The organism is Mycobacterium sp. GA-1841, assembly GCF_001954135.1.
In the GTDB taxonomy this organism is placed as follows: Bacteria; Actinomycetota; Actinomycetes; order Mycobacteriales; family Mycobacteriaceae; genus Mycobacterium.
Map to the genome: position 1 here is coordinate 114594 of NZ_MBEQ01000070.1, position 57671 is coordinate 172264.

A 57671-nucleotide genomic window follows, 5' to 3' on the forward strand; every position below is an offset into this window, starting at 1 on the left:
AGTCTTTGTGGTGGACGACTTACCAGTCGTCGTCCTCGTCTAGTGATTCGTCGTAGGTGAGTGCAGTCGGTGACACCAACCCGTCCTTCGTGCCGCCGCTCTTCTCTTCTTTGTTCTTGGCCGCGTGCACCGGTGCCCCGCTGCCGCCTCCGGAGCCGCCACCGACCGGCGCCACCGGACCTGCCGCACCCGAGGCCCCGCCGAGGGCCGGCTTGGCCTCACCGCTGATGCCCAACATGCTCGACAACAGCGCAGTCCGCGGCGGAGATCCGAGTGCGCCCGGCAGCGACGCCGCCCGCACCAGACCCGCGCCCGAGGCCGGCCCCGTACCACCGGCCAGCGGATGGTTGGAGAACGGCATCGCCCCGATCAACCCGGACTGCATCCCCTGCTGGCCGCCGCCCATGCCGGCGAACTGACTCACCATCTGAGTCACCTGCTGCAACGGCTGCGTCAGCGTCTGCATCGGCGACTGGAGCATCTGCGGAATCTGTCCCGCCAACTGCCCGGCCTGTTGCCCCATCTGCATGACCATCTGCATGCCCTGCTGCATGGGGTTCTTCTCGGACGGATCCTGCTCCTGCCGTCCGGCGTTCTCACCCTTGCCTGCCGCGCCGACCGCTCGCTGCTCGGCGTGGTTCACCTGGGCGGCGACGTTGCCGGAGACCAGGGCCACCGACTCGATCGTGGCCTTGGCGCTGACGCCCTCGATGATCGCGTTGCGCATCAGCCCTTGGGCCGTCCGCGGCGCCGTCGACGCGAGCGCCGCTGCTGCCGTCGTCTCACCGACCCCGGGCAGCACGATCGGCGTCATCGGCATGATCGGCTCGAACAGCAGGTTCATCGTGGTTTCGGCGTGGTACGCCTCCATCACGGTCGCCGCCAGTGCCCACATCCGCGCATAGTCCATCTCGTTGAGGCCGATCGGCATCGTGTTGATGCCGAGGAAGTTGGTGGCTTCCAGGACCCCGTGGGTGATGTGGTTCTGCTCGATCTCGGGAATTTGCGGTGTCGCCGCCATGGCCGTCGTGTATGACGTCGCCTGCGCACTGGCCTGCAGCGCACGCTTCTGTGCCTGCAGCGCCAGCATGCGCAGCCACACGATCATCGGCGTCGTGGCCGAAACGGCCCGCTCACTGGCCGTCCCGCTCCACACCGACATGAGGGTGTTGAGCGCGGCGGCCAGCTCGTCGGCCTGGGTCTCCAGCAGAAGGGCCAAAGCCTCCCAGCCGCTGGCAGCCTGCAGCATCGGCGCCGGGCCGGCGCCCAGCATCAACCGTCCCGTGTTGACCTCGGGGGGAAACGCCCCCCATGTCGGTATCAAGACCGCTGGAACCGCAACCATGGCTGGATGACCCTATTTCTGACGAATTTGCTCGCGACCTGTTACAGCGTGGTTGCCTGGGCCGCGTCGACCGCGTTGTAGATACCCGCGATCTCCTGGAAGGCAGCGCCCGCCCGGGTGAGTTCCTCCTGGGCGAACGAGTTCGCCGTCAGAGCCTCGACACCCTCGCTCGCGAAGGCCATGGCAGCCAGTGCCGAGACCTCGTCAACACCGGCCGGAACCAGCGCGGTGACGGCCGCGGCAGCGGTCGTGCCACCGGCCAGACCACGGGCTGCGTTTGCGATCACCTGTGCTGCAACAGCTTCGGCGCCTGGGTTGTGCATCAACGGTTGCATTTGCTTGCTCCCCTGTTCGTTTCCAAATGCACGGGGACAAGCACTCAAAGCCGACGTGACAGAAAGTTTGCCAAGCCGTCCAGGAACCTGTCCCCCGATTCCTTTGCTGACGGGCTGCCGCCAGCGTTGCTGAGTGCGTTGTTTAGATACTAACTGCCCTATTGGGGTGCTGCGAACACTTCTTCGTCGGGTGGATCGACATAGGCCGCCTGAATGACCTCCTTGCCGTCCGGACTGACCATGAACGCCTGGCCAGGTGGCCTTTTCTTGACGATGATCTCCCGTGACGGGAAGTCGTTCTTCTCGCCGGACAGGAACAACGTCGGTGAACCGGCGCCGTAGGCGGCACCGACGAATTTGTCCATCGTCGCGCGGTGGGCGAGGCTCATCTGGCACGTCACGATGATGTGCAGGCCGATGTCAGCGGCCGCCGGGAGTAACGGGCCCAACGGCGCCATCGGCGACATCATGCCCGCTGCGGCGGTGATCATGTGCCAGTCGTCGACCAGCAGCACGATGTCCGGACCGCTCCACCACGATCTCGCCCGCAGCTGCGCGGTGGTCAGATCCGGCGGCGGCAACCTCTTCTTCAGGTTGACCGCCAGCGCCTTGATCGACTCCTCGAGCGAGGCGCTGTTGCGGTTGATGGCACCGGCGGCGAGCAGATGCGTCTCGGGCACCGCGTCCAGCAGACCCGACCGGTAGTCGGCCAGCATGAACCTGACCTGGTCCGGGCTGTTGCGGCTGCAGATCGCCTTGGCCACCGCATGGGCGATGGTGGTCTTGCCCGACTTCGGCGCACCGAAGATCAGCTGATGCGGCGTCTGATGCATCTGGTTGTACGCCACCGTGAGGTCCGACTCGCGCACACCCAGCGGCACGTGCCAGCGGGTCCGGTAATCGGAGTCGGGTCCGGGCGGGTTCGGATCGAGCTGATGCAGGTAGATCCGCTCCGGCAGCACGCGCACCTGCGGTGCCTGGTCGGTGTACCGCGACGACACCTCCTGCACGCCCGCCGAGATGGCGTCGACGATGTTGGCGGCACTGTGGATGCCGTCGAGGCGGGGCACCCCGATCATCAGGTGGTGCTTCTCCAGCGAAACCGCCCGGCCGGGACGGTTGGCGGGGATGTCCCGGGTGATCCGGTCGATCTGGGTTTCGTTGACGTCACCGAGGCGAAACTCGATCTTGGTGCCCAGGTAGTCACGCACACGTGACTTGAGCTCGGTCCAGCGCGGTGTGGAGATGATGACGTGCACGCCGTACGCCAGGCCCTGGCCGGCCAGATCCTGCACGGCCGGCTCCAGATCGGGGAATTCCGCCACGAACGCCGGCCAACCATCGATCACCAGGAAGACGTCGCCGAACGGATCCTGGGCGGCCGGGTTCTCGGGATCCTCCCGCATCTCGCGATAGGACGCGATCGATCCCACGCGGTACTGCTTGAACACCTGCTCGCGGGCCCTCAGCACGGCCTTGACCTCGGCCACCACCCGGTTGACCCGGTCCGGTTCGGCGCGGGTGGCCACACCGCCCACGTGGGGCAGGTCCTCCATGTACATCAAGCCACCACCACCGAGATCGATGCAGTAGAACTGCACCTGCCGCGGCGTGTGGGTGGCGGCCGCCGAGAGCATCAGCGTCTGCAGGAAGGTCGATTTACCCGTCTGCGGGGCACCACCGATCGCGATGTTGCCGCCCGCCGCGGAGACGTCGACGCCCCAGATGTCCTGTCGGTGCCGACGCGGCTCGTCCATGATCCCCAGTGCAAACCGCAGCGGCTTGCGCTGGTAGTCACGCTCGATCAGCTCGTTGACCGGGGTCGGATCGGTCAGCGGGGGCAGCCACATCTTGTACGCGCGGCTCTCACCGGTGCCCAGTTGCCCGAGCACCACCTCACGCAACACCCGGGGCTCAGCATCTGTGGACATCAACTCACCGCCGTATCAAAAATCGGAGTTGTGGTGAACTGGTGGATCCGCACCCGCGTCTGGCGCTTCGCCCGCGGCTTGGCCTCACCGTCCACGGAATCATCCACCTCGGGCACATAGTTGGCACCGGTGTAGAGGGTGCTGAACTTGACCGGATCCTCCATACCGACCCGCAGGAATCCGACACCGCTTTCCTTGTTGGTGATGTACTGCGCCTCGGGCGTGCCGATCACCGCCTTGGACTCGGCAGAGCTGGTGGTACGCAACGCGATTCGGTACGTGAGGTTCGGCTCGAGCTTGTCGATGCGCACACCGCCGGTGTTCAGCGACTGCGTGGCCAGCAACAGGTGCACGCGCAGCGAGCGGCCCACACGACAGATGCGGTCGAACAACCCGATGAAGTCGGGATGGTTCTGCAGGAGCTCGGCGAACTCGTCGACCACCACGAACAACGTCGGCAACGGCGGAAGGTCCGCACCGCGCTCGCGGTGCTTCTCGTACTCGGCCACACCCGAGAGCGCGCCGGCGGCCCCCACCTGCATACCGGCCTGACGCAGGATCTGCTGGCGGCGGTCGAGCTCACCGGTGAGCACCTCGCCCATACGTCCGACGAGCTCGGCTTCCTCTTCCATATTGGTGACGACGGCCGCGGTGTGCGGCAGCTTCTCCATACCCAGGAAGGTCGAACCGCCCTTGAAGTCGGTCAGCAGCAGGTTGATCTGATCGGGGTGGTGGGTGGCCACCAGCGACAGGATCATGGTCCGCAGGAACTCCGACTTACCAGAGCCGGTGGTACCGATGAGCATGCCGTGCGGGCCGGCTCCGAACTCGGCGCCTTCCTTGATGTCGAGGGTCATCACCTCGCCGGTCTTGAGCTCGTGACCGAACGGGATCTTGAGCCGGTCACGGTCGGTGTCGGCGAACATCCGCCAGCGCGCCGGGGTGACCTCCTCGACCGACTTCGCACCGACCAGGTGGTGCCACTCTTTCGAGACCTTCTTCTGCACCCGCACGTTCTTGTCGATGATCGTGCCGGTGATCGACCAGCCGGCCAGCTTACGGGCGAGTCGGGTGGCCTGCGCCGGCGTCATCCGGTCGACCACCCGGGTCACCTCGCGGTAGTTCTGGTTGGGCAGTTTGTCGTCGCACGTGGCGTCGGCGTCGACGCGCAGCCGGTAGGCCGAGCCGCGGTGGTTGCCCAGCGTGAGCACCGTGACCCCGGCCCGTCCGTCGACCGGGAAGCCGGCCTTGCCGCCGGTCAGGTCGACCACGATGACGTAGGGACCGCCGGGGGCGGCGTCGGCGCTGTGCGGGCCGCGGGCGGTCAGATCGCTCAACCCGTCGGGACGGGTGTAGACCAGCCGGGTCGGCCCGGCAGCATCGGTGTCGGTCTGGTGCTGGGTGTGCGGCAGCCACTTCAACCACGACCACTTCGGGTCTTCGGGGTTGTCGGTGAGCACCCGGATCTGCAGCAGGTCTGGCGGATGGAACACCGCCAGGTGGCAGATCATCGCGGTCAGCAGTCCCGCCGCACCGTCCGGGTCGCCACCTACGGCGATGGTCGGAAACGTCCGCAGCTGAACGAGTTTGGGGCAGTCGTGGATCAGACCGTGGGTGCGCAGGAACTTCGTCACCCACATGTGGCTGACCGGCTCCAGGTGCGGCTGCGGCGCGCCTTGCGGACCGGCCAGCTCACCACTGGTGTTCGGCTTGAGCAGCCGGTCGACGGCGATCTCGGAACCGATACCGATGCGGGTCGCGGCGTAGAAATCCGAGTTCGCCTGCCGTGACCACTGCCGGTGGGTGCCGATGATCGACAGCAGATCGTCGGGATGCGGTGCGTGGTAACCGAAGAACGACACCTGCGCCGACGCCGACGACGTGACGCGGTTGCGCAGCCCGGCCAGGTACCGCAGGTACTCCTTGCGGTCGGCGTTGATCTCGGGAACTTTCTTGCCACCGGCGCCGCCACCGGACATGAAACCGACGGTGCCCATGATCATCATCAGCGGCATCATCAGCATGTACGGCGACAGCTGCCGCACACCGGTGAAGATCATGATCGCGATCATGCCGAGCATGCAGCCGCCCATGACCCAGGGCATGGCCTTCTGCATGCCTGAGGGCGGGATCTCGATCCCGAGGTCATCCGGTGGGGCGACGTTGATCTCGCCCGGTGTCAGCCGCGGCCCCCGCTTGATCGTCGGGGTGAACTTCTTCGTCGTCATGAGCCTTGCTTACTTTCGACTTTGCGCGGGTTCGGGTCATCCGGAAGCGTGTCGTGCTCGATGAGCGCGGCTTCCTTCGACAGCACCGGGCCTTCCACCAGCAGCCCGACGACCTGCCATGGTGCGTTCACCGCACCGGACAGGCCCAGATTCTTCGCGGCGTCGTCGTTGGCGACGCCGTAGCGCACCCCTTGCGGGTCGATGTAGTAGAGGCTCTCGCCGACCCGGGGATCGGGTGACTGCAACCGGACGAACTGGCCGCCCTCGATGTACACCGTTGCGTCACCGCCGATCTGGTCGATCCCGGTGCCGATCGCCGACGACGGGATCGGCAGCCGACGCCCGGCGATGACGGTGGTCTTCGGCGCCTGATCTCCCGGCTCACGCTGCCAGGCCCAGCACAACACCGGAGCGTCCTGACGCAGCAGGACCTCCAGCGGCTTGTCCGGGAGCGGCGAGACATACACCTGCTCGGGGATCTTGGCGACGACGCTGGCTTCCACGGCCGGCGGCTGCAACAGCCCGTAGGAGTTGGTGGCGCGCAACGCCGCGGCCGTGGTGTCGTTGACCCGGGCCACACCGTCCGGCAACACCACATAGTGCTGCGGCTCGGATTCGGTGGCCGTCCGGAACACCGAACCGATCACCAGATTCGCCGGCAGCCCAACGGTATTGGGCGCACCGGCGGCCGGGATCATCGGCAGCTGCCAGGGCCCCATGTTGGCCAACGCGTTGAACAGGCCCTCCGACACCGGGGTGGCCTTCGCGGTGACCGGGATACCCACCGCGGAACTCACCGCCCGGTCGGCCAGGTCGATGCTGTGCCGCCCCTCCGCGGTCACCAGCCAGTTGGCTCCCTCGAACGACACCAGCATGGCCTGGTTCTCGCGCATCGGGCCGACCGCCATATCGGTGGCCAGAGACCGGATCAGCACCGACGTCTCCACCTTCGGTGCGGCACTGTCCGGCTTGGCGACGGTGTCACACAGGGACCAGCGCGACGCCGGGGTGCCGGTCGGGGTGGCATATGGCGCACCGGGAATGCCGATCGGCTGTCCCTTGGGCAGCCGATTGAGCTCCTCGGACTTCACCGCCGACGGATTTCCGGAGTTGCCGAGCGCCAACCGGGCCGAGGTCAGGTTGTACACCGGGCGCAACAGGTTGCTTCCGGGCAGCATGACGTAGAGCTGATTGGTGGTCCGGTCCACCAGGAGCTGATCGGTGCCCTGCTTGCCCAGCGGCTTGAAATACGCCATCAGTGCCGCGCCCAGGCAGATCAGTACCGAAACCACGATCCCGGCGAATACCGCACGGCTGTAGAACTGCAGTGGATCGTCGAACATCCGGGTATCCCGGCGCACGATCGCGTGCTCGACGCGGCGCAGCAGAAAACGCCAGCCGCTGACCTGGACCTTGGTGGTGAGCCGGAAGCCTGCCATCTCTTATTCGCCGATGTTCAGGCGGCTGTGGACCGCCGAGATCGCCGCCGCCATGTCTTCTCCGTTGATCTCGCTGAGCTGCTCGACACCAAGGTTCTCGAAATCCAGGGACCGGGCCAACCGCATGTCCCGGTTCTGCTCGCCGGCCTCCACCAGCTGTCGGGCATAGCGGCCGTTGCCGGCGATGTCCAGCGCCGGCTTGCCGTTGAGAGTCCGCTGACTGAGCAGCGACGCCGCCTCGTGCACCCGCTTGGCCGCCTCTTCGTCGAGCTGTGAATCATTGGCCTTGGCAATGACTTTGGTGATGTCGACGATGTCGTCGGGCGCGTACGAGTCGAACTCGATGCGGGTCGCGAAACGCGAGCGCAAACCGTCGTTGGTTTCCAGCAGCCGGTCGATGTCGTTGCTGTAACCGGCGATGATGACCACCAGCCGGTCGCGGTCGTTCTCCATCCGGGCCAGCAAGGTGTCCAGCGCCTCGGTGCCGAACGGGTCCGCCCGGCCGTCGCGCTCCTGCACCAGGGTGTAGGCCTCGTCGATGAACAGCACGCCGCCCAGCGCGCGGTCGATGGTCTTCGCAGTCTTGACCGCCGATTGGCCTTCGTACTCGGCGACGAAATCCTTGCGTGAGGTCTCGATCAGCTTGGGCTCCGCGATCACCCCGAGACCGGCCAGGATGTTGGCCACCACTCGCGCGATCGTCGTCTTACCGGTACCGGGCGGTCCGGCGAAGATCATGTGCTTGGAGGTCTGGGCCACCTTCATGCCGCGCGCGGCACGGATCCTGGCCATCTGGGTGGCTGCCCGGTAAGCCTCGATCTGTTCCTTCACCCGGCCCAGGCCGATCTGTCGGTCCAGTTCGGCCTGCGCCTCGGTCAGCAGCTTGTCCCGGGCCGACGTGTCGGCCACCACGCTGGAGGGATCCCAGGGGTCGGTGCGGGCCGCGATCTTCTCGGCGGTCGTGGTTTCCAGCCGGTAGGCCGGATCACGCAGGGCCGCAGTGACTTTGGGTTCAGGGAAGTTGGCCTGAAGCCATTCCAGCAGAACTTGGGCCGAGTCTTCGTTCCCCTGGTTGCGCCGGGCCATGGCGAGGTACCAGGCAATCGCCGGTGCACAGGCCTGACCGGCCGGGGTGTCGTTGGCCTCGGTGAGCCGACGGTCGGCCTCGGTGAACAGTCCGAGGTTGGCCGCCGCCACGCCGTGGGCCACGCCCGCCGCGGCGGCCAGGAACTTGTCCGGCCACTGGTCAGCACCGCGCACCTGGTCGATCACGTCGGTCCAGCGTTGTGCCGCACCGTAGATCACCGCTTTCACCCACGCCACCAGGTGTTCGGACCCGCCGGCCGGAGCATCCTCAAGGGCCTCCATCGCGTCGGCGTAATTGCCCTCGTTGGCCTCCTGGACGGCGAAGCCCAGGGTGATCGCCAACGGCGAGTTGATCGGGTAGGAGATGTCCCTGCCGTAGATGCCGCCGATCGGGATGCGGGCCCCGACACCGTTCATCGAGATCTCGGCCGCGCCGGCCAGCTGGCCGAAGTTCGAGCGCGAATACCAGGCCCGGAACAGCGTCACCCGGTCGGTGTCACCACAGCGGATCCGCCCCACCCACGCATCACACGCAGACTCGTCGTAACCGGTGATCTCGGTGAACATTTCGAGTGAGCGGGCCGGAGAGCTGCTCAGCATCCCGACTGCGGTGCCGAACATCCCAGCGAGATGGTCAACCATGATCGCCTCCATAACGGGTCGAAAAGACCTGGGCCCGAGCATCATCGGCTTGCTCCGGGGTGGGCAGATTCAGGTCACGGGTCAGAAAGTCGCGGGTCGCCGCGTCGTCGTGGCCATGCTCACGCATTCCCGCGAGCATGAACGAGTACTGGGCGGACTTGGCTTGTTGGGCAGCCAGGCCCGCGATGAGCAGGATCTCCTCGGCGAGATCCCGCTCGGTCAAATCGGTGATCTTCGGGGCCAGCTCGATCTGATGCACCCGGCCATCCATGAACGCCGTCACCGTGACGGTTTCCGGTGGATTGGTGACGGTGAACAACGGAAGGGCCAGCTCTTCCTCGTGGTCGCGGTCGACGAACCCGAGCCCGGACACCGTGCCGTCGGAGACGTCGCCGTCGGACGCGTCATCGGAAACAGTGCCGTCAGATATGTCGAAGTCGTCATAGGTGCCGAGCGCGTCCAATCCCAACGCATTCGAATCGTCGTCGGAGTAGTCGAAATCCAGCGCCGAGAGCGAGTCGTAGTCGTCCTCGTCGTCCGGATGATGTGGCGGAAAGTCACCCACCTTGGCGGCCCTTTCAGTGCAGGTAGGAACTATCCGACTCAGACTTGTCGAACCACGAACCCGACGGCAGCAACTCGACCAACCCATCCAGGGCCCGCTGCAGGTTGTCGCGGGTGCCGGTCAGGAAGCTGCCGTAGAGCTCGCCGTTGACCCGGCGCGGGATCGACACGATGCGCCCCTGCTTGGAGTCGAGGACACCGGCGGCCACGTCGATCTGGGAGATGGTGCCGCCCGGATTGCGCTCGGAGGCAATGAGTTCCACCCAGCTATCGGGCTCCGAGATGATGTTCGCGTACACCCGGGCCGACGTCGGGGGGATCCCGTACCCGGTGAGCTCGTCGGCCGTGCGGCACTTGGCCAGGGTGTCGGCGACACCGGTCAACGGTTCGACATTGGCCGGTGCGCCCTCGCCGAGCACGGTCGTGACCATGCCGGCCAGACCGACCTGCGCAGCCACCCGCTGGAACACCAGGATGTCGTTGTCACGGGCGACGACCACGTGGCGACCGCCCTTGCGGCACACCACGAAGCGGATCATCTTCCCGCCCACGTCACGACGCCACCAACGACCCTCCAACGTCCGGTCGGGCCGGCTGAGGGTGTCGAGCATGGCGGCCACCTCGGGATGAGGGTTGCCGTAGACGTCCAGCACGCCCTGGGCCGTGAGGTCACGGGTCACCTGTTCCCACACGATCTGGCGCAGATCGGGCTGGGGAATGTTCAACCGGATACCCATCGAGACCGGAAAATCGGTGAGGCCGAGCTTGTCGGCGACCACCAGAACACCGTCGATGGTCAATTCGACCCCGACGACGTCGTCGATGGCCTGCGTGTTCGCGTCCGCGCTGAAGGAAGAAGTCATCTGTCGCCCCGCCCTATCGAACTGTCCCGTGCAGGGCGTCGCCCATGGTCGAATCTGTCCGGTCGTATCCGCTCGCCGCACGGGTGAGCTTGTCCCCGAGGTCCTGCGATACCCGAGCCATCCCATTGCCGGCGGCGCGGCGCGCGTTCAACGCGGCTTCCACCGCCGCGGCCGTCGACGCCGAAATCGGTCCGTGCGTCACGCGCACCGAGGTGTCGACACCGTCGACCGCCCCGGTGGCCAGCGCCAGGCTGGAAGCAGCCTCGCCTTGTCTGGCCGACAACTCTTGCAAATGAGCGGTGGCAACCCGCAAATCACCCGACATGAAATCCCCTCGATCCCTGTACCTGGATTCTCACCGCTCGATCACGGCCGCAGATCCGGGTACACCGCGGTCTAATGTAGCCGCCGCCGCGACATGCAGCGGGCCCTGCTCGAAATCCATCCCGACATGCACCGGAGCCGGTCCGGCCGCACTGCCGCCGGCCGCCACGGCCTCGAGGTCGGGAGGCAGGGTCTTGGCGGCCTCGCGATCCGGACCGGCGCCCATCGGATCGGTGGGTCCATCCAAAGAAACCGCAGGCGGCGGGCCCTCGACCTGGCCCTCGTCGGCCTTCTCGTCCTCGGCCTCGCCGTCCTCGCCGTCCTTCTCGTCCTTTTCGTCGCCGTCCTTCTCGTCCTTGTCGTCCTCGCCGTCGCGGTCTTCGTCCTCGTCGGGCCGGCCGTCTCCGTCGACATCCGCAGACTCGTCGGCCAGATCTCCCGACGCCTGGTCGAGTTGCGCGGCCTCGGTGCCGGCGCCCATGGCCGGTCCGGCCACCTGGCCGGCCATCTGCGCGGCCTGGTTCGCGGCCTGAGTGGCGGCTTGCGCCGCCTGCCCGGCGGCCTGCGTGACCCCGCTCAGCATTCCGCTGAGTGGGCTCATCATCGAGCCCAGGAGTGTGCCCATCGCGCCGGCCGCGTCACCGGCCGCATCCGATGCCGGGGAACCGGCGCCCACGTTCGATGGCATGGAGTTCGACGGCATTGAGTTCGACGGGACCGAGGGCGGGGACGACGGGGCCCCACCACCGCTGCCCGACGGGGTCGCTCCGCCTCCGCCGTCCGACGGCGAGCCACCGCCGGATGGAACCCCCGGAACCCCGGCCGCCGGATCTTCCTGCGCACTGCCGACCGGCGGCTCGAACTCCGCGCCGGTGGGCGCCGCCCCGGCCGCCAGGGTCTGGTACTGCGCTGCCGCCGTCTGCAGAACCGCGGCGTTCTCGTTGATGTGGCCACGCAGGGTGTCCAGGTCGCTGTTCGACTCACCGACGGCCTTGGCCACCATGGCGATCTCGGCACCCATGCGGGCAGCCGGACCGAAGCCGGGAATGATGCCGGCGCTCGCGGTGAGCAGGCTCATCGACCCGAGCCAGTCGGAATGGCCGTCGAGACTGGCGCGGGCGACCGAAATCTGACCGGCCTCTTTGGTCAGCACCCCGGCCACCGTGTTGTCCAACTCGACCATCCGCTGCACCCGGCCCACCTGCTCGGTGTTGCGGGCCGTGTAGGCGGCGGCCCCACTGCTGTTCCAGCTTTCGTTCGGCCCGGCCGAGGCGAGCACCTGCCCGGCCGCGCCCATCTTGGCGGCTGCCTCGCCGAAACGTCCGCCGCCCTCCGGATCGCCGACCCCGGTGCTCTTTTTCATCGCCTCGATGGTCTGCTGACCGGCCGCCAGGATGGGTGACTGCGCAGCCCGGACCAGAAGCGAGCCGACGCGCGTTTCGAGAAAGTTGGCTGCCTTGTGGCCGAGTTCGACCACCTGGCCACCGAACTGGGCAACCTGCTCGAGTTGGACCCCCACGGTGTTGCGGACGATGAACTCTCCGGCCTTGACGGCCCGCTCGGTCCACTTCAGGTTGTTCTCGATCACGCCTTTGCCGTAATCGGCAATCTCGCCCAGCAGTCCCATTCCCCGTTTCCCCTTCGCCGCAACAGAGGTTACCAGCGCATCTGACCCGGTCAGCGCACCAATTTTGGACCACGACAGCGGCCGAGATGCCGTCGCCCTAACGTCATTTGTCGCAGTTGAGTCCCGGTTTTCCCAGTGCGGTTCACCATCGGCCACCCGGGCCGGCCGGGGCCGGGGGCCGTCTGACCGACAGGCCGTCGGCACCCGGTGAGGCACCGCCGTCAGCTACCTTCACATGTGATTGTGAACTTTGCCGCCGGAATTTGCTGGTGCGTTATTTCGTCCGGATTGTGGTCGGATCCTGCACCGCGGGCGGGTTGTGGTCGATACTTGAGCACTGTCAAAGTTCCCGTGTGTGAGTTCCGGAGGAGATTCAGGCGTGTCCGACCCCGACGACACCTTGCGTAGAGAGCTCGGCTGGACGGGTCCGGAGGAATCCCACTTCGAGCCCGACACCCGACCGACCCGGCGTCAGCCACCGGAGCCGCCGCCGATCCCCGGACGCCCCCCGGTGGATTTCACTCCGTCGAAAGCACCCGGAAACACCGAGTACGACGACCACCCGCAGGGCGCGCCGACCGACCCGGACGCCGAACGGGCCCGCAGCACGTTCCGCGAGGGTCCGCCGGCCCAGCCGTCCCCGCCACAACAGTCGCCGCCGCAACAACCGTCCCCGCCGCAGCAGATGCCACCGCCGCCCCCACCGCCGATGCCACCTCAGCCTCCGCACGACCCTCGCCAGGTACCGCGGCCCGATGCCTGGGAGCAGCACCCGCCTGGTTGGCAGCTTCCGTCCCAGCGTCCTCCCGGCCCCGGCGGGCCGGGCGGCCCGCCGCACCAGCCTTACGGCCCACCGCCGGGCCAGCCCTGGCCGGGTGACGGCGGGTTCGCGCCGGAGCAGGGCGGGATGCCCGAGGCGCCGCCGATGCCGCCGGGCTCGTACGCCGATCGAATCCGGGTCAACGACCTGGTGCCGCCCAAGCGGCAACCGCCGGGCAGTGGTTGGCGGCTGTTCGTGTACCGGGCCTCCTTCGGTCTGGTCAACCTCGGCCCGTCGGCCGGCGACATCCGGCAAGCCGAGCTCGAGGCCAAGATCAAAGGGGCCCTGCGCGGCCACTACAAGGTAGGCGTGATGGGCAAGGGCGGGGTCGGTAAGACCACCGTCTCGGCCAGCGTCGGATCGATCTTCGCCCAGCTGCGCCAGGACGACCGGGTGGTGGCCATCGATGCCGACACGTCGTTCGGCAAGCTCGGGAGCCGCGTCGACCCCCAGGCCCAGAGTTCGTACTGGGAGCTGGCCAACGACAAGCACCTCGACTCCTTCGCCGATGTGCGCAGCCGGGTCGGCAACAACGCGGCCGGGCTGTTCGTGCTCGCCGGCGAGGGCACGCCGGCCCGCCGCCGGGTGCTCGATGCTGCGATCTACCGCGAGGCCACCACGCGACTGGACAGGCACTTCTCCATCTCGGTGGTGGACTGCAGCTCGACCATGGATTCACCGGTCACCCAGGAGGTTCTGCGCGACCTTGACGGGTTGATCGTGGTGTCCTCGCCGTGGGTCGACGGCGCCGCCACGGCCGGCCAGACCCTGGACTGGCTGGCCGCCCACGACATGACCGATCTGTTGCAGCGCACGGTCGTGGTGCTCAACGACTCCGATGGCCACGCCGACAAACGCACCCGGTCCATCCTGGCCGGACAGTTCTCGGGTCAGGGGCAACGCGTGATCGAAGTCCCGTTCGACGGGCACCTGCGTCCCGGTGGCGTGGTGGACCCGCGGGAGATGTCGACCGCGACGCGGCGTCGCTTCCTGGAGATCGCCGCGGCCCTGGCCGAGCACTTCCCCACGCAGGACGACCGGCGGGACCGGTAGCCGAAGCGATCAGCGCATGGCGCCGATCAACGCCTCCAGGGCATGCACCGCGGGCGCGTCGACCGGATACTCCGCCTCGGCGCGGGCCACCGTGTCCTCGGAAACACCTGCGGCCGTGGCGGTTTCACCGATGGTGAGGTTGGACTGGCGGCGCGCGGCGTACAACCGCTGCCCCAGCGTGGCGCCGGGCGCGGTGGCGGCCAGGGTGGTCAGCTCATCGATCTGGCGGCGTACCGCGCTGAGCGCCTTGATCAGCGCCGGGGTCACCATGCTGAGGCGGGCGGCGCGCGATGCCACCGCTTCCAGCTGGCGCAGATCAGCCAGTACCGAGGTGACCCGCGAGGTGAACTCGGGGTCGCCCACTGGCGGCAATGTGTCGATCGTGGACTCGAGGGTGTTCACCGCGGTCAGCACCGCCTGGGCGATCAGCGGCACCTCGTCGCTGGCCGGCGGCGTGGTCGTCAAAGGTACGGCGGGCGGCGCGGCGACGACGGTCGGTTGGTCGACGAACGCGGGAGCGGGCATCGCCGGGTCCGGCACCGGACCGCCCTGACGCAGCCGCGCGATGGTGCCGGGCGGCCAGCGCAGCACCTCTTCCAGCTTGAGCCTGGTGCGTTCGCGCGGCCAGCTGCGGCCCTTTTCGAACGCGATCAGCGCGCCGGCGTTGATGATGCCCTCGGCGGCGAGGCTGCGCTGGCTGATGTCGAGTTCGCGGCGGCGGGCGGCTGCGGCTGCGCCTGCGCGGATAAGTCCGACATCGAACTCACCAGTGGCGAGATCGTACTCAGCGTCGGTCATTCGGGGCTGTTCCTCGCCGATGTTCTCAGCCTCAGCCGAAGTGCTGAAGCGGTTGTCGGGACCCGTCAATCGTAACCCGCGACCGAAGCACCGCTACGCATTAGGTTTTTCGCAGATACAGCAAACAACTCCGATGCTACGGCTTCGTCTGGGACGTAACCGTACTTGTGCTACGGGTACATGTTGGTACCCGGAGGGCCTCCTGACGTGCAGCTTTAGATGCAAGTTGCCTTTACCCAGGTTGCACACCGTGATCACCGTTGCAGGTTTCCGTAGCGGCGCCACGCTTCGGTTTCGACCAAACTGTTGCATCGCTACGGTTCTTGCTATAGCGTTCCTCCCAACGCGGTACACACCGCAACAGAACGCCCTAACAGGAGCAGCAGCATGAACGCACTGATGTCCAACGGCATCCCGCTCGGCGTGTGCACCAGCGATCCGGAGCGGTGGACCTCCACCCCGGACGACCAGGCCAAGGTCATCTGCCGGGAATGCCCGCGGCGGTGGCTGTGCGCCCGGGAAGCCTGCGAATTGCCCCGCGCCGAGGGCCTGTGGGCCGGGATCATGGTTCCCGAGGCCGGCCGTGGCCGCAGCTTCGCGCTCAAGCAACTGCGATCGCTGGCCGAGCGCAACGGCTACCCGGTCCGCAAGCTGCGCCTGGTGTTCCCCGACGCGGCCTGACTCTTGATCACCCGGCCCTTGCGCTGCCGATTCGAGGGGACGGCAGGGCAAGGGCAGGTTTCCACTGGGGGAGGAATAGGGGCCCGGGGTATCTCGTTACACCCGCAGACGGTGCCGGGCATTGCCCCGGGCCCCACACCAGAACCGTCGCTTCGAGCGACCACGCGCCGCGAGGCGCAGTGACGGCACCGTCCCCTCTTTTCAGCTAGCGCTCGAGCGTGGCGGCCACCGCGTCGAGCAGCGTGTCCACCTGATCCTCGTCATAGCCGCGCTGGAACAACGGTGGCTTCGGAAACGCGATGTGGCGGACGTCGTCGGCCCCGAGATGCCCGCGCCCGTCGAGGCGGCGGGCGACGAGGGCAAGAAAATCGTCCACCGACTTCTTGTCATAGCCCCGCTTACCCAGTGGCGGTTTCGAAAACTCCGTGCTGCGAACGTCTTCGGCAGTCAATCCCCCGGTCATGCGGTCATGCTAACCGCCGGTGACCATCCCCAACCGCGGTTACCGTGAGGTTCATGAGCAATACCGACACGGCGCCCACAGAAGTCACCTGCGTCAACTCGGGCTACACCGGTGTCCTGCACCCACGTGAGGTGCCGCTGGGCGGCCCGCGCGCGATCCTGGTGCGGCGCACCCTCCCGCAACGCGACCGGTCCATGATCGGGGCCTGGTGTTTCGCCGACCACTACGGCCCGCACGATGTCCGATCCGGCCGGGGCATGGATGTCCCGCCCCATCCGCACACCGGGTTGCAAACGGTGAGTTGGCTTTTCGACGGGTTGATCGAGCACCGCGACAGCGCCGGGGTACACGCGTTCGTCCGTCCCGGCGAGCTCAACCTGATGACGGCAGGCGCCGGGATCTGCCACTCCGAGGTATCCGTCGAGCCCACCACGATCCTGCACGGCGTACAGCTGTGGGTGGCCCTGCCCGACGCCGCCCGGGACACCGACCGCGACTTCGCGCACTACACACCGCCGCCGCGCACTGTCGACGGCGCCACGATCCGGGTGTTCCTCGGCGAGTTGGAGCCGGCCCGGTCCCCCGTCCAGACCTTCACGCCGCTGTTGGGCGCCCAGGTCGACCTCGACCCTGGCGCGGTGCTGACGCTGGACGTGGACCCGAAGTTCGAACACGGCGTGCTGCTCGACCAGGGCGCGATCGAGGTCGCGGGCAACACACTGGAGATCGCCGAACTGGCCTACCAGCGTCCCGGCTGCGCCCAGCTGGAACTCGCCAACCGCGGCGAAGATCCGGCGCGGGCGATCCTGTTGGGCGGTCCACCGTTTCCCGAGGAGCTGGTGATGTGGTGGAACTTCGTCGGTCGCAGCCACGACGACATCGCGACCTACCGCGCGTTGTGGCAGGCCAACGACGCCCGGTTCGGTGACGTGCACGGCTATGCCGGTAAGACGGCTCGACTGCCGGCGCCGCCCCTGCCCAATGGACGGCTCAAGCCCAGGCCGCGGCCATCGGGTTAGGCGTCGAGATATTGCGCCGTGTTGCCGCCCACCGGCATCTCGGGCAGCCCGAGCTTGCGGTGGTCCCAGCTGCGCAGCCGCGTCGGCACCACGCGCACGGCGATCCGGTTGTTCATCATCTGGTCGACGAACGGCCGCATCTCGTCGGTGTAGGGGCCGGTGTAGCGCTCCCACACGCTGATGCCCACGCGCAGAAGCGTTTCCGGGTCGTCGATGATCTCGGCGGTCCCGTCGATGGACACCCCGCGCAAGGTGTCATAGGTGTCGCCGTCCTCGATCATCACCGTGATGGTCGGGTCACGACGCACGTTGACCGCCTTCTGCGACTTGGCCTTGGTCTCGAACCAGATCTCGCCGTCGAGCACCGCGTACCACATGGCGACCAGGTGCGGGCGGCCGTTGGGCAGCACCGTGGCCATCGTCGCGGTCCGGCTGTGTTCGATGAATTCGCCGATCTCGTCGTCGCTCATGACGATCTTCGCGCGCTCGTTCTTGCCCACCTGTCACCTCTCTGCTCACTTCAGCTCACCATAACCACGCGGGTTCAGGCGCTCGCGACCGCTTCAGAGCACGCCGAATTGCGAGGTCACCCAGCGCACCGGATCCACACACCGGAACGGAGCGATTCCCCTGGCGTGCACGCGGTTTCCGTTGGGCGCATGCCCCAGCGCCGACACCGCGAAGTACCGTCCGTCCAGCCGGGCGCCGCTGGACGGGTTCTCCACCGCGGCCACGATCGAGCCGCCGTGCAGACGGACCAGCAGGCTGCGGACCTCCTGGTCGAGGAGTTGACCGTCGACGTCGTCGTAGAGCTTGCCGTCGGAGGTGTCTCGCAGGAACGCCGCACCGCCGTTGGACATGACCAGTGCCCATTCCGAGCCCTGCACGTCCCGCAGCGCCCGCAACACGTCGAACTTGGACAGGATCACCGCCAGCTTGGGCCGGCCGGGATGCACCGCCAGCAGCAGGTTGCCCAGCACCGAGCGCGGTTCCCCACCGCTGAACGGCTGCGGTGGCAACAGGTCCTGCAGTTGATCGCGGATGGCCTTGACACGCAACGGATCGAACATGAAGAACACCGCGTCGGCGTGGCCGAAGAACTGGAAGGGCGGTGCGCGTAGGTCACCGTTCTCCAGATCCTCACCGGCGACATCGCGCAGCACCAGGAAGCGCCGCACCCCGTGCCAGACACCGATCGAGAACACCAGCGGCTCACGCTGATTCGGCGCCTGGGTGTGCACCGTCGGGGTGGGTGGTAACAGGCCGCGCTGGACATACAGCGGGCCTTCGTAATTGGTGGCGTAGTTCTGCGCGGTGGCGCGGGTGACCGGTTCCAGGACCACCCCGAAGCGTTCGCACAACAATTCCAGCTGTTTGATCAGCACCGCGATGTAGAGGCTCTTGCCCGTCGCCCGGGCGCCGGCCAACGCGATGCAGATCGCGTGGCCTTCGCGGAAGCCGTCGGGCAGCGTGAAGTGGCAGACCGGGCAGATCTCCACCGCGGCACCCTGCAGCGCACGGCTGGCCTCGGACACCGGTGGCGGCGGGCCCTGATAGCCGGGAGACCGCGTCCAGGTGTACAGCGGGCCGCAATCGGCCGGAGCACCCACATAGGCCGAGGCGACGTCGTCGCGATAGCGGGTGCCCCCGGCCTGGGCGGGCAGCGTCCACAGGTGGTTGTTGGGACTCAGCGCGGTGAAGCACCGTGGGCATTTGCTCATGTCAGCCCCGGCTCCCCCGCAGTCGCTCCACCAGTGACGGCTGCTCGCCCCGTCGCGTCATCAGCCTGTTCACCATTTTGCGGTACGCGCGCATCGTCCCCTCGGAGTAGTCACCCGACATCTGCGCCATCAACATCACCACGGATTCCGCGTCGACGCCCGCCATGGTGGCCGCCACCTGGCCGGCCAGCACGCCGGCCAGCTGATCCATCGGCTCTGGCACGTATGCGCCGGCCTCCGACCGCAGCAGGCTGATCGCCACCACCGGCACCGGCGCCAGCTGGTCACCGTCGACCAGGGGCAGGACCCGCTGGACCGCTTGGGTGCGGTACTCGGATTCTGCCGCCAATACCTGGCAGGCCAGCGGGTACGGCTGCCCGGTGAGCATGCCCAGCAGTGCGAAACTCAAGAGCCGCACCGCGAAATCGGGGTGTACACCCTCTGGTTCCAGGCCGGCCAGCGCCTGATCCCAGAGCGGCACATAGGAACTCTGATGTGTGTGCAGATAATGCCGGTACAGCCAATCGTTCGGCTCGATGTGCCGCACCGCCGCGCAGGCCACCGTCGCGCTGTCGCCGTTGTCGTCGATCACCTTGCCGGCCAACTGCCGCAAGGCGGCCGAGTCGGCCGCGCCCACCAGGGTGCGCAGGGCGGCCGGCCCAGGCAGTGGCTCGGCACCGACGGCGAGCAGCAGGTCCGACGGGTTCCAGACCGTGGCGGCCGCGGCGGCTTCGAAGTGTGCCGGCTCGGTCGTGCGCAACCACCACAGCTGTGCCCCGGGATCACCGGGGTCCAGCGCGCCGCGCCGACGTGACCGCAGGCCCCGCAGTGCCGCGCGGATCCACACCTGGTCCCAGGGTTGGGCGGATGCCAGTTCTGCGGGCTTGGGCACCGGGCCGGCCTCGGCCAACCAGTTCAGGATGTCGTCGTCGATCGTGGTGCCCTCGGCGTCGCCGTCCCGCAGCAAAAGCGCCCCGAGCGACAGTCGGTCGGCGGCGCCGATCAGGTCCCGCACGTGCGGTTCGGCCAGCCCAGGGAGCACGCCGTCCACCAATTCCGCCTGCAGCCGATCGTCGACCACGCCGGACCGCAGCAGCAGGTCCACCACCCTGAACAACCGGTCGACGCCCACCTCCCGGCTGCACTCCAGGGCCGGCCCGATGGCCACCCGCACCGCCGAAGGTGTTGGTTTCCCGTGAAACGTTCTCGGCCCCAAGGGGATTGGGCCGGTTTGGGTCATCCACGCGTCGTCGCCGATGGCGCGGACGATGTAGGTGGCGTCCGCGTAGGCCGCGCCGGCGCCGTCGGGCAACTCGTGCATCGCCCGCCAGGCGTCGGCCGTCGTCACCCCGACCGCACTCGCAAGCACGTCGGCGATGATGTGCGCCGCCTCAGATCCCACCACCGCACCCGCCGGCGAGTACGCGGCGATCACCTCGTGCGCCTCCACCTGCGCGTCGGCGAACTCCGGGCGCCCGGCCACCGCCATCGCCATCGGCCAGGCCGGATGCAGACCGTCGTCGCGCACCTGGGACGACAACGTGTCGATGTCGTCGAGCACCCGCCGCGCCGAGACGGCGTCGAGCAACACCACCTGCGCCATCACCGACCACCGGGTGACCGTGATGCGGTGCCCGCGCGCCGTGCAATGCGGATCACCGTCGAGCTCGCCCAACGAGATGTTCTCCGACTCGCTGATCAGCACCATGCCCGGTTCCACCGCGCCGAGATCGTCCACCGGCACCGCGGTGAGGACCTGCCCGTGGTGCGGCCCGATCTGATCAGCCCGATCGAACGTGGAGAAACTCAGCGACGCTGCGGTGCCCGGCGACATGAAGAAACTGACCAGACCGATCCACTGCGCAGCGGCATCCGGTGACTGCACGCCCAGCACCACCGGCGGGCCGCCGGCCATCGCCGCGGCCACCGCGTCGAGCAGGGCGAACAACGTCGCCAGCCGCCAGGTGCCGGGGTCCAGCGCGAAGGCCACCACGCTGTCCCTGGTCACCGCCGCACCCGGCGGCGGAAATTCCGCGGGCAGTTCGGCCCGGGCCACCGCGGCCGCTCCGTACGGCCGCAGCCAACCCGGCGACCGCCACCATTGGATCGCCCGGTGCCGCGGGTGAGTGTCGGGCGCGCGGTCCAACAGCACGTGTGCGAAGACGTTGCCCGGCCGTCCCGTCGAGTCCGACCCGGCCGGGAAGGTGTGCCAGTACGCGGCGCCGTCAGCGAGGCGGCGATAGGCCAGCCGGCGCGGCCCGTGCTCGAGTTGTTCGGGGGTGGGAAAATCCGGTGCGGCGTCCACCGGTCGGAACACCGTGTACACCCCGGTGATCAGGGCCTGCGTCTCGGCCGGCGTCAGAGCGCCGCCGGTCTCTTTGATCTGCCAGCCGCCTGTCGTGCCGACGGCGTCGAACGAGGTGTAGGTGAGCTGGCCGTAGCGCGATGTCATAACACCGTCGCGGTGAGCTGCAGGGTCTGCACCGGCGGGTCCAGCAGGGCGAGGGTACGGAGTTGCGCCGGGTCCGGGATGTCGAGGAACAGCCTGATCCAGCCGTGCAGGCCGCTGACGTTGGCCGCCCACAGCTCGCCACTGCCCGAGGTGGTCAGCGCGCTCCAACGCAGTCTCTTGGAGGGTTGGTCGGCCAGCTGTCCCTGCGCGTCCAGCGGGGCCACGTCGACCGGCTGGCCGTCGTGCACGCTCAACGGCATCCGCTGCGGGTTGTTGACCAACACGAACGACGGCGATCCCGGGACGTCATACTCCGACCGCACCGCCACGGTGGCGGTGGTGGGATAGCCGGTCTGATCGCGGCCGATGCGAACCGCGTACTGCAGACGCAGCATGCCCGGATATTCGATGCTGGCCACCGGCCCGGTGACCCGGCGGCCACCGGAAAACGCCACCGGCGCCAGGTGCAGCGAGCAGCCGGCCACCGGGAGCGCGCCCGTCAGGTGCATACCGCCGTACTTCTCGTAGTCCTCCAACGAGATCTCGAACGACCTGCCGGTCAGGCCTGCGCGGGGATCGTGGTCCTTGGGACCCAGCGTCACCACCACGCCCGCCGCGCCGTCCGGCCAATCGAAGGTGAGCACCTGCTTGTTGCAGTACTCGGCGAGCTCGATGTCGCGGATGATGCCGGTCCGTACCGCCGAGACGGTGCGGCCCAGCACCGCCCGCCCGGCCAGGACCGTGACCGGGGTGACGTAGGCCCGGCTCCACCCTTCCGGCCACGGCACACCCGACATCAACGTGCGGCGGCTGCCGTCGGGTTGGGTCTGATCGACGACCGGCTGGTGCAGGCGCAGTTCCGGGGTCAAGCCGACTTGTTCGAGCGCATTCTCCGGCAGTTCGGTGGAGACATTGCCGGCGCTCGGCCCACCCTGGCTGAGGTAGACGGCGACCTCGGCGCCCGGCGCCGTCCACGACACGTCGAACGATGCGCCGTCGAAGCTTGAGTCGACCGAGATGTCGGTGACCGCGGCGAGTACCGCCGACACGTCGACGTCGACATCGTCGGGCTCGGACAACACCAGGTCCCCGTCGGCCTGGGCGGCACAACGCACCCGGTAGCGGTACCGCCGGCCCCGCACCGCGCCGGTGTCGACGAATCCCTCGCGGTTGTCCTTGTCGGCCAGGATCCGGTAGCGCGCCTCGTCGGCACCGTCTACCTCGTCCACCGGTATCCGGTACACGTGCACGACCCCGGCCGGCGGTGCTGCCCACTGGCCGATGACCAGGCCCGTGTCCTCACGGATCGCCACGTCGCGAAGCGGGGCCACCAGTACGCCGGCGGCATGCAGCACCGGGCGGGTGCTCAGGGCGTCCGAGCGCGACGCGCCGGTGATCACCCACACCTGGTAGTAGCGGATGGGTCCGGTCAGCGGCCGGTCGTCACTGGCCGCCGACAACGGGGTGGCGGCGACCAGATCGGCGTTCTCCGGTGACCGCGGCGCCCGGTCCTCGGCGCTGACCACCCGGTAGAGCACCACTCCGCCATTGGCCTCATAGTCCGGCCAGCTCAATTCGATGGCATCGGGCCGGGTTTCTCCCCGGCGGAACGCGATGGCGTGCACGGCCCCGGGCTGCGCCTGGGCGGGCGTCTGGCTGTCCGGCTGCGTGTCCGACCGGTCGTCCGCGGGGTGATCGGCACGGTGGTTTGGGGCCGGGTGGTTTGGGGCCGGGTGGTTTGGGGCCGGGGATTGCAGCCCGGCCAGCACCCGGGCCATCTCCTCGGCATGCTCGGCCACCGAACCGGGCAGCATCTCGCGGATCTGTTCGACGTCGGTGCGTCCGGACCTGAGCACCAGCCGCAGATGTGCCTCTTTGAAGCTACGGGCCGCGACCGCGCCCGAGTCGACCAGCTGTTGACGCCAGGCCAGCAACGGCGCCAGCCGTGGATCCGCGTCGTCGGAATCGTCGACGGGATACAGATCGGGCATCAGAACACCAAATCCCCGCCGGGCGGCCGTCGTGATCGCACCGGCAGCTCGAACAGCGCGAACTCCTGAGGTGTCAGGCCTTCAGCGGCCTGCACAGCAGAAACGCTACCGCAGGCGCGCCCGGCTCACTGCCACATGGTGCGCTGCTGCATTCGGGAAGCCGCGGCGCGCTCCACCGGTTGTTCACGGGTATGGCAGCACCCGAACTGATGCCCGCGGCGTTCATCGGTCACGGCAGCCCGATGAACGCGCTCGAGTCCAACCGTTTCACCGCGGCGTGGCGCGAGTTCGGCCGGGCGGTGCCGCGTCCACGGGCGATCCTGGTGATCAGTGCGCACTGGTACATCAACGCCGCCGCGGTCACCGCGATGGCGCGGCCACGCACCATTCACGATTTCTACGGTTTCCCGCAGGAGCTGTTCGACGTCGAATATCCGGCACCGGGCCGGCCCGGGTTGGTCGACGAGATCGCCGACCTGGTGCGCCCGACGTGGGTCTGGGCCGACGTGGACAGCTGGGGCATCGACCACGGCACCTGGTCGGTATTGGTGCATGCGTTTCCCCACGCGTCCATACCCGTCGTGCAACTCGCGATCAACGCCAACGAGCCGGCCGAGTACCACCTGCAGCTCGGCGCGACGCTCGCCCCGCTGCGCGAGCGCGGCGTGCTGGTGGTGGGCAGCGGCAACATCGTGCACAACCTGGCCGGGATGGACCCCGGACTGCCGGAGGACGGGTTTGCCTGGGCCAGACGCTTCGACGACGCCGCCTGCGAGCATCTCACCCACTCCCCCGCCGAGGTGCTCTCCCTCGGCGGGCATCCGGACTATGCGGCGGCCGTCCCCACCCCGGATCACTTCATCCCGATGCTCTACTTCGCCGGGCTCGCCGGTGCGGCCGCCGGATCGGTTGAGCCTTTGGTCACCGGCTACACCTACGGGTCGCTGTCGATGACGTCCTATCGGCTCTCCTGATCCGCCGATAGCTCGCTTGCTGGTCGCAATCGGACCTCACCGCTTCCGGCAGGCGCGGCCCCGCCGGCGCGGCCGTTACGCAATATTGCCTGTAGCGTCAAAATTGTTGGTCCCCAGCGGGATTCGAGAGCAAAGCGACGGGCGGGTGACCAGCCGCGGCTGGGCTGCAGATTCAACGCGACAGTTCGCCATGGCGAATATGCCACGGATCGTCGACGCCGCTCCCTGGCAATCGTGCGTCAATCACCGTACTGCGTCACTGCCGCACATTCCTTCGTGCGCCGAATTCACCTCAGCGCGCAATGATGGCAAACGAACCGCCTGCCGCGCCACCGGCCGTCCCGTTGTTCACGACCGACAAGTTGAGGGCCGTTGGTTTTCTACCGTCCGCCCGCCGTGAGCTTGACGCATGCGATACGGCCTTCACCCGATGGCTGGGCGTCGAAGTTCCAGCCGTTAATCCCCCACGCCACAATAACTCTCACGCCTGGCCTCCCAGCAAATTTGATATTGATCAAAAGCCAAGTGCGCCTTGGCCTTACCGCCAGTTTTCCGGTTGATCCGGTGCTCGACCGGTGCGGGGTTATGCCAAGATTGTTTGCGGAACACAACAGCGGAGCCTTCGGGGGTGGCACCATGACGCTTGGGCAGGTATTCGACAAACGTCACAATGCCCTGACCGCCTGGCGGCTGGTGCTCGCAATTGGCGTCGTTTTCTGGCACTCCTGGCCTCTCACCGGGCGAGAGATCGACAACGTCCCGGTGACCCGCTTGCTCAGCGACATGTTTGCCGACGGATTCTTCGTCATTTCCGGGTTTCTGATCACCGCGGCCTGGATCCGCCGGCCCCACCTGAAAGAGTATTGGGCGTCGCGGTTCTTACGGATCTTCCCCGGGCTGTGGGTGTGCCTGACGATCGTGGCCTTCGTCATCGCGCCGATCGCCGCCAAGATTCAAGACACGTCGCTGACACTGTCGTCCCAGATTGCCTACGTGGTCAACAACGGTCTGCTCAACGTCGCTTATGCCGGCATCGACGGGACACCGAATAACATTCCCTTCCCGGGTATTTGGGACGGGTCGATCTGGACACTGTTCTTCGTTCTCCTGTGCGATGTCCTGGTGTCGGTGGTCGGATTCCTCGGATTGCTGAAGCGACGCTGGACCATCCCGACGATGTTCGTCCTGGCGCTGTGTTGGTCGGCCTACGTCTCCTACACGCCGCCGGGCTACAGCATGGCGCAGATGCTCGCCCGTTTTGCCGTGGTCTTCCTCGCCGGTGCGATGTTCTACCAGTACCAGGACAAGATCCCGGCCCGGTGGTCGTTGGTCGCCCTCAGCGTCGCCCTGGTCGCGTCCTCCGGGTTCATCCAGAACTACCGGATGCTGGGAGTCCTACCGCTGGCCTACGCGATCATCGTTTCCGGGGCACTGATCCGGAAATCGCGTCTGCGCAACGATTTCTCCTACGGCGTCTACATTTACGCCTTCCCGATCCAACAATTGCTGGCCGTCTGCGGGCTTGCGCCGCTGAACCCTTTCCTGTTCTTCGTCCTCGCCACGGCCGTCGTGCTGCCGGTGTCCGCCCTGAGCTGGTTCGTGGTGGAAAAACGCGCGTCGGCCCTGAAAGCCCGAATCTTCAAGCAGGCCGCCAAGACGCCTGCCGAGAAAGCCGACGCGGACACGCGGACAGTGGCGGCGCCGCGGCGGATTTGATTGCGCCGGACGCACTTCAGATTGGGCCTCGCAGCAGGACCTCAGATCAGGCCGGAGCCCTTCACCGTCTGCCAGATGCCGATCAAGGTGAACAACACGGCCAGCACCAACAGGCGGTGTTTCCGCGACCATTCGTGCAGCGGTTCGAGGAGAGCGGCGGTGCGGGCCGGGGAGATCACATAACTCAGCAACGCTATTTCGAACACGATGAGCATCGCGAACACGAACACCACACTGGCCACCACCTGGGTGCCGAGCGCAACGCCCGAGCCGGCGATCAGAGTCGCCACCAACAGCACCAGGGGCGGCGGCGCGATGTATCCCATGCCGAACACCAGCCCGATCCACAGCGCGCCGTTCTCCCAGGCCTCATGCAGTCGGTGGAACAGCCGCCGGAGCGGGTCGTAGATCCGCGACCACATGGTGCGGATTCGGCCCGGCGCCGGCCGTTGTCGCTCCGGTTCTCCCTCCAGCACCAGCGTCGAGGAATGTCCCTGCGGTCCGGCGGGGACCGTCTGCTTGATCCGCTTCTGCTGCCGGATCCGCATGACCAACAACGCGGCAATCACCAACCAGGCCACACCCATACAGAGTTGCAGGGGTTGGATACCCGACGTGGGACTCGGGTTGACCAGATCCTGGGCCGCCGAGGCGAATGACGGGACAGCGTGAAGCACCAGTACCGGCACCACAAACGCCGGCACATTCACGATCATCGCGCCGATCCAGAACGCCAGGAGATTCGACAGCGGACGAGGCCGCGAAATCACCAGCAGAATGAAGCCGAGCAGTACCGGGTTGAGTGACACGAAAAGTGCCATGCTCAAAATGTCGCCCCACATTTTTCGGCCCTACAGCATCCCGAGCAACTGGAGGTCTGTCACGTATTTGACGATGACCTCGGGTGTCACATGGGGAATATCGTTGCCGGCACCGACTTTCGACTCCTGCACCGCGGCGTGGAACCGGTCGGCAGGGGCGTAGGAACCAAGCGTCGGTTCCGGTGCCTGCAACTCGCCGGCATGCTGCTTGAGCAGCGTCAGCATCTGCAGGACCGAGTTCTGCCGTTGCCGTTCGGGCAGCTCCCGGAGACGGGTTTCGAATTGGCGCAACCACTCTGCGAAGTCGTCGATCCGTTCGATCGGATAGCCCGCCTCGATCAGCCAGTCGACGTAGGTGTCGATGCCGATGCCGTCATCGTGCGGATTCATCACGTGGTAGGTCTCGAAATCGGCTGAGCCCGAACGTGCCACCTGCCAACCGAGGGTGGTGATCGCCTCGGCGACGAAGTCCACCGGCAGCCCGTCGAAGTGGGCGCGCTGCCGCTCGCCGTCGTGGCCGAGCCGGTAGAAGGACTTGGGCGCCACGCCGGTGGCCACGATGCTCAGCACCATCCGGCTGACGGTGTCGGCCGCGTTGAGCTGCCCGGCGTAGGTGGCTTCGGTCAGGATCATGCCGGACCGGAACACCGCGACCGGCAACCCGCACAGATCGTGTACCTCACGCAGCAACACCTCACCGGCCCACTTGCTGTTGCCGTAGCCGTTGGCGTAGCTCGCGTCGACCGTACGGGTGGCGCTGATCTCGCGGATGTCGGCGTCCTCGATGAACTTCGACGGCTCGACCTGACGGCCCACATCCGATGTGGAGATGTAGTTGTACGGCTTGAGCTTGGCGGTCAGTGCGAACCGGATCAGCTCGGCGGTGCCGACGACGTTCGGACCGAACAGCTCGCTGTAGGGCAGCACGCTGTTGACGAACGCCGCCGAGTCGACGATCAGATCGACCCTCTCGGCCAGCTCCCGCCACCGCTGGCCATCGAGCCCGAAGTCGGGTTCGCTCTTGTCCCCGGCGACCACCTCGAGCCGTTCCGCGGCCAGTTCCCGGAACCGGCGCTGCAGCACCGGATCGGTGTCGAAGGTGGCCTCCAACCGGCGGCGGGCATCCTCGTCGGACTTGCCGCGCACCAGGCAGATCACCTTGTCGTCGACCCGGCGTAGCCGCTGCAGCCAGTCCAGCAGCAGATAGCGTCCGAGGAAGCCGGTCGCCCCGGTCAGCAGGACCGTCTGCACGTTGCCGTCCGGACGCGGCAGGACGCGGGCCGTCCGCAGGGTGGTCGAGTCGATGAACTTGTCCAGCGTCAGGTCACCGGCGTGCACCTCGACGGCGTTGTGCCCGTGCACCGAGGCGAAACTCACCCCACTGGGACTTCGACTGTCGGCTGCGGTGTCCCCCTCGAGCTGGAGGCTCAAGCCGGCCACCGTCGGCGTCTCGAACAAGGTACGCACGGCCAGATCGACCTCGAGCGTCGTGTTGACCGCGGCGATCACCCGCATCGCCGAGATCGAATCCCCACCAAGGTCGAAGAAGGACTCGTCGACACCGACCCGGTCCATACCGAGGACCTGGGCGTAGATGCCGGCAACCTTCTCTTCGACGGCGTTCGACGGGGCGCGGTACCGCGCGGCGTCCTGGTAATTCGGCGCCGGCAGCGCGCGACGATCCAGCTTGCCGTTGACCGTCAAGGGAAGCACGTCGAGGACCACGATCGTCGAAGGCACCATGTAGGCCGGCAGCCGCACGGCCAACTCCTTGCGCAGCTGGGTCGGGTCGCCGTTGCCGGTCACATACCCGACCAGCCGCTTGTCGCCGGGGCGGTCCTCGCGGGCGATCACCGCCGCCTGGTTCACGGCGTCGAGTTCGGCCAGGGCCGCCTGGATTTCACCCAACTCGATGCGGTAACCGCGGATCTTGACCTGCTCGTCGGCGCGGCCCAGATACTGCAGTTGTCCGTCGTCACCCCACATGACCAGATCGCCGGTGCGGTACATGACCTGTCCGGCAGCGTCGGGTCCGCCGAACGGGCAGGCGACGAACCGCGACGCGGTCAGCCCGGCCCGGTGCAGATAGCCGACGGCGACCCCGCGGCCGGCGAGGTAGAGCTCCCCCACCACACCGGCGGAGACCGGACGCAGCCACTCGTCGAGGACAAAGGCCGCCCCCGAAGGCACCGGCGAACCGATCGGAACGATGGCGCCGGCCCGCTGCATCTTCTTCAGCGGCGCGCTCATCGTGCCGTAGATCGTGGCTTCGGTCGGCCCGTAGGCGTTGATCATGACGCGACCGGGCGCCCACCGATCGACCACTTCGCTCGGGCAGGCCTCACCGGCCACGACCAGCGTGGTGTTCTCCAAGCCTTCGGGCGAGAGCATCCCGACCGCCGACGGTGTCTGGTAGAGCACGCTGACCTTCTCGGCGACCAGCAGATCGTGCAGATCGTCCGGTGAGCCGGCCACCGACTCGGGCACGACGACCAGCTGGGCTCCGTGCAGCAGCGCACCCCAGATCTCCCACACCGAGACGTCGAAGACCAGTGAATGCCATTGCGACCACACCTGTCCGGGGCCGGCGGGCAGGTCGGGGTGCAGCCGCTCCAGCACCTGCGTGACGTTGCCGTGGGAGACGGCAACGCCCTTGGGCGTGCCGGTGGTACCCGAGGTGTAGATCAGGTACGCGATGTCATCGGCGGCCGGCGGCAGCAGATCGGCGGTCGGGTAGATCAGGCCCGCGGATTCCACCGCGGGATCATCGACCTCGACGATCTGCACGTCGGTGCCGTCCAGCCGGGACCGCAGCTCGGCCGTCGTGATGGCGACGATCGGCGCGGCATCGGCGAGCATGAACTTCAGCCGTGCGGCGGGCACGGCCGGGTCGATCGGCAGATAGGCCGCGCCGGTCTTGAGCACCGCCAGGATCGCCACGATCGCCCGGTCGGACCGCGACGCCAGCAGCGCCACGGTCTGTCCCGGCCCGGCGCCCATGAGCGCCAATAGATTTGCCAGCCGACGGGCGTCCTCGTCGAGCTCGTCGTAGGTCAGCGAGCAGTCGCCGAAGGTCAGCGCGGGCGCACCCGGGTCACGCTCGACCTGCCGGCTGAACATCTCCGGGATCGAGATCGGTTCGGTCACCGGTTGGTCGAGGATGCGGCGGTTGCTCCACTCGTCGAGCCGATCGTGTTCGGCTGCCTCGAGCACATCCATCGACGAGAGCCGGCGCGTCGGATCGGTGGTCATGTCGACCAGCAGCCGCTGGAACCGCTCCACCAGACCTTCGATCTCGGCGACGCTGAACACGTCGCTGTCGAACTCGAGTCGCAGGCCCAGCTCGTGGCCGGGCAGGGCCATCACCGACAGCGGGTAGTGGTTGTACTCGCGGTTGTTGAACTCGGTGACCGCCAACTCCTGCACACCCATGAACGCGCTCGCGTCGATCGGATAGCTCTCGTACAGGAAGAGCGTGTCGAACAGCTGCTCGTGACCGGAGAGATGATGAATGTCGGTGAGCGCCAGGTGTTCATGCTCCAGGGTGTCGTTGTGCGCACGCTGCAGCTGGCCGAGCAGCTCGGCCACGGTGGTGGTGGCCGTGGTGCGGGCCCGCACCGGCACCGTGTTGATCAGCAGGCCGACCATCGAATCCGCGCCGGGCAGGTCGGTGGGCCGACCCGAGACGGCGGTACCGAAGGCGACATCGTGTTGACCGGTCAGCCACATCAGCAGCTGGGCCCACGCAGCCTGCAGCACCGTGGCCACCGTGGTGTGCTGTGAACGCGCAAGCTCGGCGAGTGCCCGGGTGGTCTCGGCCGATACCCGGTAAGTCTCGATGCCGCGGGGCCCGGGCTCGACCGGCGGCGCGACCAGAGTCGGGGTTTCGAAGCCCGACAACAGGTTCCGCCATGCCACCTCGGCCGCTGCCCGATCTTGGCGGGCCAGCCAGTCGACGAAGTTGCGGTACGACGCGGGCGCCGGCAACCGCTGCCCGAAATAACTGGCGAAGATCTCCTGCAGCAGGATCGGCAGTGACCAACCGTCGATCACGATGTGGTGGAACGTCAACACGAACCGGTGCTCGTTGCCCGAGGTGCGGATCAGCGCGGCCCGGAACGTCGGCCGTTCGGCGAGGTCGCAGACGGCGGACCGCTCGGCATCGCAGAGCTGTCGTACTTCCTCGTCGGGGCTCTGGTCGTCGCCCCGCAGATCCAGGTACCGCCACGCCATCACCGGATCCGCCGGGATCACCTGCACGGGATCGCCGAACTGCCCGCAGAAGCGGGCCGCCAGGTTCGGATGGCGAGCAACGACGGTGTGCAGTGCATCGCGGAGCCGGTGCTGGTCCACCACGCCCGTGACGGTGATGTCGAGCTGCACCGCGTACACGTCGTCGTGGGCACCTTCGCCACGGGCGAAGGTGGAGTGGAACAGCAGACCCTGCTGAACGGGGGTCAACGGCAGCACGTCGGCAACGGCGAATTGTTGCTGCAGCTCATCGATCTGGTGTTGGGCCAGCCGGGCCGGAAGCACATCCGACGGGGTCAACCCGCCACCGCCGGAGCGTACGTGGGCGCAGATTCCCTTCAGCGCCTCGAACCACAGCCGGCTGATCCGGTCCACCTGGTCCGCACCGACGACCGAGGGCGCCCAGGTCCATGCGGCCTGCAGGCACGGCCCGGCATCGGTGTCCATGGTGCCGGCGTTGAGTTCCACGGTGTGCATCAACGGCATGGGTACGGCCGACGCCGCGCCGGTGGCCGACAACGCGTCCTGATCGATGCGCCACAGGTCGTCGGAGAGGTCACCGACGCCGGCGCCGAGACGGCCGAGGTAGTTGAACCCGATCGTCGGATCCGGTCCGTCCAGCTCGACGTCCTCGTTCAGGTAACGCAACATCCCGTAGGTCAGGTCGTCGGGCAGGGCGCGCAGTTGTTCTTTGGCCGCCTTCAGGACGGGCCCCAGTTCAGCCTCGCCCGAAATCACCTTTTCCCAAGGCAATTCGGCCATCTGGAGCGCCACCGGGTATTTGGTGGTGAACCAACCCACGGTGCGTGACAGATCGACATCGGCGGTGTCCTCTCCCCCGATGTCCTCGTTGCGGCCGTGCCCCTCCACGTCGAAACTGATCGGCGTGCCGCCGGTTCCGAGGTATTCGGTCCAGGCCAGACCGAAGGCGATGAGCAGGATGTCCTGCACCCCGGCGTGAAACGCTGCGGGCACCTCACCGAGCAGCTGGCGGGTGGTTTCGACGTCCAACTCCACCGACAGCTGGCCGGCGTTGGCGTAGGTGTCGACCTCAGGCTGCCGCGCCGGCAGGGCCGGAGGGACCTCGCTCACCTGACGCCAGGCGTCGGCGTGCCGGACCACGTCGGCATCCGCGGCGTGCTCGGTCAGCAGGTGCGACCAGCGGGCGAACGACGTGCCGCCCGCGGGCAGCTGCACGGGCTGTCCGCTGTGGTGCTGCGCCCAGGCGATGTTCAAGTCTTCCAAAAGGATTCGCCAGGACACACCGTCGACCGCCAGGTGGTGGATCATCAGCACCAACTGGCGGGTGGCCGGCACCCACAAAGCTCGCAGGACCGATCCCGCCGGCGGGTCCAGCTGCGTCAACGCCGCCGTCAATGCCTCGTCGGACAGGTCCGACACGACCGACAGGCAGTCACGGGCGTCGACCGCGCCGGGATCGGGCACATTCAGCGACCACTGCCCGTCGGCGTCGGTCTCGGTGCGCATCCGCAAAGTGGCATGCCGATCGAGCAGCGCCTGCACGAGAACCACCGCATCGGCCTCCGTGGCCGGATCCGGCGCCTGCAGCACCACCGTCTGGTTGAACTGGTCCACCGGGCCCGGCACTTCGCGCAGCCACCGCATGATCGGGGTGGGCAACACCGGGCCGGTGCCCTCGTCGACGACCACGTTCTCCGGATCGGCGAAGCCCGCGACCCGCGCGACGCCGGCCACGGTCTGCTCGACGAAGATGTCGCGCGGGCGGCACCGCACACCGGCCGCCCTGGCCCGCGCCACCACCTGCATCGACAGGATGCTGTCTCCACCCAGGTCCAGGAATGAGTCGTCGACGCCGACCTTGTCCACGCCCAGCACCTGGGCATAGATGTCGGCCAGGATCTCCTCGACGGGGTTGCCCGGTGCCCGGTAACCACTTTCGGCACTGCGGTATTCGGGTGCCGGCAGGGCGCGCTTGTCGAGCTTGCCGTTCACGGTCAGCGGGAACGCGTCGACCACCACCACCGCCGCGGGCACCATGTAGGCCGGCAGCCGCTTGGCCAGCGCCGCACGCATCTGGACCGGATCGGCGTTGCCGGTGACATACCCGACCAGCCGTTTGTCACCGGGACGGTCCTCACGGGCGATCACGACGGCCTGGGTGACCCCGTCCAACCCGGCCAGGGCAGCCTGCACCTCGCCCAGTTCGATGCGGTATCCGCGGATCTTGACCTGCTCATCGGCGCGGCCCAGATACTGCAGCTGTCCGTCTTCGCCCCACTTGACCAGGTCGCCGGTCCGGTACATGACGGCCCCGGGAGCATCGTCGCCGCCGAACGGGCACGCCACGAACCGCGAGGCGGTCAGCCCCGACCGGCGCGCATAGCCGACGGCCACGCCGGCACCGGCGATGTACAACTCACCGACCACACCTTCGGGGGCCGGCCGAAGCCACTGATCCAGCACGAACAACGCCGCACCGGGGACCGGCGAACCGATCGGTACGATTCCGCCGTCACCACCGGAAGCCGTCAACGGCGCACTCATCGCGGCGTAAACCGTTGCCTCCGTGGGCCCGTAGGCGTTGATCATCACCCGGCCCGGCGCCCAGCGCTCCACCAGTTCGGTGGGGCAGGCCTCGCCGGCGACCACCAGCGTCGCCGATTCCAACCGCTCCGGCGACAGCATGCCCGCCGCCGAGGGAGTCAGGCACAGCACGCTGACCTTCTCGGTGACCAGGAGGTTGTGCAGCTCATCCGGCGAACTGGCGGCGGCCTCGGGCACGACCACCAGTCGCCCGCCGTGCAGCAGCGCACCCCAGATCTCCCACACCGAGACGTCGAAGACCAGAGAGTGCCATTGCGACCACGCCTGACCCGGCCCGGGGGGAAGGTCGGCATGCAGGCGTTCCACCAGTGAAGTCACGTTGCGGTGCGACACCGCAACGGCTTTCGGTACACCGGTGGTGCCCGACGTGTAGGTCATGTAGGCCAGGTCGTCAGGGTGAGGTCCCGGCAGCGCGGTGCTCGACTGACTTCCCACCGCCGGGTCGTCGACCGTGATCACCGGCACGTCGACGCCGTCGAGACGGGTACGCAGATCCGCCGTGGTGACCGCGGCGACGGGTGTCGCATCGGTGAGCATGAACCCGATTCGCTCATCGGGATGTGCCGGGTCGATGGGCAGATAGGCAGCCCCGGTCTTGAGCACCGCCAGGATCGACACGATCGCCTCGCCCGAGCGGGGAATCAACATCGCGACGGTGTCCCCCGGCCCCGCGCCCTGCGCGGCCAGCACGTGCGCCAACCGATTCGAAGCCTCGTCGAGTTCGCGATAGGTCCACGATTGCTCGCCACAGACCAGCGCCATCGACTCCGGGGTCCGGTTTACCTGGGCACCGAACAACGTCGGAACCGTGACCGGCTCCGACGGCGGGTGCGCCAACGCCGCCCGATTGCCCCACTCGTCGAGCCGGTCATGTTCGTTGTCATCGAGCAGGTCGAACGACAACAGTGTCCGACTGGAATCGATGCTCATGACTGCCCCCTCGTGTCTGCGGTCATGGCCTCGAGTACCCGCCTGAACCGCTTGACCAACCTTGCGATTCGGACCGAATCGAAGATGTCAGAATCGAATTCGACACGTAACCCCAGTTCATGGCCGGGTACGGCCTGCACCGACAGCGGGTAGTGGTTGTACTCGCGGTTGGTGAAATGGGTGATCGCCAATTCATTGACGCCCGACAGGGCGGCCGTGTCGATCGGATAGTTTTCGTAGACGAACATCGTGTCGAACAACTGGTCGTGACCGGTCACCCGATGTATCTCGTGGAGCGCCAGATGCTGATGATCCAAGGTTTCGCTGTACGCACCCTGGATTTGGTCCAACAAACTGGCGATCGTGGTGGCCGGGGTGAACGTGGCCCGTACCGGCACCGTGTTGATCAGCAGGCCGACCATCGACTCAGCGCCGGGAAGGTCGGTCGGCCGCCCTGATACCGCAGTACCGAAGGCGACGTCGCGCTGACCGGTCAGCCACATCAGCAGCTGCGCCCAGGCACCCTGCAGCACCGTGCTGATGGTGGTGTGACAGGTCCGGGCCAACTCGCCCAGGGCCTTGGTGGTCTCGGCGGACAGCTGGAACGATTCGACGCCGCGGCGCCCGAGCGCGATCCGCGCGGGCGGTCCGACCAGTGTCGGGGTGTCGAACCCGGCGAATACCTCGCGCCAGGCTTCCTGCGCCGCGCTGACGTCCTGTTCGGCCAGCCAGGTGACGAATCGCCGGTACGGAACGGGTGCCGGCAGCCGGCCACCGAAATACCCGGCGAAGATCTCCTGCAACAGAATCGGTTTCGACCAGCCGTCGAGAACGATGTGGTGGTTGGTGAGCACGAACCGGTGCTGGTTGTCACCGGTGCGGATCAGCGCGGCACGGAACGCCGGCTGATCACCCAACCCACCGACGGCGGTCCGTTCGGTGGCGCAGAACTGTTCGATCTGTGGTTCCACTTCCCGGTCCGGCAGTCCGGTGAGATCGAGGTACTGCCACGCGAGCACGGGCTCCGCCGGCAGCACCTGCACCGGCAGACCGAAGTCCTCGTGGAAGCGGGCGACGATGTTCGGACGTCGCCTGATCACGTCCTGCACCGCGTCCCGCAACCGCTCGGCATCCAGCGGACCGGCCACGGTGATGTCCAGTTGTACGGAGTACAGGTCGTCACCGCCCTGCCCGGACCCGGTGTGGAACAGCAGACCCTGCTGCAGCGGTGTCAAGGGCAGCACGTCGGCGACGGCGTATTGCTGTTGCAGCTCATCGATCTGCGGTTGGGACAGGCGCGCCGGGGCGATGTCGGACGGGGTCAACCCGCCGCCGCCGTCCCGCACGTGCGCGCAGATCCCGGCCAGCGCCTCGAACCACAGCCGGCTCAGCCGGCCCACCTGGTCGGCGTCCAGCGCAGAGGTGGCCCACGTCCAGGTGGCGTGCAACCGCGGACCGTCGTCCGTTCCGTTCGTGGCATCGATGGTGCCGGCGTTGAGTTCGACCGTGTGCCCCAGCGGTGTCGGCACCGCCGTGGCCGACGCGGTGACCGAGACCGCCTCCTGATCGATCCGCCACAGCTCGTCGGACAGTTCACCCGCACCCGCACCCAGACGACCCAGATAGTTGAAGCCGAAGGCCGGATCCGGGCCATCCAGACCCACCTCGGGATTGAGGTATCGCAGCAGCCCGTAGGTGATCCCGTCCGGCAGGGCCCGCAACCGTTCCTTGGCTTCCTTGATCACCGGCCCGAGTGCGGCATCACCGGAAGTGACGGTTTCCCAGGACAATTCACCGGGCAGCAGCGCGACAGGATACTTGGCGGTGAACCATCCGACGGTGCGCGACAGGTCCACGTCGCCGGCGAGTTCTTCGTCGCGTCCGTGCCCCTCGACGTCGACGGCGATCGGATCGCCTGCGGTGCCGAGGAATTCCGCAGCGGCCAGGCCGAATGCGATCAGCAGAATGTCCTGCACACCGGCGTGGAACGCGGCCGGGACCGCGCCGAGCAACTGGCGGGTGGACTCGACATCCAACTCCACCGACAACTGCCCGGCATGCGCGTAGGTGTCCACCGCCGGTTGCACGGCCGGCAGCGCCGCGGGCAGGGCCGCCACCTGCCGCCAGGTGTCGGCGAGCTCGACCACGGCCGGCTTGTGTGCGTACTCGTTGAGCACCGAGGACCAGCGCGCAAAGGACGTTCGCACGGCCGGCAACTCGATCGCCTGCCCACTGCGGTGCTGTGCCCAGCCGATGTTCAAGTCTTCCAACAAAATCCGCCATGACACCGCGTCCACGGCCAGGTGGTGGATCATCAGGACCAGGGCACCGGTGTGCGGTACCCACAGCGCGCTGACCATCTCCCCGGCGGCGGGATTCAACCGTGACCGCGCCGCCAACAGGGCCTCGTCCGACAACTCGTCGACGATGTGCACGCTGGCAGCCGCATCCACCGTGCCCGGTTCCGGCACGGTCAACGACCATTTGCCATCAGGGCCGGCTTCCGCGGTCAACCGCAACATCGCATGCCGATCCAGCAGCGCCTGCAGCACGATCACCACGTCGCTCTCGGTGACCCCATCGGGTGCCCGTAGCACCACCGCCTGGTTGAATTCGTCTGCGGATTCATCGATCTCGTGCAACCACCGCATGATCGGGGTGGCCGGCACCGGGCCGATCCCCTCGTCGGCCACGGCGGCCTGGCCGTCGGCGGAGACCACGACCTGCGCCAGCCGGGCCACCGTCTGCTCGACGAACACATCGCGCGGACGACACACCAGCCCCGCGGCGCGGGCGCGCGCCACCACCTGCATCGACGAGATGCTGTCGCCTCCGAGGTCGAAGAAGGAATCGTCGACGCCGACCCGCTCGACCCCGAGCACCTGGGCGTAGATGCCGGCCAGGATCTGCTCGACGGCATCGTGCGGCGCCCGGTACTGATCGGCATCCTGATACTCCGGCGCCGGTAGGGCCCGGGTGTCGAGTTTCCCGTTCACGGTGAGCGGCAGGGCGTCGAGCACCACCACCGCGGTGGGCACCATGTACGTCGGAAGACGTTCGGCCAGCGTGGTCCGGGCGGCGGACGGATCGACCGATCCGGTGACGTAACCGACGAGACGTTTGTCGCCGGGACGATCCTCACGGGCGATCACGGCCGCATGTTCGACACCGTCGACGACGGCCAGGGCGGCCTGCACCTCACCGAGTTCGATGCGGTAGCCACGGATCTTGACCTGCTTGTCGGCGCGTCCCTCGTACCGCAGCTCGCCGTCGGCGCCCCAGCGCACGAGATCACCGGTGCGGTACATCCGCCGGCCGGGTTCCCCGTACGGGCACGCCACGAACCGCGTCGACGAGAGATCCGGTCGACCCACGTAGCCGACCGCCAATCCGGCGCCGGCCACATACAATTCGCCGACCACACCCACGGGGACCTGACGCATCCACTCGTCCAGCACGAAGAACGCCAGATGTCCCAACGGCACCCCGATCGGACTGGAGTTGCTGTCGAGATCGGCCCCGCTGATTTCGCGGTACGACGCATGCACCGTCGTCTCGGTGATCCCGTACATGTTGATCAACCGCGGTGAACTGGGGTGACTGCGCAGCCAACCGGAGAGTCGCTGTGGCTCAAGGGCTTCACCACCGAACACCACCGTCTCCAGCGTCAACCGCCGGCCCAGCTCCGGCGCCAGCGCATCAGCGGTCTGCAACGCGTAGAACGCCGAGGGCGTCTGGCTCAGGACATTGACCTGTTCATCGACCAGGAGCGCAAGCAGGTCTTCGGGCGAGCGGACCACCGCATCCGGCACGACCAGCAACCGGCCGCCACTGAGCAGGGGCCCCCAGATCTCCCAGACCGAGTAGTCGAAGGCCAACGAATGGCATTGCGTCCAGGTCCGGCCGACGGACAGTTCCGCGCCGAGCGTCTCGAGCAGCGTGGTGACGTTGCGGTGAGTCACCGCCACGCCCTTGGGCATTCCGGTGGTTCCGGAGGTGTAGATGACGTAGGCGATGTCGCCGGCACCACCCTTGGAGGCCACCGCTGTGGTCGGCTGCGCCCTGACCGACGGGTCGTCGACATCGAGGACGGGCACGCCGGATGGTTCCAGTCGGTGGCGCAACTCTGTGGTGGTGAGCGCAACCACCGGTGCGGCATCGGCCAGGACGAATTCGATACGCGCGTCAGGGTGTGCCGGGTCGATCGGCACGTAGGCCGCCCCGGTTTTCACCACGGCCAGGATGGCGGCGATGGCCTCGGCGTTGCGCGGCAGCAGCATCGCCACCCGCCGGCCGGGGCCGGCGCCGCGGGCGGACAGCACGTGCGCCAACCGGTTCGACGACTCGTCGAGTTCGCCGTAGGTGATCGACCGGCCGTCGTAGGTGAGTGCCACCGCATCTCGATCACGGGCCACCTGCGCGGCGAAGAGTTCCGGAATCGACGCAGCGGCCTGGGCCGGCGCAGTCAACACCGCACGGTTACCCCAGTCGTGCAGCCGGTCGTGCTCGTCGGGACCGAGCAGATCGATCGACGAGACCCGGCGGTCCGGATCGGCGGCCATCGCCGCCAACACCTGCTTCATCCGATTGACCAGCGCCGCAATGTCCGTCGGCCCGAACACCTCGGTGTCGAACTCGATGCGCAAACCCAGCTCCGCACCGGGCATCGCGACCATCGACAGCGGGTAGTGGTTGTATTCACGGCTGACGAAGTCGGTGATGCCCAACTCCTGCGCACCCAGCAGGGCCTGCGGGTCGATCGGATAGTTCTCGTACACGAACAGGGTGTCGAACAACCGGTCGTGTCCGCTCGCCCGGTGAATCTCGGCCAGCGCCAGGTGTTCGTGCTCGACGGTGTCGTTGTGTACGCGCTGCAGTTGATCCAGCAGTTCGGCCACGGTGGTGTCCGCGCCGATCTTCGCCCGCACCGGCACGGTGTTGATCAGCAGGCCGACCATCGATTCCGCACCGGGCAGATCCACCGGCCGACCGGATACCGCCGTACCGAACGCCACGTCACGATGGCCGGTCTGGGCCATCAGCACCTGGGCCCAGGCAGCCTGCAGCACGGTGTTGATCGTGGTGTGTTGGGCGCGGGCCAACTCGGCCAGCGCACCGGTGATCTCAGCCGAGAGTCGATGGGACTCGACGCCGCGCGGTCCGGCCGGCGTCGGCGGACCGACGAGGGTCGGGTTTTCGAAGCCTTCCAGTACCTCGCGCCACACCGACTGTGCCGCAGCGTGATTCTGATCGGTCAACCAGCGCACGAAGTTGCGGAACGGAACGGGCGGCGGGAGCCGGTGTCCGTAATAGCGGCCGAAGATCTCCTGTAGCAGGATCGGCAGTGACCAACCGTCGATCACGATGTGGTGGATGGTCAGCACCAGGCGGTGCCGGTCGTCGCCGGTACGGATCAACGCAACCCGGAACGTGGGCGCGCCGGCCAGGTCGCAGACCGCCCCGCGTTCGACCGCACACAGCTGCTCGACCCGCTCGTCGCCCGGATGATCACCGCCGGAACGGGTTTCGGCGCGCAGGTCGACATACTGCCAGGCGATCACCGGGTCGGCCGGCAGCACCTGCACCGGCTCGCCGAACTGCTCACTGAACCGGGCCGCCAGGTTGGGATGGCGGGCGATGACGTCTTCCACGGCATCGCGCAGCCGGTCCGCGTCGAGATCACCGGTCACGGTGATGCCGAGTTGCACCGCGTACACGTCTTCGCCGACGCCCTCGGCCGCATCCTGCGCGAAGTTCGACTGGAACAGCAGCCCCTGCTGCAGCGGAGTCAGTGGCAGGACATCGGCGATGCGGTACCGCTCGGTCAGCTCATCGATCTGCTGCTGGGTCAGACGCACCGGGGCAACGTCGGACGGGGTGAGGCCGCCACCGCCGGACTGCACGTGGGCGCAGATCCCGGCCAGCGCCTCGAACCACAGCGTGCTGAGCCGTTCGACCTGGTCCCGGCCGAGCACCGAGGGCGCCCAGGTCCAATTGGCCTGCAACCGCGGACCGGCGCCACCGTCCTCCAGGGTTCCGGCGTTGATCTCCAAGGTGTGGGCCAGCGCCATCGGTATCGCCGCGGCCACGTCGGACACCGACAGGCTGTCCGGGCTGAGCCGCCACAGGTCCTCGGACAGGTCGGCCGCACCCGCACCGAGGCGTCCGAGGTAGTTGAAGCCGATGGTCGGGTCACCACCACCCAGATCGACATCCGGATTGAGGTAGCGCAGCAGTCCGTAGGTCAATCCGTCCGGCACTGCGCGCAGCTGTTCCTTGGCCGCCTTGATCACCGGCCCGAGTGCCGCACCGCCGCCGGCAACGTGCACCCAGGTCAGACCTCCCGCGGCCAGTGCCACCGGATATTTGGTGGTGAACCACCCCACGGTGCGGGACAGGTCGACATCAGAGATCCGGTCATTTCCACCGAGATCCTCACTGCGGCCGTGCCCTTCGACGTCGATGCCGATCGGGCCACTGTCGGCGCCGGCACCGGAGAACTCCGACCACGCCAGGCCGAAGGCGATCAGCAGGATGTCCTGCACGCCGGCGTGAAACGCCGCGGGAACCTCCCCCAGCAGCATCTGGGTGGTCGCTTCGTCCAACGACACCGACAACCGCCCGGCGCCGGCGTAAGTGTCCAGCTCCGGCTGTACATGAGGCAGTGTGGCCGGGGTCGCGGCGACCTTCCGCCAGGTGTCCGCGTGCCGGACCACGTCCGCGTCGCGGGCGTGTTCGGCCAACAACTCCGACCAGCGGGCGAACGAGGTTCCACCGGCCGGCAACGCCACCGGCTGCCCGCTGTGGTGCTGCGCCCAGGCGATGTTCAAGTCTTCCAACAGGATTCGCCAGGAGACACCGTCGACCGCCAGGTGCTGGACGACCAGGGCCAACTGGTTGGTGTCCTGCGCCCACAGGGCGCTCACCATCGACCCGGCCGCTGGATCGAGCCGCGATCGCGCTTCCTGTACCGCCTGCTCGGACAAGGTGTCGACGGCGTGCAGACATTCACGTGCGTCGACGGCGCCTTTGTCGGGAACTGTCAACGACCAGTCGCCGCTGCTGTCGGTTTCCGCGCGCAACCGCAGCGTGGCATGTCGGTCCAGCAGTGCCTGCAGGATGATCACCGCGTCGGCGTGGGTCGCGGACGCGGGAGCTTGAATCACCACGGTCTGGTTGAACTGGTCGGTCCGCCCCGGCATGTCCTGCAGCCACTGCATGATCGGTGTCGCGTTCACCGATCCGGTGCCTTCGTCGACGACGGCGGCCTGGCCGCCGGCGAGTTTGGCCACGCCGCCGAGCCGCGCCACCGTCTGTTCGACGAAGATGTCGCGCGGGCGGCACCACACGCCGGCCGCCCGGGCGCGCGCCACCACCTGCATCGACAAGATGCTGTCGCCGCCGAGATCGAAGAACGAATCGTCCACGCCGACCTGCTCCACACCCAGTACCTGGGCGTAGATCCCGGCCAGGATCTCCTCGACCGGGCTGCCCGGAGCCCGGTATTCACGTGCGCCACCGGAATATTCGGGAGCCGGCAACGCGCGCGTGTCCAGCTTGTTGTTCGAGGTCAACGGCATCGCGTCGAGCACCACGACGGCCGCCGGCACCATGTAGGGCGGCAGCCGATCGGCGAGTTGCGCGCGGGCGTGGACCGGATCCGCGGTGCCGGTGATATAGCCGACGAGTCGCTTGTCGCCGGGGCGGTCCTCGCGGGCGATCACCGCGGCATGGGTGACGCCGTCGACCCGAGCCAACGCCGAACGGACTTCGCCGAGTTCGATGCGGTAGCCCCGGATCTTGACCTGCTCGTCGGCACGGCCCAGATACTGCAGTTGCCCGTCGGCGCCCCAGCGCACCATGTCGCCGGTGCGGTACATCCGTTGGCCTGGTTCACCGAACGGGCAGGCCACGAACCGCGACGCCGTCAGATCGGGCCGGCCGATGTACCCGCATGCCACGCCGTCGCCGGCGACGTAGAGTTCCCCGACCACGCCGGTCGGAACCGGTTGCATCCAGGAGTCGAGTACGAACAACGCCGCCCCCGGCACCGGCGAGCCGATCGGCACCACATCGGACTCGCGCGCACCGGCGTGCAGCGGCGAACTCATCGATGCGCAGATCGTCGTCTCGGTGGGCCCGTAGGCGTTGAACATCATCCGGCCGTTGGCCGCCCAACGGTCGACCACATCGGTCGGGCAGGCCTCCCCCGCGACCACGAGCGTCGCGTGCTCGAGGCCCTCGGCCGGCAGCATCGCCACGGCCGAAGGGGTCTGGGTGAACACCGTGATCTCTTCGCCGACTAGCAGCCGGTGGAAGTCCTCGGGTGAGCCGGCCACTGATTCGCCGACCACCACCAGTCGTCCGCCGCGCAGCAGCGCATGCCCGATCTCCCATACCGAGGCGTCGAAGCCCAGGGAGTGGCACAGGGGCCACACGCCGTGCCGCGGCAGGCTGACATCCAGCGACAGCATCAGCTGCGTCAGGTTGTGGTGGGTGACCGCGACGCCCTTGGGGGCACCCGTGGTGCCCGAGGTGTAGATGACGTACGCGATCTCGTCGGGCACCGGTGGCCGCAGAGCGGTTGCGGGTTGTTCGGCGATCTCAGGGTCGCCGAAATCGATGATCGAGAGATCGAAGCCGTCGAGCCGGGACCGCAGTGCGGCCGTGGTGATCGCGGCGACGGGGCCGGCGTCACCGAGGATGAATTCCAGGCGTGCCTGCGGCACCGCCGGGTCGACCGGCAGATAGGCGGCGCCGGTTTTGAGGATCGCCAGCATCCCGATCACCGCCGAAGCGGTGCGCTGCGAGAACAGCGCCACCCGTTGGCCCGGCCCGGCCCCGCGGGCGGCCAGCAGGTGGGCGAGCCGGTTGGATGCCTCGTCGAGCTCGCGATAGGTCAGCGAGCGGCTTTCGTACGTCAGCGCCACGGCGTCGGGCGCGGCAGCCACCTGGTTGGCGAACAGCTCCGGGATCGACACCTTTTCCGGTGCCGGTTGCGCCAGTACCGCCTGGTTGCCGAACTGCGCGAGCTCGGAACGTTCCTGGCCGTCCAGCAGGGTCAGCGACGACAGCGGCCGGTCGGGATCGGCCGCCATGGCATCGAGGACACGTTGGATGTGTGCGGCCAGGTCCGACACCTCGAAATCCGCGAAGGGACGCCCGGCACCCGCGGTGCTCAGGAACAGCTGATCGCTGGAGCCGATGAAGAACAGACCGAAATGCCCCATCGGACCGTGATTGGTGTACGACACGGTCACCGGGGCACCGGCCAGGTCCAGGGTGAGCCGGGCCGGGATGAAGTTGATCGCCACCCGATTGGAGGCATGACGTCGGGCGCTTCCCTCACCGTCCAAGGTATGGACCGGGAAACGCTGATGCTGCAGCAGTTCTCGCAGGCGCTCGTCGACGTGCCGGCAGAACTCACCGACCGTCCAGTCCGGCGGGGCCTTGAGCACCAGGGGAGCGACACCGGCGAGCATGGCCGGCAGTGTCTTGGTCACCGAGGTGACCCGTCGGCTGACCGGGAAGTCCAGGGTCACCTCAGAGGCGTTGGCCGACCAGGCGCGTACGAGCAGTGCGCACGCCGCGGTGGTGACCGAGTAGCGACGGATCCGCAGGTTCTTGGACAGTTCTTTTATGTGTCGAACCGCCACCTGATCGACTTCGACCGACGCCGACGGAGCGTAGGCGTCGCGGCCGTCCTCCGAGCGCCGCAGCCCCTGATCGATTCCACTTTCGGACGGTCGGTTGGTGCTCCAGTAGGCCCGATCGTCCTGGAAGTCCTGGGATGCTTCGTATTCCGCTTCGCAATCCACCAGATCCTGCAGCGAGCCGAAGTAGGCCGGCGGTATCGGATCCCCCGACACCAGCGCCGTGTAGATGGTCGCGATCCGGCGGCTGACCAGGGCCATGCCGATCCCGTCGACCGAAATGTGGTGCCCCAACCCGAACAGGAAATACTCGTTCGGTTTGGTGCGGAACAGGGCGAATGTCACCAGCCGATCGGTGACCGGCATCGGAGTGTGCTGAATCGCCGAAGCGAGTTCCAGGACCTTCTGTACTGGATCGGCACTGTCCCGCAGGTCGTGGTACGTCAACTCCAGGTCTGAGTAGTCGACGGGCTTCTGCACAAGCTGACCGTCCACTTCGACGAAGGCGGCACGCGCCGGCTCGGCCTCCTCGAGGGCCTGCCGAATCGCCTGCTCGAGGAGCCCGCGCTGCACCGCGCCGTCGATTCTCCCGAGCAGGCCGAGCTGCCACTCCGTGCCGGCGAGACCGCTTTCCTGCGAAAGCCAGATATCCAACTGCCCGCGGGATAGCGGCAGCGCCCCGCCCTCAGATTCCATTATTCAACTTCTCCAGAGACCAATTAGCGCTGAATAGACCCGTCCTGCGCCAACCGCTCACGCAGGCTCTTCGGACGTATGTCTGCCCAATTCTGCTCAATGAACTCCAAACATGCAGAACGGTTCGCCTCGCCATAGACGACCTGCCACCCCGCAGGCACATCGGCAAAGCTCGGCCACAGGCTGTGCTGCTCCTCGTCATTGACGAGCACATAGAAGCTGCCGTTGTCGTCGTCGAATGGGTTGATACTCACGTTTCTCCAGGTTGTTCAGCGGACTGCGCAAAGATATCGCAAACATACGGTAGGCCGCACAGGCGAGTTCCCGCTTTTGGTGAAGTCCAATCAGCGGACGGCCGTAGCGAACTCTAGTTAGCTCATTTGTGCAGTTAGCTGAAACTTCATGTTCGTGAGTTTGTGTGAGGTCATACCGATTTGACGTCGCCGTCACACTATTGCGTATTTTCGCAGTTTGTGAGTTTTGTGTGGTCTGGCGGTTGACTAAGGAGATGGACAGTCCCAAATTGTCGTGAATTCATCACAACAGCAAAACCTGACTGAGTTCACGTTTTCCCATGGCCCACGCATCCCGAGTTTCGGCCATTGTCTTTTGGCCGGGCCTTCGAATTAACTATCCGACGATCGCGTGCTGTTTTTGCCAGTTCATACCACCAGCTGGGGCGGATACGTTCGGTTGCTGAATCCACGCCCGCCGCGGCCGTGTCCAGAGGTGTCCAGAGTGCAGACATCCGGGTGATCGTGACATGTGCCGTCGGACGACTGGTTCAGCAACGAATCTTCCCGGCGCCAAAGGTCCTCAGAAACTTAAACTTTGGCCCGTTTTCGCAGCATGGGGATGTGAACGAGCATTCGGCCGACGACTAGCTGCCGGCAATCTCCATGCCGCAGACAGCAATCCCCCGTCATGGGTTCTGCTGCACGTTGACGCAGCGTCAAACCGCTAGGAGCGAGACGGTTCCGAATCGTCCTCCGTCGCCTTCAGCGCCGAGGACCCGGAGGGCATGAGCATCAGGAAGACCGGGACTTTCACGGTGACCCCGCCCGCGACGGGCATCCGGATCGCGAAAGAAACAACTTCCAGCTCGAGGCGTTTACCGCGCTGAGTCTCCATCTCGAGGCGGCCGGGCAGATGCCTGGGCGTTGCCAGCCAGTCGAGGCCGCGTTCGATCGACTCCAGCAGGTTCATGCCGCCACTATACCCACGGACTAGCTGCAGAAACGTTGGACGCGAACGCCCGAACGATCACCTCTGGTCCTAATTTCGCTGTAATGCAGCGGTGTTCGATGACCGACGAGGACGCCCGACATCACGGTTTGGCAAAGGAATACATCCGGTACGCCGATGATCCGCCCGGGCGCAGATCCTCGCACGCCCTTCGGGCCGGCTCGAATTTGCGGGTGAGCCAGCGCAATGGTGCCGGGGTGGCGCGCTCGAAGACGTGCCGCCATTGCGCCAGGTTCTTTTCCATCCCGCGGACCACCTCGGCGTTGATCGTGCGCTGCGTGAGCATCTGCAACGGCGAGGCTGCGAGGTCGTCTTCCCAGGTCGGGAGCTCGGCCACCATGCGGACATCGGTGTAGAGGAAGCGGCCGCCGGGCCGCAGTACCCGGGTCACCTCGTCGAGAAAGCGCGGGAAATGCGGGTACAGGTGCGACGATTCGACGTTGATGACCGCGTCAAACGTCCCGTCGGCAAATGGGAGGTCCTCGGCATCGCCGCGAATGAACTCCAAATCAGGTACGCGGTGGCGCTTTTGGCAAAACGCCACGGCCTCCGGGTTGAGATCCATCCCGGTGTACGATGCCGGACTCAGGGTCCGGGCCAGATAGGAAGCACCGCCGCCATGACCACACCCCACCTCCAGCACTCGCTTCCCGGCGAGGTCCGCCTGGGTCGCGGTCGCGTGGTAGAGCTGGATGAAGTAGCGGTTGGATTCATCTGAATCCGCAAGCGGGACAGCCAGAGCCGGATCTTCCTCATATCCGTAGTTGAGGAACACCACGTCCTCGGATTGGAGCCGGCGGGTGGCATACGGATAGATGAACTTCTGCGCGAACCACACGATCCTGTCGCTCTGATTCTTCACGAACCGGTCGCGTCCGTCCCGAACCGCATCTCTGAGAGCCATACGATCAACTATTGCAAAGAGTTGCGCGGTATGGTCGATTGCGCCGGAACACACCAGGGTTCGCGCTGCCTGCGCCGGATGCGCGCGACAGCTGGTACGGCATCGGAAAGGTTGTGGCCGGATGAAGTTTGCGCTGGCATGCTACGGAACTCGCGGCGACGTCGAGCCCTCCGTGAGCGTCGGGTGCGAACTGCAGCGCCGAGGCCACGACGTCGAGTTGGCCGTGCCGCCTGATCTGATCGAGTTCGCCGAGGCCGCCGGACTCGAGGTGGTCGCTTACGGCCCGGAGTTGAGCGAGTTTCTGCGGGAGGACTTCCTGCGCAACTTCTGGACCCGGTTGATGCGTAACCCGGTCGGCTCGCTGCGCGAGTTGTGGGAGCCCATCGCCCGGTACTGGCCGGAAACCAGCAAGACCTTGATGACGATGGCGCGCGATGCCGATCTGTTGTCGACCGGCCTCAACTACGAACAGCCTGCGGCCAACGTCGCGGAGTACTACGGCATTCCACTGGTCGCGCTGCACCACTTCCCGATGCGCCCCAACGGACGGCTGGTTCCCACGCTGCCGGCGCCGGTGGTACGGGCGGGGGGCAGCATTTCCGAATGGCTGATGTGGCGTTCCACCAGGGCCGCCGACGACACGCAGCGGCGCGAGCTCGGGTTGCCCCGTTCCACGAGCCCGTCGCCTCGGCGGATGGCCGAACGTGGCGCACTCGAGATCCAGGCATACGACGAGGTCGCGGTTCCCGGGTTGGCGGCCGAGTGGGCGAAATTCGGCGATCGCCGTCCGTTCGTCGGCGCACTGACGATGGAGCTGACGACTGCGGCCAACGAGGAAGTGACCTCCTGGATCGCCGGTGGCGCACCCCCGGTCTGCTTTGCGACGGGCAGCATCCCGCTCGAATCACCCGCGGCGACAATGGAAATGATCAGAGAGGCGTGTGCCCAGCTGGGGGAGCGGGCCCTGATCTGTGCCGGTGGGACGGACTTCGGCGACACCTCGGAGTGGACCGACGTGAAGGTGGTCGGCGCGGTGAACTATGCCGAGGTGTTTCCCGCCTGCCGGGCAGTGGTTCACCACGGCGGCTCGGGCACCACTGCGGCCGGCTTACGCGCCGGGATCCCGACGCTGATCTTGTGGAGCACGGCCGATCAGCCGTACTGGGGTAATCAGGTCAGACGAATGAAGGTTGGTACCGCGCGGCGTATCTCGGCGACTGACCAGCGGACGCTGGTATCGGATCTGCGAACGATCCTGGACCCGCAATACGCCGTCCGGGCCCGGGATCTCGCCACCCGGATGACCAGTCCCGGCGAGAGCGTCACGCGCGCCGCGGACCTGTTCGAAAAGGAGGCCCTGCATCGGCGCCGCTGAGCGTCGAGTCCGTGTTACCTTCCCAAAAGGGGACTTCTCAAGTCCGGGAACGTCATAGGCTTGTGGCGAGAAGACATTCCGGGACGCGGAACGCGCCGATGACTTCGGCGGGGCTTATAGGGGGCTGCGTTGACCACATACGAATGCCGTATCTGCGGTGGCGACCTGAACGAGGTCCTCGATCTCGGCCGGCAACCCGTCTCCAACGCCTTCACCCGACGTGAAAACGCCGAGCGGGTACCCACTTTTCGCCTGGCAGTGGGGATCTGCTCCGGATGCTCGATGGTGCAGCAACTCGAGACAGTGCCACCCAATGCGATGTACCGCGCCGACTACCCATACCGGGCTTCTGGGTCCATGCTGATCAGCCGCCACTTCGAGGAAGTCGCCCGGCACATCATCGAAACCTCACTGCACGGCCCGGACGGATTCGTCGTCGAGATCGGCAGCAACGACGGCGTCATGCTCAAGACGCTCAGCGCCGCAGGCGTCCGACATCTCGGGGTTGACCCGGCAGCCAGCGCGGGAGAAGTGGCGCGGGCTCACGGCGTGAATGTTCGGACCGACTTCTTCAACGAATCGACGGCCAAGGACATCCTGGACGAGCACGGGCCCGCGAACCTCATCTTCTCGGCGAACACGTTCAGCCACATCACCCGACTGGACTCGATTCTGCGTGGCGTCGACCTCCTGCTGGCTCCCGACGGCCTTTTTGTCTTCGAGGACCGCTCGCTGGCGGATATTCTCCGGCACAACTACTTTGACCAGATCTACGACGAGCACATCTATCTGTTTTCGGTCACCTCGGTGAAAATGATGGCGGCGCACTTCGGCTTTGAACTGGTCGACGCGGAGCACCTCCCGCTGCACGGTGGGTCGATCCGCTACACCTTGGCCCGCGCCGGCAGTCGTCCGCCGACCGGTGCCGTGGCCGAATTCCTCGCCATGGAGAAGGCCGAGGGGATCGCCGAACCCGCGACCTTCGAACGGTTCGCCGGCCAAATCGGCACGATCAAGACAGACCTGGTCGCGCTGCTGCAGCAGTTGCATTCCGAGGGGCACAGTGTGGTCGGCTACGGCGCCACCTCACGTAGCGCAACCGTGCTCAACTACTGCGGGATCGGACCGGATCTGCTTCCCATGGTGTGTGATTCGACCCCCGAGAAGCAGGGCACGGTCACTCCCGGCTCACTGATCCCCGTGTGCGCGCCGGACACCTTCTCCAAGCCTTTTCCCGATTACGCGTTGCTGTTCGCGTGGAACCACGCCGAGGAGATCATGGGCAAGGAGCGTCAGTTTGCCCAACAAGGTGGTCGCTGGATCGTGTATGTGCCGCAGGTTCGGTTGGTGTGACCGGTGCCGTGGGCGGCTTGATCAGTACGCCCTGGCCGGTCGGCAGGGCACAGATCACCACACCCAACTCCCGGGCCACCTCGTCCATCGCAATGCGCTGTTCGTCGCGTCCCCGGTTGGCGTAGTCGTCCAGTAACACCATGGCTCCCGGCGACAACCGGGGCCAGAAGTACCGCAGCGTGGCCACTTCCGGTGAAGCACAATTCATGTCGATGTGCAGGAACGCCACCGCGGCGGTATCGACCTGCTGCAACGTCTCGGGGACAGCGCCCACGATGATCCGCTGATTGGTCCATTCGGCGAAGTTGGCTCGGACGACGTCCACCGAGTTGCCATAGATGCCGAAGTCGAGCGCGGCCTGGTTCTTCACCAGCGCTCCAGCCCCCCGCTCCTGTTCGGAAACGAACCGCGGATCCATCCCGGCGAAGGTATCCAGGAGGTAGAACGTCTTACCAAGCGTGTCCCAGTTCAGGTACTCCATGATGGCGCTGCTCAGGAATCCGTGGCTGACGCCGCACTCGACGAAGTCGCCCTCGACCTTGCTCGCGGTGGCCGCCGCCCACAGACCGACATGAACCCGCCAGTGCCAATGGTGAATATCTTCGCCGCCCAGCGCACGCACGCCGCGCTGGTAGGCGCGCTGAAAATGGGGATCGTCCATGAACGCATAGCTGTTGAAACAGATCAACGCGTCATTGGAATAGACATCTGGCAAAAACGTCCGGGGAAACCAGTACGCGGTACGCAGGCCGGCCCAGGCGACCCGGAACTTCAGTGGCCATTTCTTTGCCATGAGACGACCATAGCACCCCCGTCGCAGTACCTGGCGCGGCAAAATGCGCCGATAAGGTTTGCGGCACAGCGACTTCGCCTGCATGCCACGGATGGACCCGCACCGCCTCGGCCGCCGCAGCCACACAGCGTTCGGTAACTGGAGAAGGTCAGTTCGGCGGCTTGAGGATCAGGCCTTGACCGGTCGGCAAGGCACAGACCAGCACGCCCAGCTCTCGAGCCACCTCGTCCATCGCGATGCGCTGTTCATCGCGTCCCCGGTTGGCATAGTCGTCGAGCAGTACGATGGCCCCGGGTGAGAGTCGGGGCCAGAAGTACCGCAGTGCCGCGACTTCCGGTGGAGCGCAGTTCATGTCGATGTGCAGGAACGCGATCGTATCCGCATCCACCTGGTCGAGAGTCTCCGGAACGGCGCCCACGATGATGCGCTGATTCTTCCACTCGGCGAAGTTTCTGCGGACTCCGTCCACCGAGCTGCCGTACATGCCGTTACGGACATGCTCGTCGCTTCTCTCCAACGCCCCGGCCGCCTTTTCGCTGGCCGTGACATAGCGAGGATCGAGCCCGGCAAACGTATCGAGCAGGTAGAACGTCTTCCCCAGCCGGTCCCAGTCCAGGTATTCCATGATCGCGCTGCTCAGAAAGCCGTAGCTGACCCCACACTCGACAAAATCGCCCTCGAGCTTGCTGGCACTGGAAGCCGCCCACAACCCCACATGGACGCGCCAGTGCCACTGGTACCAGTCCATGCCGTTGAGGGCGCGGGCGCCGCGTTGGTAGGCGCGCTGAAAGTCGGGTTCGTCCATGAACGCGTAGCTGTTGAAACAGATCAACGCATCATTGGAGTAGACGTTCGGCAGTAGTTTGCGCGCAAGCCAGTACTCCGCGCGCACCGCCTTCAACCAGAAGCGGGTGGGGAGTGTCAGCCCTTTAGCCACGAACGCAACCTTAGCATCGGCGGGTTCTGCGCAAGCCATGAAGCGATCCGCCACGCAGATTCCGGGTTCTGATGGAATGTGCTGTTGCACAATCTATTTGAGCCTTCGCAATGCGGAGCTGTGGCGCACTCAACGTGCCTCACCTCGCCTTTGCCCCGCGAACAGCGGACTTGGCAAACATCACCGTCACCGGTCAGGCGAACGACCGGGCCCGGGCGAAACTCTCCACCAGGTCGGCAGTTTTTGCCACACTCTCGGCGGCCGGCGTCATGCGAACCGCAACCTCGCGGGCTCGCGCCGCGCATTCCGGGGCCAGAACCTTCCGTAGGTCAGAAACCAAGGTTTCCTTCGTGGTGCTCGAAAAGCTGCGAACCGCACCGACGTTCAGGAGCTTCACCCGGGAGGCCCACACCGGTTGTGCGCCATCGATCCACAGTACGAGGGTCGGCACGCCGGCGCGCAGACTTGCCGCCAGGGTGCCGGCTCCGCCGTGGTGAACCGCAGCGCGGCAAGCCGAGAACACCGCCGCATAGTTCACCGCCCCGACCACCTTGACATGTTCGTATTGCGGGACATCACTGTAATCGCTCCAGCCCGAGCAGATCAGTGCCCGCTGTCCGAGCTCGGCACAGGCCGACGCGATCATTTCGACTGTGGCAGACGGCGAGTGGACCGGCATACTGCCGAAACCGAAACAGATCGGCGGGGTCCCTTGAGCGATCCACGACGAGACCTCTTCGTCGGCCTCGGTCGAGAGTTCCAGGGTCAGCGTTCCGACGAATGGCCGCTGATCGCGCCAGCGCGCCCATTCCTCGGCCAATCCGGGGAAGCAGACCTCGTCGTATCCCTGGATCTCCAAGGCCCCACGCGCGGCAATTCGCCGAGACACCGGGCCGGTGGCCTTCGGCAGGCCAAGGTCCCGACGCTGTGCGTCTTCGACCTTCTTGTTCAGCCGCCAGCCGAGCCAGTCGTACGTCCACATCACCGCACGCGCCAGCGGCGCCGGAAGGCGGGACAACAGTTGGCCGTTGACCCGCACCGGCGTGTTGTGCAATGTGGCGAACGGAATCCCATGGAATTCGGCCACATTGGCCGCCGGTTCTTGATAGCTCTGGCCGACGAACAGAACGTCCGCGTCCTCGGCGAGCGACACCAGCCCGGCACTCATCTGAGTCCAGGCCTGATCGCTGAGCGTCCACATCTCACGCCACAGCCGCCGCAGTTCCCGCACATTCCAGAACCGGTGGAAGAAGCAGGTCCAGAAATCCCGATACACGCCCAGCCACAGTTGGGTGTTCAAGCCGTACGGAACGGCGTTCAGGCCCGCATCCTCGGCGAAACCCACCAGATCGGGGGGTACGGCGACACGCACGTCGTGCCCTCTGCGCGCCAATTCACGACCGGCGGCCACGGTGGGCTCGAGATCGCCCCGAGTTCCGTAGGCGGCCAGAACGAGTTTCATTGCGGTTCTTGCCTTTCAGTGAGCAACCGGGGACAGTGGGGCCGCTCGATGAACCGAGCTGCCCTGCCACCGCACCGTCACTCCTTGCGCCAGAGCACACCGGTTCCGTCGATGTTCACGATAGGAGCCGAAATCCCGTGCTTGGACCGGTAATCGGTGACCGCCTTCCGGCAGGCTTCGATTGCGTGGTAGTCGTCGATGATGCAGAAGCCACCTGGAGAGAGCCGGTCGTAGAGACCATCCAGCCCTTGGATCGTGGATTCGTAGAGGTCACCGTCGAGCCGCAGAACCGAGATCCGTTCGATCGGTGCATCGTGCAGGGTGTCCTTGAACCATCCCGCCACCACCCGGACCCGGTCGTCCAGCAGACCGTACCGCCGGAAGTTCGCCCGGACGTCCTGCTCCGACACGGCCAGGATGGGCGCGGCGAGATGCAGCCGATCGCCCTTGTCTGCCTTGTAGTTCGCCGCGTCAGGCGGCGGCACACCCTCGAATGAGTCGCAGAGCCAGACGTTTCGCGTCTCGTCACCGTAGGCAGCCAGCACGGCGCGCATCAGGATGGACGCGCCACCGCGCCACACCCCGCACTCGACCAGGTCTCCGGGGATGTCGTCGGCGATCACCGTTTCGACACATTCCTGGAGGCTGGTGAGCCGCTTCATCCCGATCATGGTCAGCGCCTCTGCCGGCCAGTCCAAGCCGAGGTCGCGCTTCCGCTGATCGAACGGACGCTTCCGGACCAGCATGACATTGCCGATCTTGAAAACCGGGCGGTGCAACCAGTTCCAGCCCACCGGTACTAATTCGTCGACCCCGTACCTGGTGAGGTCCTGGCGGAGCAGGTCCAGATAGGCAGACCGGGTGTCGTGATCCGTCACGGTCAAAAAACTGCCCCCTAACTCGGATGCGGGTTCGGTGTCGAGCCTAGCCGCAGGTGTCGTTCCTCAACGCATTTCCGTTGGAACGACCGGTGTTACAACTCTAATGCCTGAGCAAACCTCGGTCGAGTTCCGCACGGAAATGCAGAAAAGGCTAATCCGCGTGTTCCCGATAGCGCCTGAGTAATGTGGGCAGATGCTGATTTGACGCCGGTGCGGCAAACAAAACCGGTTGTGCGCTGCAGTTCAAGATCTCAACGAAAGACAGCGCGGGACAGCCTCTTCGGCTCGGCGGCACGGTGTATCACGACCACGGAATCCACCACCTCGATGCGGTCGATGATGGTCGCGGCAAACGGCACGTCGAGTTTTGCGAGCCGCTTCGGGTGCCCTTCCATGAATTGGAAAACGGATTTCGTCCGCGCGTACGGGGCATGGATCGCATCCATCAACCACTTGGTGAAGTCGATGAACGATTCAGGCTGGTCGCGGTATGACGTCCAGTAGTTGGCGCATACGTCCTCCACCAGATAGACACCGCCCGGCTTGAGCCGCGGGAACAGGTACTTGAACGACCCGATCATCTGCTTGGCGGTGTGACCACCGTCGTCGAGCACCGTGTCGAAAGGCCCGAACTCGTCGAGCACGCGTTGCAGGAATGCCGTGTCCGTCTGATCGCCGATCCGGACGTGGATGTCGTTGCCCGGCGAGTCGTACTGTGCGGCTTTGGGACTGATGTCGAGTCCCACGATCGTGGCCTTGGGCAGATAGTTGCGCCACATCTGCAGCGAGCCGCCCCGGTCCACCCCGATCTCGAGCAGGCGTTCGGTCTGGGTCATGGCCGACTGGTAGACGCCCAGATAGTGCCGCAGCTTGTGGATGTTGTGGGCGTTGTCGAAGATCTGGCTGATCTCGCTGTCCGGTGGCGGAGCGTCATCGGCATGCATCGTCACCGTCCGGGCCAGATCCGGACCCAACGCATTGCGCATTCGCTGCCAGTCCTTGTACGGGTAACGCCGCACGATGAACGGTGGTCGCTGCTGTAATGCCAAGCGGAACATACGCATCCCCTAAGACGCCTGCGAATCGGTCAATGTGTCGCGGGGCGGCAAAAGTGGTTGAGTCACCATCCGGCAAGGGTACCGGCGGATCAGATCTCCTACCGCAAGTCGTAAAACATGACGAATCAGCGCGAGGGCAATCCCTCGATGAGATCGGCCGCCTTCATGATGCTGTCCGCCGGTGGCGTCATGTCGGCGGCCAGCGCGCGCGCCCGGGCCGCATATTGCGGGGTGAGTATCCGGCGCAGGTCGGCGACCAGAGTTTCCGTGGTGGTCGTCGAAATACTCCGGGCAGTACCCACTTTCAGACGCTTGAGCTGGTTGCCCCACAGTGGTTGATCACCTACCGACCACAAGATCAAGGTCGGTGTGCCGCAGCGCAGGCTGGCGGCGGTCGTTCCGGAACCGCCGTGGTGCACCGCGGCACGACTTGCCGAGAACACCTTCGCGTAGTTGACGACGCCCGCCACCTTTACATGATCGGGAACCGGGATGCCGCTGAGGTCTGTCCCGCCGGCGCAGATCAGGGCGCGTTCACCGAGTTCGGCGCACGCCCCACTGATCATTGCGACGGTCTCGGTCGGAGATTCCACCGGGATGCTGCCGAACGCGAAGCAGACCGGAGCTGAACCGGCCGCGATCCAGTTCTCGATCTCTTCGTCCGCACCAGTCGCCAACTGCAGCGTGAGGGCACCCACAAACGGCCGCCGGTCATTGCGTTTGGACCACTCCGCGGCCAGCCCGGGAACACACACTTCGTCGTAGGCCTGGATCTCCAGGGCGCCGCGTTGCGCCATCCGCACCGGAGCGGGACCGGTGCCGGGGGGCAGGCCGAGCTCGGCCCGCTGGGCGTCCTCGTACTTCCTTGTGAGCCGCCAGGCCAACCAGTCGTAGGCGATCATCCCGGCCCTGGTCACCGGAGCCGGCACCAGCGGGAAGAGCTGTCCGTTGGGCCGCCACGGCATGGTGTGCAGGGTGACCAGCGGAATGCCGTAGTACTCGGCGACATTGGCTGCGGGTTGCTCATATCCGACCGCGGTCGACAACACGTCGGCGCCGTCTGCGAACTCCAGCAGAGTCCGGCTCAACTCGGCCCACTGTTGGGTGACGGTACCCAGCGCCTCCCGGCACAGGGCCACCAGCTCCTGGACGTGCCAGAAATGCTTGGCCCACGAGGTCCACAGGTCGCGGTAACCATCCAATTGCGGTTCCACCGCCGGGCCGTATTCGACCACCTGCAGTCCCGCTTTTTCGGCGAATCCCACGAGGTCCGGCGGGACAGCCATCTTGACCTCGTGCCCTCTGCGCAGCAGTTCCTGACCCACCGCGACCGAAGGCTCGATGTCGCCGCGGGTCCCGTAGCTCGCCAATGCAATTCTCATGACAGATGCACACCCCCAACCGCTTGCACCTTAACCGCCGATCATGAAACTTGTTGCGTCGAATTGGTCTTTGGCGGTTCCGATGAAGAATTGCGGTGCGCTCGCCGCCGCGCCCTGAACCGGCGTGGTGAAATGCGGCAAATCAGTTCCCGGAATACGTGGCCGCCGTTCCCTGTATTGACACCCGGCCGAATCGGCACCGGCAAATTCGGGCCGGCCGCACCCGCCGCCGCCGCGTTTCGCCTCCGACGATTCCTCTGCTCGCGCCCGGTTTTCACACCGTTCAGAGGGCTCCGGTCACCGCCGATCCGGGTCCATTGACCGGTTAGGCTCGATAAGGTGGCATGCGTGTTTCGCCCCGACGCGGCAGAAAACGTCTACGCCGCCACCACAGTCAACAAGGCCGAGTCTTCCGAGGGGTAGGGCAGATGCGCGGAATCATTCTCGCCGGCGGTTCAGGCACCCGATTGCATCCGATCACCATGGGTGTCAGCAAGCAGTTGCTCCCGGTCTATGACAAGCCGCTGGTGTACTACCCGCTGTCCACCCTGATCATGGCCGGCATCAGGGACATCCTGGTGATCACCACCCGGGCCGATGCGCCCGCTTTCGAACGCCTGCTCGGGGATGGCTCGGCCTTCGGTGTGAATCTTCGGTACGCGGTGCAGGATTCGCCCGAGGGACTGGCGCAGGCGTTCGTGATCGGCGCCGACCATATCGGCACCGACACCGTCGCCCTGGCCTTGGGCGACAACGTGTTCTACGGACCGCGACTGGGCACCAGCCTACAGCGCTTCCAACATGTCAGTGGTGGCGCCATTTTCGCCTACTGGGTGGCCAACCCGTCCGCCTACGGGGTGGTGGAGTTCGCCGCGGACGGCACCGCCTTGTCGCTCGAGGAGAAGCCGGCCACTCCGAAATCGCACTACGCCGTCCCCGGCCTGTACTTCTACGACAACAACGTCGTCGAGATCGCCCGGTCGTTGCGCAAATCGGCGCGGGGCGAGTACGAGATCACCGAGGTCAACCAGACCTATCTGGATCTGGGGCAGCTTTCGGTCGAGGTTCTTCCGCGAGGTACGGCGTGGCTCGATACCGGCACCTTCGATTCGCTGCTCGACGCCAGCGACTACGTCCGCACCATCGAACGCCGTCAGGGCCTCAAGATCGGTGTGCCCGAAGAGATTGCCTGGCGCGCCGGTTTCATCAACGACGACCAATTGGAGGCGCGGGCCAAGGAACTGCTGAAATCAGGTTATGGCTCTTATCTGC

General features: G+C 66.6%; 35 protein-coding genes and 1 pseudogene (1 of these 36 only partly in view). 8 read left to right on the top strand and 28 right to left on the bottom strand.

Features of this window, described 5'->3' with window-relative positions; genetic code table 11:
• Nucleotides 1-19: 19 nt before the first annotated feature.
• The 10 genes from A5740_RS17080 to A5740_RS17125 form a co-directional block, all read right to left on the bottom strand.
• Nucleotides 20-1345, bottom strand: a complete 1326-nt coding sequence (locus tag A5740_RS17080; protein ID WP_076195812.1) for a PPE family protein — start codon at nt 1343-1345, stop codon at nt 20-22.
• Between the two features lie 41 nt (nt 1346-1386).
• Nucleotides 1387-1680, bottom strand: coding sequence for a PE family protein (locus tag A5740_RS17085; protein WP_076195814.1), 294 nt, complete (start codon nt 1678-1680; stop codon nt 1387-1389).
• Between the two features lie 158 nt (nt 1681-1838).
• Complete coding sequence (eccCb, locus tag A5740_RS17090; protein WP_076195816.1) at nt 1839-3611, bottom strand: type VII secretion protein EccCb; 1773 nt, start codon at nt 3609-3611, stop codon at nt 1839-1841.
• The gene (gene eccCa, locus A5740_RS17095; protein ID WP_076195818.1) at nt 3611-5839 is read right to left on the bottom strand and encodes a type VII secretion protein EccCa; all 2229 of its coding nucleotides are present in this window, start codon (nt 5837-5839) and stop codon (nt 3611-3613) included. The genes eccCb and eccCa overlap by 1 nt, the downstream gene beginning before the upstream one ends.
• A complete protein-coding gene (gene eccB / locus A5740_RS17100; RefSeq protein ID WP_076195820.1) occupies nt 5836-7278 on the bottom strand; it encodes a type VII secretion protein EccB in 1443 nt (480 codons plus the stop codon). Before eccB ends, eccCa begins: the two co-directional genes overlap by 4 nt.
• A 3-nt stretch (nt 7279-7281) precedes the next feature.
• Nucleotides 7282-9006: a type VII secretion AAA-ATPase EccA gene (gene eccA, locus A5740_RS17105; protein ID WP_076196019.1), complete on the bottom strand. Its 1725-nt coding sequence runs from the start codon at nt 9004-9006 to the stop codon at nt 7282-7284.
• Nucleotides 8999-9571, bottom strand: a complete 573-nt coding sequence (locus A5740_RS17110; protein WP_076195822.1) for a secretion protein EspD — start codon at nt 9569-9571, stop codon at nt 8999-9001. The genes eccA and A5740_RS17110 overlap by 8 nt, the downstream gene beginning before the upstream one ends.
• 13 nt (nt 9572-9584) lie before the next feature.
• Entirely contained in the window at nt 9585-10433 is an 849-nt protein-coding gene (locus A5740_RS17115; RefSeq protein ID WP_076195824.1) for an ESX secretion-associated protein EspG, read from the bottom strand.
• Between the two features lie 13 nt (nt 10434-10446).
• Nucleotides 10447-10758, bottom strand: coding sequence for an ESX-1 secretion-associated protein (locus tag A5740_RS17120; RefSeq protein ID WP_076195826.1), 312 nt, complete (start codon nt 10756-10758; stop codon nt 10447-10449).
• A gap of 30 nt (nt 10759-10788) precedes the next feature.
• Nucleotides 10789-12384: an EspA/EspE family type VII secretion system effector gene (locus A5740_RS17125; RefSeq protein ID WP_076195828.1), complete on the bottom strand. Its 1596-nt coding sequence runs from the start codon at nt 12382-12384 to the stop codon at nt 10789-10791.
• A 379-nt stretch (nt 12385-12763) separates the two neighbouring features.
• On the opposite strand from A5740_RS17125, the gene A5740_RS17130 reads away from it, so the two are divergent.
• Complete coding sequence (locus A5740_RS17130; RefSeq protein ID WP_076195830.1) at nt 12764-14257, top strand: MinD/ParA family protein; 1494 nt, start codon at nt 12764-12766, stop codon at nt 14255-14257.
• Nucleotides 14258-14266: 9 nt separating this feature from the next.
• Here A5740_RS17130 and A5740_RS17135 read toward each other — a convergent pair whose 3' ends face one another.
• Nucleotides 14267-15055 carry a helix-turn-helix domain-containing protein gene (locus A5740_RS17135; protein ID WP_076196021.1) on the bottom strand — a complete coding sequence of 263 codons (789 nt, stop codon included), beginning with the start codon at nt 15053-15055 and terminating at the stop codon, nt 14267-14269.
• A 387-nt stretch (nt 15056-15442) separates the two neighbouring features.
• On the opposite strand from A5740_RS17135, the gene A5740_RS17140 reads away from it, so the two are divergent.
• Nucleotides 15443-15736, top strand: coding sequence for a WhiB family transcriptional regulator (locus A5740_RS17140; protein WP_067774520.1), 294 nt, complete (start codon nt 15443-15445; stop codon nt 15734-15736).
• Nucleotides 15737-15941: 205 nt separating this feature from the next.
• Here A5740_RS17140 and A5740_RS17145 read toward each other — a convergent pair whose 3' ends face one another.
• Nucleotides 15942-16199: a DivIVA domain-containing protein gene (locus A5740_RS17145; RefSeq protein ID WP_076195832.1), complete on the bottom strand. Its 258-nt coding sequence runs from the start codon at nt 16197-16199 to the stop codon at nt 15942-15944.
• A gap of 53 nt (nt 16200-16252) precedes the next feature.
• Here A5740_RS17145 and A5740_RS17150 point away from each other — a divergent pair, with 53 nt between their 5' ends.
• Nucleotides 16253-17218 (top strand): pirin family protein, encoded by a 966-nt coding sequence (locus tag A5740_RS17150; protein WP_076195834.1) that lies wholly within the window; start codon nt 16253-16255, stop codon nt 17216-17218.
• On the opposite strand, the gene A5740_RS17155 is transcribed toward A5740_RS17150, so the two are convergent.
• The 4 genes from A5740_RS17155 to A5740_RS17170 all read right to left on the bottom strand — a co-directional run bounded on the left by A5740_RS17155 (nt 17215) and on the right by A5740_RS17170 (nt 23382).
• Complete coding sequence (locus tag A5740_RS17155) at nt 17215-17718, bottom strand: pyridoxamine 5'-phosphate oxidase family protein (RefSeq protein WP_076195836.1); 504 nt, start codon at nt 17716-17718, stop codon at nt 17215-17217. The genes A5740_RS17150 and A5740_RS17155 overlap by 4 nt on opposite strands.
• Nucleotides 17719-17781: 63 nt before the next feature.
• On the bottom strand, nt 17782-18939 hold the full coding sequence (locus tag A5740_RS17160) for a hypothetical protein (protein ID WP_076195838.1): 1158 nt from the start codon (nt 18937-18939) through the stop codon (nt 17782-17784).
• Nucleotide 18940: 1 nt separating this feature from the next.
• Nucleotides 18941-21391, bottom strand: a complete 2451-nt coding sequence (locus A5740_RS17165) for a hypothetical protein (RefSeq protein ID WP_076195840.1) — start codon at nt 21389-21391, stop codon at nt 18941-18943.
• Nucleotides 21388-23382, bottom strand: coding sequence for a hypothetical protein (locus A5740_RS17170; RefSeq protein ID WP_076195843.1), 1995 nt, complete (start codon nt 23380-23382; stop codon nt 21388-21390). Before A5740_RS17170 ends, A5740_RS17165 begins: the two co-directional genes overlap by 4 nt.
• A gap of 209 nt (nt 23383-23591) precedes the next feature.
• On the opposite strand from A5740_RS17170, the gene ygiD reads away from it, so the two are divergent.
• Both ygiD and A5740_RS17180 read left to right on the top strand, forming a co-directional pair.
• Nucleotides 23592-24356 (top strand): 4,5-DOPA dioxygenase extradiol, encoded by a 765-nt coding sequence (gene ygiD / locus A5740_RS17175; protein ID WP_076196023.1) that lies wholly within the window; start codon nt 23592-23594, stop codon nt 24354-24356.
• Nucleotides 24357-24992: 636 nt separating this feature from the next.
• Nucleotides 24993-26072, top strand: coding sequence for an acyltransferase (locus tag A5740_RS17180; protein WP_076196025.1), 1080 nt, complete (start codon nt 24993-24995; stop codon nt 26070-26072).
• A gap of 41 nt (nt 26073-26113) precedes the next feature.
• Here the strand turns inward: A5740_RS17180 and A5740_RS17185 are convergent, their stop codons facing one another.
• The 6 genes from A5740_RS17185 to mtf2 form a co-directional block, all read right to left on the bottom strand.
• Nucleotides 26114-26914 (bottom strand): GAP family protein, encoded by an 801-nt coding sequence (locus A5740_RS17185; RefSeq protein ID WP_076195845.1) that lies wholly within the window; start codon nt 26912-26914, stop codon nt 26114-26116.
• A 9-nt stretch (nt 26915-26923) separates the two neighbouring features.
• On the bottom strand, nt 26924-34660 hold the full coding sequence (locus A5740_RS17190; protein WP_076195847.1) for a non-ribosomal peptide synthetase: 7737 nt from the start codon (nt 34658-34660) through the stop codon (nt 26924-26926).
• A complete protein-coding gene (locus A5740_RS17195) occupies nt 34657-45009 on the bottom strand; it encodes a non-ribosomal peptide synthetase (RefSeq protein ID WP_076195849.1) in 10353 nt (3450 codons plus the stop codon). The genes A5740_RS17190 and A5740_RS17195 overlap by 4 nt, the downstream gene beginning before the upstream one ends.
• A 23-nt stretch (nt 45010-45032) precedes the next feature.
• Nucleotides 45033-45263, bottom strand: coding sequence for an MbtH family protein (locus A5740_RS17200; protein WP_067774486.1), 231 nt, complete (start codon nt 45261-45263; stop codon nt 45033-45035).
• A gap of 706 nt (nt 45264-45969) precedes the next feature.
• Nucleotides 45970-46215 carry a hypothetical protein gene (locus tag A5740_RS17205; RefSeq protein WP_076195851.1) on the bottom strand — a complete coding sequence of 82 codons (246 nt, stop codon included), beginning with the start codon at nt 46213-46215 and terminating at the stop codon, nt 45970-45972.
• Nucleotides 46216-46336: 121 nt separating this feature from the next.
• Entirely contained in the window at nt 46337-47158 is an 822-nt protein-coding gene (mtf2, locus tag A5740_RS17210) for a fatty-acid O-methyltransferase Mtf2 (RefSeq protein ID WP_083654200.1), read from the bottom strand.
• Nucleotides 47159-47279: 121 nt separating this feature from the next.
• Here mtf2 and A5740_RS17215 point away from each other — a divergent pair, with 121 nt between their 5' ends.
• Together A5740_RS17215 and A5740_RS17220 are read left to right on the top strand one after the other, a co-directional pair.
• Complete coding sequence (locus A5740_RS17215) at nt 47280-48533, top strand: glycosyltransferase (protein ID WP_076195853.1); 1254 nt, start codon at nt 47280-47282, stop codon at nt 48531-48533.
• A gap of 129 nt (nt 48534-48662) precedes the next feature.
• Nucleotides 48663-49886, top strand: coding sequence for a class I SAM-dependent methyltransferase (locus A5740_RS17220; protein WP_076195855.1), 1224 nt, complete (start codon nt 48663-48665; stop codon nt 49884-49886).
• Between the two features lie 10 nt (nt 49887-49896).
• Here A5740_RS17220 and A5740_RS17225 read toward each other — a convergent pair.
• The 6 genes and pseudogenes from A5740_RS17225 to A5740_RS17250 form a co-directional block, all read right to left on the bottom strand.
• Nucleotides 49897-50679, bottom strand: a pseudogene (locus A5740_RS17225) (TylF/MycF/NovP-related O-methyltransferase); the annotation flags it as partial.
• 148 nt (nt 50680-50827) lie between these two features.
• The gene (locus tag A5740_RS17230; protein WP_076195857.1) at nt 50828-51616 is read right to left on the bottom strand and encodes a class I SAM-dependent methyltransferase; all 789 of its coding nucleotides are present in this window, start codon (nt 51614-51616) and stop codon (nt 50828-50830) included.
• A 193-nt stretch (nt 51617-51809) separates the two neighbouring features.
• Nucleotides 51810-53078, bottom strand: coding sequence for a glycosyltransferase (locus A5740_RS17235; RefSeq protein WP_076195859.1), 1269 nt, complete (start codon nt 53076-53078; stop codon nt 51810-51812).
• Between the two features lie 77 nt (nt 53079-53155).
• A complete protein-coding gene (locus A5740_RS17240; protein ID WP_076195861.1) occupies nt 53156-53956 on the bottom strand; it encodes a TylF/MycF/NovP-related O-methyltransferase in 801 nt (266 codons plus the stop codon).
• A gap of 254 nt (nt 53957-54210) precedes the next feature.
• Entirely contained in the window at nt 54211-54945 is a 735-nt protein-coding gene (locus A5740_RS17245; RefSeq protein WP_076196029.1) for a class I SAM-dependent methyltransferase, read from the bottom strand.
• 197 nt (nt 54946-55142) lie between these two features.
• Nucleotides 55143-56399: a glycosyltransferase gene (locus tag A5740_RS17250; RefSeq protein ID WP_076195862.1), complete on the bottom strand. Its 1257-nt coding sequence runs from the start codon at nt 56397-56399 to the stop codon at nt 55143-55145.
• Nucleotides 56400-56827: 428 nt separating this feature from the next.
• Between A5740_RS17250 and rfbA the strand changes: the two genes are divergently transcribed.
• A protein-coding gene (gene rfbA / locus A5740_RS17255; RefSeq protein ID WP_076195864.1) for a glucose-1-phosphate thymidylyltransferase RfbA crosses the window boundary here: on the top strand, nt 56828-57671 show its 5' portion. Its footprint extends 23 nt past the window's final position; the window shows 844 of its 867 coding nt (coding positions 1-844); it begins with the start codon at nt 56828-56830; the stop codon falls past the right edge of the window.

Excerpts from the sequence above, each read along its gene's own strand:
- A5740_RS17250 (WP_076195862.1), bottom strand. The coding sequence starts at position 56,399 with ATGAGAATTGCATTGGCGAGCTACGGGACCCGCGGCGACATCGAGCCT.
- A5740_RS17185 (WP_076195845.1), bottom strand. The coding sequence starts at position 26,914 with ATGTGGGGCGACATTTTGAGCATGGCACTTTTCGTGTCACTCAACCCG.
- A5740_RS17180 (WP_076196025.1), top strand. The coding sequence starts at position 24,993 with ATGACGCTTGGGCAGGTATTCGACAAACGTCACAATGCCCTGACCGCC.
- eccA (WP_076196019.1), bottom strand. The coding sequence starts at position 9,006 with ATGGTTGACCATCTCGCTGGGATGTTCGGCACCGCAGTCGGGATGCTG.
- A5740_RS17085 (WP_076195814.1), bottom strand. The coding sequence starts at position 1,680 with ATGCAACCGTTGATGCACAACCCAGGCGCCGAAGCTGTTGCAGCACAG.
- A5740_RS17215 (WP_076195853.1), top strand. The coding sequence starts at position 47,280 with ATGAAGTTTGCGCTGGCATGCTACGGAACTCGCGGCGACGTCGAGCCC.
- eccB (WP_076195820.1), bottom strand. The coding sequence starts at position 7,278 with ATGGCAGGCTTCCGGCTCACCACCAAGGTCCAGGTCAGCGGCTGGCGT.
- A5740_RS17145 (WP_076195832.1), bottom strand. The coding sequence starts at position 16,199 with ATGACCGGGGGATTGACTGCCGAAGACGTTCGCAGCACGGAGTTTTCG.
- A5740_RS17160 (WP_076195838.1), bottom strand. The coding sequence starts at position 18,939 with ATGAGCAAATGCCCACGGTGCTTCACCGCGCTGAGTCCCAACAACCAC.
- ygiD (WP_076196023.1), top strand. The coding sequence starts at position 23,592 with ATGCCCGCGGCGTTCATCGGTCACGGCAGCCCGATGAACGCGCTCGAG.
- A5740_RS17235 (WP_076195859.1), bottom strand. The coding sequence starts at position 53,078 with ATGAAACTCGTTCTGGCCGCCTACGGAACTCGGGGCGATCTCGAGCCC.
- eccCb (WP_076195816.1), bottom strand. The coding sequence starts at position 3,611 with ATGTCCACAGATGCTGAGCCCCGGGTGTTGCGTGAGGTGGTGCTCGGG.
- A5740_RS17205 (WP_076195851.1), bottom strand. The coding sequence starts at position 46,215 with ATGAACCTGCTGGAGTCGATCGAACGCGGCCTCGACTGGCTGGCAACG.
- A5740_RS17135 (WP_076196021.1), bottom strand. The coding sequence starts at position 15,055 with ATGACCGACGCTGAGTACGATCTCGCCACTGGTGAGTTCGATGTCGGA.
- A5740_RS17165 (WP_076195840.1), bottom strand. The coding sequence starts at position 21,391 with ATGACATCGCGCTACGGCCAGCTCACCTACACCTCGTTCGACGCCGTC.
- A5740_RS17115 (WP_076195824.1), bottom strand. The coding sequence starts at position 10,433 with ATGACTTCTTCCTTCAGCGCGGACGCGAACACGCAGGCCATCGACGAC.
- A5740_RS17120 (WP_076195826.1), bottom strand. The coding sequence starts at position 10,758 with ATGTCGGGTGATTTGCGGGTTGCCACCGCTCATTTGCAAGAGTTGTCG.
- A5740_RS17190 (WP_076195847.1), bottom strand. The coding sequence starts at position 34,660 with ATGAGCATCGATTCCAGTCGGACACTGTTGTCGTTCGACCTGCTCGAT.
- A5740_RS17170 (WP_076195843.1), bottom strand. The coding sequence starts at position 23,382 with ATGCCCGATCTGTATCCCGTCGACGATTCCGACGACGCGGATCCACGG.
- A5740_RS17195 (WP_076195849.1), bottom strand. The coding sequence starts at position 45,009 with ATGGAATCTGAGGGCGGGGCGCTGCCGCTATCCCGCGGGCAGTTGGAT.
- A5740_RS17125 (WP_076195828.1), bottom strand. The coding sequence starts at position 12,384 with ATGGGACTGCTGGGCGAGATTGCCGATTACGGCAAAGGCGTGATCGAG.
- A5740_RS17140 (WP_067774520.1), top strand. The coding sequence starts at position 15,443 with ATGAACGCACTGATGTCCAACGGCATCCCGCTCGGCGTGTGCACCAGC.
- eccCa (WP_076195818.1), bottom strand. The coding sequence starts at position 5,839 with ATGACGACGAAGAAGTTCACCCCGACGATCAAGCGGGGGCCGCGGCTG.
- A5740_RS17245 (WP_076196029.1), bottom strand. The coding sequence starts at position 54,945 with ATGCGCAATGCGTTGGGTCCGGATCTGGCCCGGACGGTGACGATGCAT.
- A5740_RS17080 (WP_076195812.1), bottom strand. The coding sequence starts at position 1,345 with ATGGTTGCGGTTCCAGCGGTCTTGATACCGACATGGGGGGCGTTTCCC.
- A5740_RS17150 (WP_076195834.1), top strand. The coding sequence starts at position 16,253 with ATGAGCAATACCGACACGGCGCCCACAGAAGTCACCTGCGTCAACTCG.
- mtf2 (WP_083654200.1), bottom strand. The coding sequence starts at position 47,158 with ATGGCTCTCAGAGATGCGGTTCGGGACGGACGCGACCGGTTCGTGAAG.